Source organism: Candidatus Eisenbacteria bacterium (genome assembly GCA_035577985.1).
Taxonomy (GTDB): Bacteria; Desulfobacterota; Binatia; order DP-6; family DP-6; genus DATJZY01.
In genome coordinates, this window is sequence record DATJZY010000032.1 from 1 (window position 1) to 57671 (window position 57671).

Annotated in this window: 43 protein-coding genes; 16 read left to right on the forward strand and 27 right to left on the reverse strand. The window is 70.7% G+C overall.

What is annotated here, in order from left to right:
• Positions 1–1326, reverse strand: a 1326-nt coding sequence (locus VMS22_05025; protein ID HXJ33384.1) for a CocE/NonD family hydrolase, incomplete at its 3' end; no start/stop codon positions are given.
• Between the two features lie 83 nt (positions 1327–1409).
• On the opposite strand from VMS22_05025, the gene VMS22_05030 reads away from it, so the two are divergent.
• A complete protein-coding gene (locus VMS22_05030; GenBank protein ID HXJ33385.1) occupies positions 1410–2450 on the forward strand; it encodes an Ldh family oxidoreductase in 1041 nt (346 codons plus the stop codon).
• A 20-nt stretch (positions 2451–2470) separates the two neighbouring features.
• Here the strand turns inward: VMS22_05030 and VMS22_05035 are convergent, their stop codons facing one another.
• From VMS22_05035 to VMS22_05080, 10 genes are all read right to left on the reverse strand, one after another.
• On the reverse strand, positions 2471–4846 hold the full coding sequence (locus VMS22_05035; GenBank protein ID HXJ33386.1) for a hypothetical protein: 2376 nt from the start codon (positions 4844–4846) through the stop codon (positions 2471–2473).
• Between the two features lie 63 nt (positions 4847–4909).
• Positions 4910–6040 carry an ATP-dependent 6-phosphofructokinase gene (locus VMS22_05040; GenBank protein HXJ33387.1) on the reverse strand — a complete coding sequence of 377 codons (1131 nt, stop codon included), beginning with the start codon at positions 6038–6040 and terminating at the stop codon, positions 4910–4912.
• A gap of 77 nt (positions 6041–6117) precedes the next feature.
• Positions 6118–7272 (reverse strand): HupE/UreJ family protein, encoded by a 1155-nt coding sequence (locus tag VMS22_05045; GenBank protein ID HXJ33388.1) that lies wholly within the window; start codon positions 7270–7272, stop codon positions 6118–6120.
• Positions 7269–8138 carry a peptidylprolyl isomerase gene (locus VMS22_05050; protein ID HXJ33389.1) on the reverse strand — a complete coding sequence of 290 codons (870 nt, stop codon included), beginning with the start codon at positions 8136–8138 and terminating at the stop codon, positions 7269–7271. The genes VMS22_05045 and VMS22_05050 overlap by 4 nt, the downstream gene beginning before the upstream one ends.
• Complete coding sequence (locus tag VMS22_05055; GenBank protein HXJ33390.1) at positions 8135–10354, reverse strand: DUF3604 domain-containing protein; 2220 nt, start codon at positions 10352–10354, stop codon at positions 8135–8137. Before VMS22_05055 ends, VMS22_05050 begins: the two co-directional genes overlap by 4 nt.
• A gap of 89 nt (positions 10355–10443) precedes the next feature.
• Positions 10444–12648, reverse strand: a complete 2205-nt coding sequence (locus VMS22_05060; protein ID HXJ33391.1) for a molybdopterin-dependent oxidoreductase — start codon at positions 12646–12648, stop codon at positions 10444–10446.
• A gap of 239 nt (positions 12649–12887) precedes the next feature.
• Positions 12888–14864, reverse strand: a complete 1977-nt coding sequence (locus VMS22_05065; GenBank protein ID HXJ33392.1) for a c-type cytochrome — start codon at positions 14862–14864, stop codon at positions 12888–12890.
• Positions 14861–15727: an alpha/beta hydrolase gene (locus tag VMS22_05070; GenBank protein ID HXJ33393.1), complete on the reverse strand. Its 867-nt coding sequence runs from the start codon at positions 15725–15727 to the stop codon at positions 14861–14863. Before VMS22_05070 ends, VMS22_05065 begins: the two co-directional genes overlap by 4 nt.
• Complete coding sequence (locus VMS22_05075) at positions 15724–17280, reverse strand: SCP2 sterol-binding domain-containing protein (GenBank protein HXJ33394.1); 1557 nt, start codon at positions 17278–17280, stop codon at positions 15724–15726. The genes VMS22_05070 and VMS22_05075 overlap by 4 nt, the downstream gene beginning before the upstream one ends.
• Before the next feature lie 9 nt (positions 17281–17289).
• Positions 17290–17838, reverse strand: a complete 549-nt coding sequence (locus tag VMS22_05080; protein ID HXJ33395.1) for a TetR/AcrR family transcriptional regulator — start codon at positions 17836–17838, stop codon at positions 17290–17292.
• Between the two features lie 165 nt (positions 17839–18003).
• On the opposite strand from VMS22_05080, the gene VMS22_05085 reads away from it, so the two are divergent.
• Both VMS22_05085 and VMS22_05090 read left to right on the forward strand, forming a co-directional pair.
• A complete protein-coding gene (locus VMS22_05085) occupies positions 18004–19266 on the forward strand; it encodes a DUF1329 domain-containing protein (protein ID HXJ33396.1) in 1263 nt (420 codons plus the stop codon).
• A gap of 108 nt (positions 19267–19374) precedes the next feature.
• Positions 19375–21615 carry a glycosyltransferase family 39 protein gene (locus VMS22_05090; protein ID HXJ33397.1) on the forward strand — a complete coding sequence of 747 codons (2241 nt, stop codon included), beginning with the start codon at positions 19375–19377 and terminating at the stop codon, positions 21613–21615.
• On the opposite strand, the gene VMS22_05095 is transcribed toward VMS22_05090, so the two are convergent.
• From VMS22_05095 to VMS22_05120, 6 genes are all read right to left on the reverse strand, one after another.
• On the reverse strand, positions 21612–23222 hold the full coding sequence (locus VMS22_05095; GenBank protein HXJ33398.1) for a fumarate hydratase: 1611 nt from the start codon (positions 23220–23222) through the stop codon (positions 21612–21614). The genes VMS22_05090 and VMS22_05095 overlap by 4 nt on opposite strands.
• 54 nt (positions 23223–23276) lie before the next feature.
• Positions 23277–24167 carry a neutral zinc metallopeptidase gene (locus VMS22_05100; protein ID HXJ33399.1) on the reverse strand — a complete coding sequence of 297 codons (891 nt, stop codon included), beginning with the start codon at positions 24165–24167 and terminating at the stop codon, positions 23277–23279.
• Between the two features lie 77 nt (positions 24168–24244).
• Positions 24245–26050, reverse strand: a complete 1806-nt coding sequence (locus VMS22_05105) for a hypothetical protein (GenBank protein ID HXJ33400.1) — start codon at positions 26048–26050, stop codon at positions 24245–24247.
• Between the two features lie 22 nt (positions 26051–26072).
• The gene (locus tag VMS22_05110) at positions 26073–29408 is read right to left on the reverse strand and encodes a hypothetical protein (protein HXJ33401.1); all 3336 of its coding nucleotides are present in this window, start codon (positions 29406–29408) and stop codon (positions 26073–26075) included.
• Positions 29409–29514: 106 nt separating this feature from the next.
• Positions 29515–31476 (reverse strand): alkaline phosphatase family protein, encoded by a 1962-nt coding sequence (locus tag VMS22_05115; protein HXJ33402.1) that lies wholly within the window; start codon positions 31474–31476, stop codon positions 29515–29517.
• Between the two features lie 52 nt (positions 31477–31528).
• Complete coding sequence (locus tag VMS22_05120) at positions 31529–33280, reverse strand: DUF2723 domain-containing protein (protein ID HXJ33403.1); 1752 nt, start codon at positions 33278–33280, stop codon at positions 31529–31531.
• Between the two features lie 200 nt (positions 33281–33480).
• Between VMS22_05120 and VMS22_05125 the strand changes: the two genes are divergently transcribed.
• A complete protein-coding gene (locus tag VMS22_05125) occupies positions 33481–34545 on the forward strand; it encodes an SGNH/GDSL hydrolase family protein (protein HXJ33404.1) in 1065 nt (354 codons plus the stop codon).
• 69 nt (positions 34546–34614) lie between these two features.
• Here the strand turns inward: VMS22_05125 and VMS22_05130 are convergent, their stop codons facing one another.
• Entirely contained in the window at positions 34615–35421 is an 807-nt protein-coding gene (locus tag VMS22_05130) for a hypothetical protein (GenBank protein HXJ33405.1), read from the reverse strand.
• A gap of 45 nt (positions 35422–35466) precedes the next feature.
• Here VMS22_05130 and VMS22_05135 point away from each other — a divergent pair, with 45 nt between their 5' ends.
• The 4 genes from VMS22_05135 (at position 35467) to VMS22_05150 (ending at position 38847) form a co-directional block, all read left to right on the forward strand.
• Positions 35467–36141, forward strand: a complete 675-nt coding sequence (locus VMS22_05135; protein HXJ33406.1) for a hypothetical protein — start codon at positions 35467–35469, stop codon at positions 36139–36141.
• 8 nt (positions 36142–36149) lie between these two features.
• The gene (gene lnt / locus VMS22_05140) at positions 36150–37727 is read left to right on the forward strand and encodes an apolipoprotein N-acyltransferase (GenBank protein HXJ33407.1); all 1578 of its coding nucleotides are present in this window, start codon (positions 36150–36152) and stop codon (positions 37725–37727) included.
• A gap of 117 nt (positions 37728–37844) precedes the next feature.
• On the forward strand, positions 37845–38459 hold the full coding sequence (locus VMS22_05145; GenBank protein ID HXJ33408.1) for a protein-L-isoaspartate(D-aspartate) O-methyltransferase: 615 nt from the start codon (positions 37845–37847) through the stop codon (positions 38457–38459).
• A gap of 31 nt (positions 38460–38490) precedes the next feature.
• Positions 38491–38847, forward strand: coding sequence for an antibiotic biosynthesis monooxygenase (locus VMS22_05150; GenBank protein HXJ33409.1), 357 nt, complete (start codon positions 38491–38493; stop codon positions 38845–38847).
• A gap of 188 nt (positions 38848–39035) precedes the next feature.
• Here VMS22_05150 and VMS22_05155 read toward each other — a convergent pair whose 3' ends face one another.
• The 3 genes from VMS22_05155 to VMS22_05165 form a co-directional block, all read right to left on the reverse strand.
• Positions 39036–39719, reverse strand: a complete 684-nt coding sequence (locus VMS22_05155) for a type 1 glutamine amidotransferase domain-containing protein (GenBank protein ID HXJ33410.1) — start codon at positions 39717–39719, stop codon at positions 39036–39038.
• A gap of 157 nt (positions 39720–39876) precedes the next feature.
• Complete coding sequence (locus tag VMS22_05160) at positions 39877–40257, reverse strand: cupin domain-containing protein (GenBank protein ID HXJ33411.1); 381 nt, start codon at positions 40255–40257, stop codon at positions 39877–39879.
• A gap of 290 nt (positions 40258–40547) precedes the next feature.
• The gene (locus tag VMS22_05165) at positions 40548–40844 is read right to left on the reverse strand and encodes a hypothetical protein (protein ID HXJ33412.1); all 297 of its coding nucleotides are present in this window, start codon (positions 40842–40844) and stop codon (positions 40548–40550) included.
• A 432-nt stretch (positions 40845–41276) separates the two neighbouring features.
• Here VMS22_05165 and VMS22_05170 point away from each other — a divergent pair, with 432 nt between their 5' ends.
• Positions 41277–41399 (forward strand): hypothetical protein, encoded by a 123-nt coding sequence (locus tag VMS22_05170; GenBank protein HXJ33413.1) that lies wholly within the window; start codon positions 41277–41279, stop codon positions 41397–41399.
• A gap of 13 nt (positions 41400–41412) precedes the next feature.
• Here VMS22_05170 and VMS22_05175 read toward each other — a convergent pair whose 3' ends face one another.
• The gene (locus VMS22_05175) at positions 41413–41880 is read right to left on the reverse strand and encodes a nitroreductase family deazaflavin-dependent oxidoreductase (protein HXJ33414.1); all 468 of its coding nucleotides are present in this window, start codon (positions 41878–41880) and stop codon (positions 41413–41415) included.
• An 83-nt stretch (positions 41881–41963) separates the two neighbouring features.
• Here VMS22_05175 and VMS22_05180 point away from each other — a divergent pair, with 83 nt between their 5' ends.
• Both VMS22_05180 and VMS22_05185 read left to right on the forward strand, forming a co-directional pair.
• Positions 41964–42659: an SIMPL domain-containing protein gene (locus VMS22_05180; protein ID HXJ33415.1), complete on the forward strand. Its 696-nt coding sequence runs from the start codon at positions 41964–41966 to the stop codon at positions 42657–42659.
• Between the two features lie 7 nt (positions 42660–42666).
• Entirely contained in the window at positions 42667–43731 is a 1065-nt protein-coding gene (locus VMS22_05185; protein HXJ33416.1) for an LLM class flavin-dependent oxidoreductase, read from the forward strand.
• 7 nt (positions 43732–43738) lie between these two features.
• Here the strand turns inward: VMS22_05185 and VMS22_05190 are convergent, their stop codons facing one another.
• Positions 43739–44806 carry an AI-2E family transporter gene (locus VMS22_05190; GenBank protein HXJ33417.1) on the reverse strand — a complete coding sequence of 356 codons (1068 nt, stop codon included), beginning with the start codon at positions 44804–44806 and terminating at the stop codon, positions 43739–43741.
• A gap of 161 nt (positions 44807–44967) precedes the next feature.
• Between VMS22_05190 and VMS22_05195 the strand changes: the two genes are divergently transcribed.
• Positions 44968–45645, forward strand: coding sequence for a hemolysin III family protein (locus VMS22_05195; GenBank protein HXJ33418.1), 678 nt, complete (start codon positions 44968–44970; stop codon positions 45643–45645).
• On the opposite strand, the gene VMS22_05200 is transcribed toward VMS22_05195, so the two are convergent.
• The gene (locus VMS22_05200; GenBank protein ID HXJ33419.1) at positions 45623–47647 is read right to left on the reverse strand and encodes a C1 family peptidase; all 2025 of its coding nucleotides are present in this window, start codon (positions 47645–47647) and stop codon (positions 45623–45625) included. The two genes, VMS22_05195 and VMS22_05200, sit on opposite strands and share 23 nt — an antisense overlap.
• A gap of 136 nt (positions 47648–47783) precedes the next feature.
• On the opposite strand from VMS22_05200, the gene VMS22_05205 reads away from it, so the two are divergent.
• The 3 genes from VMS22_05205 to VMS22_05215 all read left to right on the forward strand — a co-directional run bounded on the left by VMS22_05205 (position 47784) and on the right by VMS22_05215 (position 52872).
• Positions 47784–49316, forward strand: a complete 1533-nt coding sequence (locus VMS22_05205) for a CARDB domain-containing protein (GenBank protein ID HXJ33420.1) — start codon at positions 47784–47786, stop codon at positions 49314–49316.
• An 82-nt stretch (positions 49317–49398) separates the two neighbouring features.
• Positions 49399–50580 (forward strand): SPOR domain-containing protein, encoded by a 1182-nt coding sequence (locus tag VMS22_05210; protein ID HXJ33421.1) that lies wholly within the window; start codon positions 49399–49401, stop codon positions 50578–50580.
• 84 nt (positions 50581–50664) lie between these two features.
• Positions 50665–52872, forward strand: a complete 2208-nt coding sequence (locus VMS22_05215) for a CocE/NonD family hydrolase (protein HXJ33422.1) — start codon at positions 50665–50667, stop codon at positions 52870–52872.
• Here the strand turns inward: VMS22_05215 and VMS22_05220 are convergent.
• A complete protein-coding gene (locus VMS22_05220) occupies positions 52869–53021 on the reverse strand; it encodes a hypothetical protein (protein HXJ33423.1) in 153 nt (50 codons plus the stop codon). The two genes, VMS22_05215 and VMS22_05220, sit on opposite strands and share 4 nt — an antisense overlap.
• 96 nt (positions 53022–53117) lie before the next feature.
• On the opposite strand from VMS22_05220, the gene VMS22_05225 reads away from it, so the two are divergent.
• The gene (locus VMS22_05225) at positions 53118–54011 is read left to right on the forward strand and encodes a phytanoyl-CoA dioxygenase family protein (protein HXJ33424.1); all 894 of its coding nucleotides are present in this window, start codon (positions 53118–53120) and stop codon (positions 54009–54011) included.
• A gap of 12 nt (positions 54012–54023) precedes the next feature.
• On the opposite strand, the gene VMS22_05230 is transcribed toward VMS22_05225, so the two are convergent.
• The gene (locus VMS22_05230) at positions 54024–56387 is read right to left on the reverse strand and encodes a collagen-binding domain-containing protein (GenBank protein HXJ33425.1); all 2364 of its coding nucleotides are present in this window, start codon (positions 56385–56387) and stop codon (positions 54024–54026) included.
• 185 nt (positions 56388–56572) lie between these two features.
• Positions 56573–57670, reverse strand: a complete 1098-nt coding sequence (locus VMS22_05235; GenBank protein HXJ33426.1) for an ABC transporter permease — start codon at positions 57668–57670, stop codon at positions 56573–56575.
• Position 57671 lies beyond the last annotated feature (1 nt).

The following is a 57671-nucleotide window of genomic DNA, read 5'->3' on the forward strand; positions in this document are numbered from 1 at the left end:
GTCGAAGCGCTGCGTCTTGCGGGTCGCATAGCGCACCTCGCCGGGATGGATGGAGTCCCAATCGCTCGCGGTGAACGGCCCTTCCTCGCTCGCGCCGTTGCACGGCTGCGTGAAGGCCTCGATCGCCGGCAGCGGATCGCCCATGCCGCGCAGGTGGCGGTTGAAGAACTGGTTCACGCGCTCGCCGACGCGCGCGCCGCCGAAGCCGAGCGCCGCGCGCGAGTGGCCGAAATCGTCGGCGAACAGCAGCGAGATCTCCGCCGTCGGGTATTTTGCCACCGTCTTGCGCCAGAAGCGTACCGCCTCGTCGACCGGGAAGAGGTCGTCCGTCCATGCGTTGTAGATGAAGAGGGGCGCCGGCTCGATCGAGTCGTCGACGTAGTACGCGGAATGGTGGGCCGTGATCTCGCCGAGGATCGCCTGCAGCGCCGGATCGCCGTCGTACGGCTCGCCGGCGCCGACGCGCGCGTTCCACGTCGTGAGATCGGCCGCGAAATCGACGCCCGGAGGCGAGTAGAAGCCCGCCGCGGAGCCGATGCCGTACAGGGTCGCGTTCCACGACTGCTTCTGCACGCCGCCGCGCAGGCCGTACGGATTCTGGATCCGGTAGTCGATCGTGCGCCCGTTGGGCGTGAGGGCGTAGGCGAGGTCCGACCACGGGATCAGCGGCGCGGCGGCGGCGATCTCCATGTCCTTTCCGCCGGGGCTCCGCCAGGGAACGAAGGTGCCGTCGGGGAGCATGATGCGGTTGCGGAGCGCGGCCAGGATCATCGACTGGCCGCCGCCGTACGACGCCCCGGTGACGCCGACCTTGTTCGGGATGACGAGGCCCTCGTCGGCCAGGAGGCCGGCCAGGTGCTGCGTGTCGTGCGCCTCGTAGCGGACGTCGCCGACGTGCGTCCACCCCCGTTCGGCGCACACGGTCGGGTTCGAGAGCGTGGCGTCGGGATCGCGCGACGCCGCCGAGCCGCACGAGGCGTAGAAGCCGCGCGCGGTGTACGACAGCACGACGTAGCCCTCCTCGGCCAGGGCGACGTACGGCGCGCCGTTCTTGCCGAGGCTCCAGCCGTGGCGATCGACGATCAGCGGAAACGGACCGTCCATCGACGCGGGCGGCAGCGTCACGCTGACGTCGAGCGGGACGCCGTCGAAGCTCTCGACGCGCGTCGTGACGTCGCCCTGACAGAACTGCACGGGGCCGTTCGGTGCGCATGCGACGCGGCCGCCGAAGACGCTCGCCACGACGGCCGCGTGCGCCGGCGCCTGCGAGATGCAGCCGGCGAGCGCCGCGACCACGAGGACGAGTCGGATGCGAGCTTCACGCATGAGGGCCATCGCCTACCGCGCGGGAACGAACCGCGCAACGAGGCTACACCGCCGCATGGGCCCCGTGGTAGGAGCGCCGGGCGATGTCCCGCGTCTCTGCCGCAGCCCTCGAAACCTTCCTCGGGCGCGTCTACGAAGCGGCCGGCCTGCCGGCGGCCGACGCGGCCGCCTGCGCCGCGCAGACGGTGGACGCGGAGCTGCGCGGCATCGCGTCGCACGGGTGCGTCCGCGTCGGCGTGTTCGTGGAGCGCCTGCGCATGGGCACGATCAACCCGCGCCCGGCGATCGCGACGGTGATCGATCTTCCCGCCTACGCGCTGCTCGACGGCGACCGCGGCATGAGCGCGGTCGTGGGCCGGCGGGCGATGGACCTCGCGATGACGAAGGCCGGCGCGGCGGGGATCGGCGCCGTCGCCGTGCGCCGCGTCTCGCACACGGGACACGTCGGCTACTTCGCCGGCATGGCGCTCGCGCGGCGCATGATCGGGATCGCGCTCAGCAGCGCGACCGCGAACCTCGCGCCATGGGGCGGTGCGGAGCGCCTGGTCGGCAACAACCCGCTCGCGATCGCCGTCCCGTCGCGGCAGGCGTATCCGATCGTCTTCGACATGGCGACGAGCAAAGTGGCGCGCGGCTACGTCCTGGTCGCGGCGAAGGGTGGCGACCCGATCCCCGAGGGCTGGGCGCTCGACGAGAGCGGCAGCCCCACGACCGACGCCGCGCGCGCGGCCGCCGGCAGCATGCTGCCGCTCGGCGAGCACAAGGGCTACGGTCTCGCACTGGTCCTGGGACTTCTCACGAACGCGCTCAGCGGCAACCCGCCCGAGGCGGCGCAGCCCGACTGGCTCGAGACCGACCGCGAGTTCCTGCTCTCGATGCTGCTGGTCGCGATCGATCCGGTCCGCTGCCTCGGCGAGGACTACGAAGGCGCCGTCGACGCGGTCGTCGGACGCATCAAGGGGTCGCGCCTGGCGCCGGGGTTCGACGAGATCCGCATTCCGGGCGAGGGAGCGCATCGCCGCCGCCGCGACGCGCTGGCGAGCGGGATCGCGCTCGCGCCGGCGGTGGAACGCGAGCTCGACGAGCTGGCGACCCGCCTCGGCGTCGCGCCGCTGCGGGCGTGAGAGCGGCCGATGCCGGCGAGCTACTGGACGTTGCGCTCGAGGAACGCGACCAGCGCCGGCGTGATCGGGTTGTCGACGCTGTCCTCCGCGCACACCACGTCCACGTGTGCGAAGCCCTCGGCCATGATCACCTCGTAGCCACCCGCGATGCCCCCGAAGGTGGGGAAGGCCGGGTTCGGAAACGACGCGTCGGCGACGCGCGGCTGCCCGCTACAGCTCGGCGCCGTGCAGGTGCCGATGCTCGTCCCGAACGGCGTGTACGCGCCGGGGACCACTGCGAGGCCATTCGTCCCACCGAAGGCGATGACGGGGATGTTGATGTTCGCCGCCTGGGTCAAATTCTCGATGTCGCGGCGCCCGCGCCCGATCGAGAGCGCCGACGAGTCGAGGTTGATCGACTGCGAGCACTGCGCGGCGGTCGTGCACGCGGCGCCGACGTTGCCCGCCGAGCAGAAGCCTGCCGTGCACACGCCCGTGACCGAGGTCACGCTCGGGCCCGCGACCGGATAGTACACGTCGGTGAAGTTGGTGCCGCCCTTGTAGAAGTTCTTGGCCATACGGCTCATCAGCACCACTTCCTTCTCCTGGCCCCACCTCGAGCCGGGCAGCGTGGTCGGCGGCGGCCCGTTGTTCGGGACGATCGAGGGCGCGAACGGCCCCTCGGTGATGTCCTGCCAGGTCGTGAGGATTCCCAGCATCGGGCCCGGCGCACCGAGCGAGGTCGCGACGAACGACGCGAGACCGGCCACGAGCCCGTCGTCGTCGAGGAAGGCCCCGAGGCCGCCCTCGGCCGTCGAGCGGGGGAGGAGCGCGAGACCGTTGAGATCCGCCACCTTCAGGATCGCGTTGTTGTCGACCACGCCGCCCTGGTCGACGCGCAGGAGGTTCTCGCCCGTGTCCGGATCGAGCGCGGCCTGGAGCCCGGCCACCTCGCCGCTCGCGAGGATGCGCGCGTTCAGGATCGCCGACGTCGCGTACGACGTCGTCGGCAGCGTGCACTTGGGTGGCACCTGGCCGGTGCAATCGGTCGCCTCGGTCGCGATCGTGCACGGGGTCACGCCGTCGACGCAGCGGGCGGCGTTGTCGCGCACGGCCCCGAACAGCCCGCCGTCGAACTTGGCGATGATGCGGTCGAGCGAATCGTTGGTGAGCGGCGTCCCCGCCGTCGAGCCGCCGCTGCCCTCGAGCAGCACGAGGCCGCGGAGCTTCGCGTAGCCGGGATCGGCCGGGCCGACGCCGGTCAGATTGAAGTCCGTCGAGGCGTAGCGCGCCGTGAACCCCGTTCCGGCCGAGTGTCCGCCGAGGAACACGTTCTGGTTCTGCGCGGCGGCGCGCGCCGCCGTCACGATCGCGTCGATGTCGCGCGAGAACATGAGGTTCGTCCACGAGGCGAAGAAGGCGAGATCGGCCTGCGTGTCGTAGAAGACCCCGCGACGATTCGGACCCGCCGCCAGGATCGGGTCGAGCGGCAGGGAGACCTCGGCGCCGAAGAGCCAGTCGAGCGCAATCTCGGGAGAGAGGAACTCCTCGGCGATCTGGAGCCCCGCCATGTCCTCGAGCTGGTTGGTGCGTCGATCGACCGCCCACACCTCGAGGATGAAGCCGTCGGCGTAGGCTCGCGTGATCAGATTCTCGCCGATGATGCGGAAGTCGGCGGCGCCGCCCTCGAAACCGGGCACGAGGATGAGGATCGCCTGCGGCGCCCCGACCGGGGCGGCGAGGTGGTGGCGCGTGTAGCGGGCATGGTTCAGGTCGAAGCTGCCACCGCCGAACTGGGTGAGGAGCTTCGGATTCGTGACGACCACGCCGGGCGAGCCCGGTGTATTCGCCGGCTGCGCGGCGCTCGGGACGTCGATCGTTTCCTCGGTGACGAGCGTCGTGCAGTCGTTGGTGGCGTTGGAGCTGCACGCGTCGGCGCCGAACGGCGACGCATAGCAGGCGTGCCGGACGACGCTCCCGCTGCCGGAGTCGACGCACTTGGTCGCGCGCTTGGCCGACGCCTTCAGCTTCCCGCTGGCCACCTTCGCCTCGCAGCACATGACGCGTGGCACGGAGGCGGAGTAGCCACACGCGGCACGCGCGTAGAGCTTCTTCAGCTCGATGCGGCACTGCGGCCGCAGCGAGTACGTGCCGAGCAGCGGCGTCCTCGTCGCGAGCTCGATCTGCGCGTTGGCGCAGCGCACGAACGCGCCGTGGCGCTTGTCCCCGGTCGTGCCGTCGTAGAAGGCGCACGGGCAGGCGCGCGCGATGGCCCCGCGCACTCCGGCGATGGACTTGGCGTCGCTGAGCGCCGAGGCGCCGGCGTGACATTCATCGGTGGCGGCGTGTGCGGCGCCGGCAAGGCCCAGCGCCAGGACGAGCGTGGCGAGACGGGTTGCGGGTGTCGGGATGCGCATCGTTTCCCTCCGACGCACTGGTCTACCGGTCGCCCGCGCCGTTCGGCAAGCTTTTTTTCCACCTCAGAGCGCCAGCACGCCCTCGATCTCGTCGAGGACACGAGCCCGCCAGCGTACGAGCGGGCTCGTCCCGGCGAGGAGCTGCTCGGTTTCGGCCAGGACCGCGTCGAAATCGACCAGCCAGCAGTAGGGGTCGTCGGCGGCGCGGTGTCCCACCGCGGCCGGCGGCTCCACCGGAAGCTGCCACGCCGCCATGCGTCGGTGCTCGCCGGCCATGAGCGCGCGGACGGCGACGTGCGCGAGCCGGCTCGCGAGCAATCGATCGAACGCCGACGGACGGCCGCCTCGCACCACGTGCCCGAGCACCGTGACGCGTGTCTCGACGGCGAGCCCCTTGCCGTCGGACTCGTGGAGCCGGGCGTCGACCATCTCCTTCAAGCGCTCGGTCGAGAGCGACACGCCCTCCGCCTTGATCACGATCACGCGATTCTTGCGGCCGCGTCGGGCGCGCACGCGCTCGATCGTCCGTATGACCGCGTCGACGACCTCCGCGTCGCTGCGACCGGCCTCGGGGAAGAGGACGGCATCGGCGGCGCCGGCGATGGCGGAGGTCATCGCGAGGTAGCCGCAGCGCCGGCCCATCACCTCGACCAGGAACGTGCGGTTCAAGGCGGAGGCGGTGTCGGCGATCTTGTCGCATGCGTCGACGATCGTGTTCATGGCGGTGTCGACGCCGATCGCGAGCCCGGTGAGACCGATGTCGTTGTCGATCGACGCGGGCAGCGCGATCACGAGCGGGCCGCCCGATTCCGCTTCGGCGGGGTCGGAGAGCGCCGCGGCGCCCGCGATCGATCCGTTGCCGCCGATGACGAGGAGCGCGTCGATCGCGGCGTCGCGGAGCCGCCGGCGCGCGACGTCGCGCACGGCGCGCTCGGCGAACTCCCGGCACCGCGCCGAGCCGAGCATCGTGCCGCCCTCGCGGATGATGCCCGACACGTCGCCGGCGCCGAGCTCGGTGAGCCGCCCCTCGAGGAGACCCCTGTACCCGTCGCTCACGCCGAAGACCTTCCAGCCCTGCGACATCGCCAGCAGCGCCGCGGCGCGGATGGCGGCGTTCATGCCGGGGGCGTCACCCCCGCTGGTGAGGATCGCCATCCGGCCCGATCCGCTTCGTTGCGACCATCGTTCGCTCATGCGACCTCCCGCGAGCGCGGAGTATAGCGCGCTCGTCGCGTTGCGCGTGAGCCCCCGTGCGACGGCTACGGAGTCGCTCATCCCCATGCCCGCGTGACGAACCAGAAGAGGCCGAGCCCGCAGACGGCGGCCGAGCCGATCTCGGCGATCCGGCCTCGCGCTCCCGGGTAGCGGCGGCCCAACGCGCCGAGCATGCTCCAGACAACAGCGACGATCGCGAGCTGGCCGAGCGCGACACCGACGTTGAAGGCGAAGAGCGCCGGCACGAGGCGTTCGCCGGGCAGCCCGAGCGCACCGAGCGCGCTCGCGTACCCGAGGCCATGCACGAGCCCGAAGACGAATGCGCCCAACGCGACGAGCGGCGCGGGGCGCTCGCTGCGCGCGAGGAGACCCAGGTGGCACGCGCCGAAGAGCGCGAGTCCGATCAGCACCATCGGGGGAACGGTACGCGGATCGGAGATCGCGGCTGCGCCGAGCGCGGCCGCGACGATCCACGGCGTCGGACGATCCCGGCCGCCCAGGAGCCACGCGCCCTCGCACGCGACGAGCGTGCACGAGAGGCCGGCGAGCGTCGCCACCGCCGCCGGATCGGGGCGCACGCCGCCGAGGGTGGCGAGCGCCAGGGCGACGCTCTGCGCGATCGCGAATGCGGCGACGCTCGCGGCGAGGTCGGCCAGCGATCCCGCCAGGAGCAGCAGGGCGAGCAGGAACGCGACGTGATCGAGGCCGGTCACGGCGTGGCCCATGCCGAGCACGGCGAAGTCGACGGCGCTCGCCGATTCCCCGGCGAGCGGCCAGCGCGACGCCTCGGCCGTGAGGACGCGCTCGGCGACGGTGCCGTCCATCGCCGACACCCGGGCGAGATGGACGTGCGCCGGCGCGACGTCGGCCAGCAGGCGCGATTCGATCGTCCGCGGCGCGGGCGACGCGCATGCGAGGCTCCACGCGACGACGAGCTGACCCTCGCGCTCCGCGCGCACGGTCGGCGGCGCCGTCGGTGTGCAGGGCGCCCCGCCGGCCACGAGCGTCAGATGCTCGGCGGCGTAGCGCCCGATGCGCTCGGCGTCGCGCCACGGATCGAGGCCGAGCAGGGTGAGGTCGATCGCGGCCAGGCGCAGCTCGACGTGCGCGCCGTCGGGACCGAGCGTCCAGCCGGACCAGGACACGCTGCGGCCGTGGGCGAGCGCGAGCGCCGGGGCGAGGACCACGAGGCCGAATGCGAGGCGCGTCATGGCAGCGGCTCGCTCGTCTGGACGTCGGCGGCCTTGCGGAGCGCGTCGAGCGAGGTGCGCAGCGCCGTCTCGTCGGCCCGGCGGCGGACCTCCGCGCGCACGCGATCCTCGATCTGGTCGAAGGGCGGGACCGCCGGCTGGCTGCGCTCGACGACCTGCAGGACGTGGAAGCCCATGCTCGTGCGGACGGGATCGCTGGTGGCGCCGACCGGCAGCTCGAGCGCGGCCCGCGTCGCCGTCTCGCCGACGTATTCGCGAAGCTTCACCGCCGGGAGAAGCGTGTCGGGGAGGGGCGCCACCTCGTCGTCGCCGAGCGCCGCCCGCACGGTCGCGAACGCTTCGCCGGCTCGCAGGCGCCTCGCTGCCTCGTCGGCGCGGGCGCGCGCGGGCGCCTCGTCGCCGCCGGGGACGCGCACCAGCACCTGCCGCACGCGGACGCGTCCCGGCTCGGCGAAGTAGTCGCGGTGCGCGTCGTAGTAGGCGACCAGCTCTTCGCGCGGCGGGTCGGCGCCGCCGCTCGCGAGCAGCTCCATGGTGGCGCCGACGAGCTGCGAGCGCACCGTGCGGTCGCGGCGCACGAGGCCGAGGTCGAGGCCGCGCTGCAGGAGCAGCTCCTCGTCGATCAGACGATCGACGACGCGGCGCTTGTCGGCGTCGTCGATCGGCTCGCGCCGGTCGCCGGCGAGGGCGGCCAGGGTGCGCAGGTAGTCGTCGCGCGAGATGGCGATGCCGTTCACGGTCGCGACCGCGCCGGCCGGGATCCCTCGCGCACCCCGCATACCGGTGACGAGACTCACGGCCGCGACGGCGAGCCCCGTCGCGGCGCCGACGGCGAGCAGTGTGCGCGCCCGCCGCTCGGGCGTCACGAAGCGGGGCTGAGGTAGATCGGCGACGACCAGGCGCGCTCCTCGTTCGGCGACAGACAGTCGTCGTCGAAGGGCGTGCGGTAGTCGCCGTAGCACGGATGGACGCGCGTGCAGTTGCCCTGCGCGTCGTAGTCGCAGCGCAGCCCGCCGGCGTTGACGGCCGGCGTCGGCTCCTGGATCGCGCGCACGTAGTAGGTGGCGGGCCGCCCGTTCAGGATGAAGCTCGGGTCGTCGAACTCGACCGTGCAGCCGGCGCGATCGGCGGCGCAGTCGAAGCGCTTCCAGGGATCCTCGATCAGCTCGCGCACGGGCTCGTTCGGCCGCACCTGTGGCCGGATGCGCACCACCTCGATGCGCGTGATGAGCCGGCGGCGATCGCTCGGGTTGTAGCACTCGCCCTTGCAGAGCAGACCGATACGGTCCGCGCCGAGGGCGTGGAGCGAATACTCGGGACATCCGGGCTTCTGCTCGAACGAGCCGACGGCGCGGACGCGAAAGCGCGGCGGGTCCACGAGCGTGGTCTCCGATCCCATCGGCAGCGGGCCGCCGTTCGGGCCGTTCAGGAGATCGAACCAGAGCAGGATGCGCTCGCCGCTCGTCGCGTAGACCTCGCGGCGCTTGAGGGCGTCCCAGACGGCGTCGCGATCGCGCCCGTTCGAATGCACGGCGACGAGGCCGCCCGTCATGAAGAACGACACCTGTCGCTCGGTCTCGACCATCCGGAAGGCCTGGCCGGGCGGGATCTCGTCGGTGGGGCGGGAGGCCGGCGCCGGCGGCTCGGGCGTGCCGAAGACGCGGGCGCGCCAGGTCTCGTCCTTTGGCCCGATGGCCTCGGTCATCTCGCGTCGCGCGTACTCCTTGTACCCCGTGCCGGGACGCGCCGAGTGGTTGTCGCTGGAGCCGATGATGCCGAAGTGGAAGCGACGCGGCTTGGCGGGATCGTCGAAGTTCGTGATCGCGAGCGTGTACTGCACCGAGCTGCGCGGGCGCGAGGTGAAGGACGGGTTGAAGCAGTCGCGGCACTGCCCGCAGTCCTTCCAGTCGTCGATCGTGGCGCCCTCGACCGTGCGGTGGCCGAGAATGCCCGCCGCGGCGTAGTTCGCGCGCGCGGCGACGACGCGCTCCTCGCAGTCGGGCGCCTTCGGATCCGCGCAGCGCGAGCGGATGATCTCGCCCGCCTGCCAGCAGCACGGCAGGTAGTCCTTCGTCGGCGCGGGACAGGTGAGCTTCCCCTGCGCGTCCTGGTCGACGTCCTTCCAGGCGCGGAACTCTTCGGAATTGCCGTGTCCCGAGTAGATCTCGATGAGACGCTGCTTCTCGGCGTCGTGCATCGTGCCCTTCAGCTGCTTGTCCCAGCTGCTGCCGGGCGGCGTGTAGAAGCCCCACGTGGTGCCGTGCGGGATGACGATCGTGTCGCCCCCCCACTGCGAGAGCTTCTCGTACAGCACGTCGGGGGTCTCGGCCGTCTCGTGGCAGTCGGCGGGGAGCTGGTGCACGTCCACGCCCTTCGGGCAGAGCGGCACCGCGTTGATCTCCACCTGCAGGTTGCCGAAGTCGTAGTAGCGCTGGCGGTGCCAGAAATCGAGCAGGGGATACTGGATGCGCTGCCAGAACGGCGGCCGCTGCGTGAAGGCCTGCGCGAGCAGGCCGCCGCGGGCGCTGATCGGACGCGAGGGGACCTTGTCGTCGGCGGTGTCGTGGAAGATGACGTTCTTGTGCCCGTAGTGCGTCTCGGGCGTCTGGCCGACCTGTGTCCACTCCCAGCCGAGATACGAGACGAGGTCGGGATTCCTCGGATCGCCGGCGATGGCGTTGCACTGCCGGATCGCGTCCTTCGTCTCCTGCCAGTGGGCGGGCGTGATGCCTTCGGCGTGGTCGTTGATGCTCCAGAAGTCGAGGTCGGAGCAGTAGCGCGCGAAGTCGCAGGCGTCGGCCGGCGGATGCGCGCCCTCGCCCTGCATGAAGGGCAGCGTGCGCATGAACGCGTCGACCGAGTACGTCGTGTGGACGTGGAGGTCGCCGAAGAGGACCTGCTTGGCCGACGCATCCCCTGCACCGAGGTCGGCGAGCGCCTTCTTCTGCGACTCGGCGCGGGCCGCGATGACCTCGGCCGGTACGGTCTTCCCGGTGATCGTCCCGGGACCCTCGTGCTGTCCCTTGCACGCCGCGAGGACGGCGGCGAGAACGACGACCAGCAGCGCGCGGGATGTCGGCATCGCGGACTGGTACTACGGCCGCGCGCGCAGGGGCAAACAGGGCGGGGCGAGCGGTCCGTTCGTCCGCCCGGGCGGCCTCCCGGCGGCTCTCAGGCGGGCGCGACGTCGACCGGGATGCCGTTGACGACCGCGTTGTTGCTGATCGGATCGGTCAGGCGGCCCGGCGCCAGGAGGTTGCTGTTGATGCCGGCGTGCTCGCGCGCGACGCCCAGGCGCGTCCCCGGCTTGTCGTGTCCCCAGCCGTGCGGCAGCGAGACGACGCCCGGCATCATCTCGTCGCTCACCTCGACCGGCACCTCGACGCTGCCCGCCTCCGACGTCACGCGCGCCGGCGCACCGCTGCGCACGCCGCAGCGAGCCGCGTCGCTCGGGTGGATGAGGAGCGTGCAGCGCTCGCGCCCGCGCACCAGCACCTCCACGTTGTGGAGCCACGAGTTGTTGGAGCGCAGGTGGCGTCGCGAGACGAGCACGAGCCCGGAGCGCGGGCGACCCAGCCGCGCCGCGAGCCGCGCCACGTCGGCCGTGATGTAGGGGGGCGCGAGCTCCACCTTGCCCGAGGGCGTCGCGAGGATCTCGTCCAGCCGCGGCACCATCGGACCCATGTCGATCCCGTGCGGCGCGTCGCGGAACGACCGGAGCGTGAGACCGCCGGGTCGCTCGCCGTAGCCGTCGCCGAACGGTCCCGTCCGGATCTGGAAGTCGACGAGCCGCTCGGGCCCGCGGTGATCGTAGAGCCCCAGGATCTTCGCGGGGTCGACGTTCTTCGCGGCGCACAGGGCCATGAGGAAGCCGTCGTCCATCGCCGCCGGGTCGATCTCCGAAAGCGGCATGCCGGCGCACAGGCCGCCCAGCGTGGCGAGGATCTCCCACTCCTGCGGCCGATCGGCGCACGGGAAGATCGCGGGCGAGAAGTTGCCCGCGCTGCGCACGCCCCACATGGCGATGAGGTCGTCGAAGTGCGGCTGCTCGAGCGCCGACTGCCCCGGTAGGATCACGTGCGCGTGGCGCGTCGTCTCGTTGAGCGCGTTGTCGAGGCTGATCATGCATTCGAGCTCGGGGAGGGCGGCGTCGAGCCGCGCGGCGTCGGGCGCCGAGATCACCGGGTTGCCGGCGATCGTGACGAGCGCACGGATGCGGCCGTCGCCCGGGGTCGCGATCTCCTCGGCGAGGCACGAGAGCGGGAACTGTCCCAGCACCTCGGGCACGCCGCGCACGCGCGAGCGGAAGCGTCCGAACGAGACGCCGTCCGCCCACTGCGGATCGGGCAACGAGGTGAGGCTCCAGGCGATCGGGTTGCCGAACATGAGGCCGCCCGGCCGATCGAAGTTGCCGGTGAGGATGTTCACGACGTCGACCAGCCACGACGCGAGCGTCCCGAACTCCTGGTTGCAGAGGCCGATCCGCCCGTAGACCGCGGACGACGGCGCGGCGGCGATCTCGTGCGCGACGCGGCGGATGGTGGCGGCGGGCACGCGGCAGGTGGCCTCGACGCGCTCGGGCGAGAAGGGCGCCGCGAGCGCGCGCACGTCGTCGATCCCGTTCACGCGCGAGGCGAGCGCGCCCGGCCGTACGAGGCCGTCGGCGAACAGGACGTGGCACCAGGCGAGCAGCAGCGCGGCGTCGGTTCCCGGTTCGATCGGGATCCATTCGTCGGCCTCGTCGGCGGTGCCGGTGCGGCGAGGGTCGACGACGACGGTCTTCCCGCCGCGCGCGCGGATGCGATCGATCTCGCCCAGCACGTCGGGGCAGGCGAGCAGGCTTCCCTGCGACGCCTGCGGGTTGCCGCCCATCACCACCCAATACTGCGTGCGCTGGATGTCCGGCGTCGGGATCCACCACATGCTCCCGTACATCAGCATGCACGAGACGTTCTTCGGCCACTGGTCGACGGTGCCCGCCGAGTAGAGCGTCGGGAGCTGGGAGAGCCCCATGAAGAGCCCGACGTAACGGGAGAGGTGGATGCTGTGCGCGGTCGGATTCCCGATGTACGCGGTGATGGCCTGTTTGCCGTGCTTCGCGAGGACGCCGCCGATCAGCTCCTCGCAGCGCGCGAAGGCCTCCTTCCACCCGACCTCGCGCCAGCGCGTGCCCTCGCGAACCATCGGGACGCGGATGCGGTCGGGATCGTGGTGGAGCGCGCCGAGCGTCGTCCCCTTGGGACAGATGAACCCCTTGCTCCACACGTCGTCGTGATCGGGTCGGATGGCGACGACGCGATCGCCCTCGGTCTGCACCTCGAGACCGCACATGGCTTCGCAGAGCGGGCACGTCCGGAAGTGGCTCGTCGGCGGCATGGGGACGGACGATAGCACGAGCGCGCGCGCAGGCGCGACGCTTTCTCGTGCGCGGCGGGCGGGCGGCGGGGTGTTCGCTCGCGGTCCTCGGGCCACGCGCGCCTCGTGGGCCGCGACGACACAGCCGCCAACCGCGGCGCGCGCCGGGCCCTGCGGGCTCGCTCACACCCCACCCCCGCCACCCGCCCGCCGGGACGAGGACGCGTCGCGCGGCTCGCTCGCGCTTCACCGCCGCCTCGCTAGCGACGATACGTGCCGGTGTAGCCGAAGCTGAACGCGTCGCCGTCGGGATCGCCGGGCGCCGGCGGCACGGGGTTGGGAACCTCGGAATGCGCGGGCGGGATGTGGCGGAGATACGCGATCAGCGCCTCGAGATCCTCGGGCGTGAGCCGGGAGAAGTGATCCCACGGCATCGCCTGCCAGTGCATGATGCGTCCGTCGCGGCTGATGCCGCTCGTGATCGCGCGGCGGATCTGGGCGTCGTTCCACGTGCCGAGCCCGGTCTCGCGATCGGGGGTGAGGTTGCGCGAATACGTCGTGCCGAAGACCTTCCACGCGACGCGCATGCCGCCGCCCATGTCGGGGAACGCTTGCCACAGGCGCAGGGGATCCGGTCCGGCGGTGTGGCAGAGCGAGCAGGTTCCGACGGTCGCGACGTAGCGGCCATGGTTCACCAGCACGCGCGTGTCGTCGTCGAGGTTGCCGACGGGGAAGGGCGGTGGGCGCAGCGGCGGAAGACCCAGGGCGCGCCCGAGTGCCGCGACCGGCGGCGCCGCCTTCACGAGCGCGGGCGGCATCCAGCGCAGCGGCGGCCACGTGTAGACGAGCGGCACGCCGATGAGGACGGTCCAGACGGCGAGCGTCTCCAGGCGGCGCTGTCCCTTGCGCGTCCTCGCGTAGAGCGCGAGCGCGAACAGGCAGCCCAGCACCATCATGGTGTCGGTCGACGGATTCACGACGGGGGCGTTCGGCTGGTCGGGCGGCGGTGTACGGCCGGCGTTGCCCGGAAAGTAGATGCCCGCGATCTGCTCGCCCGTGAGGAAGGCGCCGAGCTTCCCCACGATGCCGTCGACGAGCGACGGCGCCTCGGGTGGCGGGACGCGGTTGCGAACCGGCGGAAGCGACTGCAGGTATGCGTGGATCGCGTCGACGTCGGCGTCGCGTACGCCGGCGAGGATCGTCCACGGCATGTCGAGCGCGCTCAGAACGCGCCCGCTGCGCGAGCGTCCCTTGCGGATCGCCGCACGCAGGTCGGCATCGCTCCACCCCCCGAGGCCGGTGTCGGGATCGGGCGTCAGGTTCCGCGTGTAGACGACGCCCGAGTGCGTGATGACGACGCGCATGCCGCCGGCGCCGAAGCTGCCCGGGACGTACGCGCCGTCGGGCTGCATCTGCACGTGGCACAGGAAGCACGTGCCGGACTGTGCGAGGTATTCGCCGCGCTTCGCGGGCGGCTCGCCGGCGCCCGCTTCGGCGCGTGCGGCCTCGCGCGCGGCGGCGGCGAGCGACGGGGCGCGCGCGCGCGACAACGCCCAGTGCGAGACGTCCCAGAGCTGGGCCACCGACGCGGCGTCGAGATAGCTCGGCATCGGCGTGCCGCCGATGCCCGACGCGAGCCGCATCGTGACGTCGGCCGCCGTGGCACCGCCCTTGAACGTCCACGGCCGGGTGAGGTCGGCGGGTGCGATGCGGGTGCCGTCCGAGGCGCGAAGCTGCGCCGCCGACGCGCCGTCGCCGCGGCCGCGGTCGCCGTGGCACGCAGGGCAGCCGAGCTCCACGTACGCGACCGCGCCGCGCCGCCGGCTGTCGTCGTCGTCGGGCGGCTCGCGTCCGAGGTCGAGCGGCGTTCCCGGCGCGCGCGGCATCGTCGCGAAGCTCCGTACGACGGCGACGAGACGTGCGATCTCGTCCGCCGAGAGCAGGTCCGAGAAATACGGCATGCTCGTGCCGGGAATGCCCGAGCGGATCGTGCGCGCGAGATCCTCGTCGGTCGGCGCCGAGCCCGAGGGCACGCTCGTCAGCTTGAAGCGCCCCGTCGTGAAGTCGCGCGGCGGCGCGCCGTTGAACGCGAGCGCGACCGCGGCCGGTCCGCGGCCGTCGCCGCGCTCGCCGTGGCAGCGTGCGCACCAGTGCTGATAGAGCGCGACGTCGGCCGGTGGCGGCGCCGCGCCGGCGGCGGCCGCGAACAGGACGAGCGTCGCGATCGCTCGCGTCACCGCAGAAAGTCGAGCACCAGGCGATTCACCATCTCCGGCTTCTCCTGGTGCACGAAGTGCCCGGCGCCGGCAATGACCTCGATCCGAAGGCCGCGCGGGAAGTACTCGCGCATGGACGGGACGAGCTCGGCGCCGATGCACCCGTCGTCGGCGCCGTGCAGCATGAGGGCGGGCACCTCGAGCGGCACGCTCGTGGCGGTGAGGCTGGCCTCCATGACCGCCGGGTCGGCCAGCGCGGGGCCCATGGTGGCGCGATAGTACCCGAGCGCCGCCTCCACCGTTCCCGGGGCGCGGAAGGTCGCCTTGGTGCGCTCGCGCTCCTCGGCCGGGCACGTCCAGCCAGGGGACCAGTCGGCGACCAGGCGATCGACGAGGGCGAAGTCGTCGTGGCGGAGCGCCGCGTCCGCGATCGGCTGCTGGAAGAAGAACATGTACCAGGAGCGACGGATCTGTGCGGGGCTGGTCGTGAAGGCGCGGAACAGCGCCGGGCCGTAGGGCACGGCGGCGGTGACGATCTTGCGCAGGCGCTGCGGCGCGAGCAGCGCGGCGAAATAGGTCGCCACCGCGCCCCAGTCGTGGCCGAAGACGACCGCCTGCTCGGCATCGAGGGCGTCGAGCAGCGCGAGCACGTCCTCGGCGAGCGCCATGCCGTCGTAGCGTCCGTCGGCGGGCGCGCTCGTCGGCGCGTAGCCGCGCATGTACGGCGCGACGGTGCGGAATCCTGCCCGGGCGAGCGCGGGCATCTGATGGCGGAACGAGTGGGCCTGATCCGGGAAGCCGTGCAGGCACAGCACGAGCGGACCCGAGCCTTCCTCCAGCGCTTCGAACGCGACGTTGGGCGTGCGGATCGTGCGCGAGGTCATGCCCGCCTTTCAGCACGCCGCAGCAACCGACGCACGCGCCAGGCGAGCCGATGTGCCCACGACCGTCCCGGCTCGTGGCCGAAGAGCGCCGGGAACTTGAGGAAGAGACGGCGGTCGCCGGACAGGCGAAGGCGGCCGGTCACGAGCCCCAGCACCGGGTTCACGTCGCCGCGATGCACGGCGAGCCAGTAGGTCGCCCTGGTGCGGATCGTCAAATCGGCGCGCCCGGCGCGCCCGGGCCGCACCTCGCAGCGCTCGTCGGCGACGCGCATCACCCAGGGACCGCCGCCGGGTCCGGTGAGATCGAGCTGCACGGTGAACGCGAGACCCGCCGCTTCGCTCGGCCGGAAGTACTGCGGCATCCAGCGCATCATCGCTTCGACGTTCTGCGTGCGGATGCGCCGCAGGTTGACCAGCCGGACGCCCCTCCACGACTCGCCCGCGCGGTCGATCGGCGTTCGCCACTCGCCCGGTGGGATGTCGTACCTCGCGCGCGCCGACGGCGTGTCGAGCACGAACTGCGCATCCTCGACGCCGCGCGTGTGCGTGAGCGGCTTCAGCGTCTCGTCGAGGTACTCGCGCCGCACCCGGCGATCGCCCTGGAATGCGTCCTCGATCTCCGCCGGGCAGGTGGCGACGCAGTTGAAGCAGCGATACTCGACCTTGAACGCCATGGCCTGCCAGAGCGCCGCGATCTCGTTGTCGGCCCAGCGCTTGCGGAAGTCCTTCGTCGAGCGCTCGGCGAGGTCGCCCACCAAGTCGAGGAAGCCGGGGATCGAGTCGCGGTAGGTGTGGTTGTAGCAGGCGAAGAAGTCGAACGTGCCGTCGGAGCGGATGGCGTCGGTCGGACACGAGGCGACGCACAGGTTGCAGGTGAGGCACGGGTTCCAGGTCGTCGGCTGATCGTATGTGGGCCACTCGAGGTTCGTGACCACGGTGTCGATCAGGCAGTAGGCGCCGAACTTCCGGTGCAGGAAGTTCCGGCTGGTGCCGATGACGCCGAGGCCGGCCGCCTGCGCGACGAGCTTGTGCGAGAGCGGCCAGATCTTGTCGGCCCACCGCTGGCTTACCTCCTGCGGCCATCCGATGGTCGTCGTGAGACCCGCGCCGCCGAGGCTCTGGATGTACTTCACGGTGCGATGGCCCATCGCGAAGAGGCGCTCCTCGCACGAGTAGAGCTCGTGGTTCGCGGTCGGCAGGTAGCGCGACTGCATGGCGGCCTTGTTCTCCTCGCCGATCATGCAGACGAGCGAGCGCGCGTGCGGGTAGACGTAGAGGATCTCGTCGCGCTCGTGTGCGATCGCCGGGTCGTCGATCGAGACGATGCCGACGTCGTCGCACCAGGTGGCCATCTCGCGCTTGAAGTCCGCGAGCGGGACGGGTGCGGGGACGCCGCGATTCGGCACGGGGCTCGGGTCGAGCGCACGGTACGGCCAGCGCCAGGCCGTCGGTGGCGGCACGCCGCCCGGCTCGATCGGACGCGGCCTCCCGGGGGCCGGGAAGGGGAACCCCCAGTCGCTCGCGGTGGTGAACGCCGTCAACTTCGGTGCCATACGACACTCCTATGGTCGGAGGGGCACGAGGGCGCCTTCGAGGACCGCTTCGAGCACCTCGGCGTCGTGGCCCGCGGCCGTCGCCAGCAGCAGGCCCGACACCGCGAGCGCCGTCACGCCGTGTACCTGGGCCCACAGCGCGTTGGCGACGACGGTCGCGTCGCCGGGACGCAGCTCCCCCGCCTGCATGCCGGCCTGGACGGCGTCGCGCACGACGAGGAGGGTCTGCATCTCGCGCTGCACCGCCTCGCGTCCCGGCATGTCGGACGGGCGCAGGCTGAACATGAGGACATAGTACGAAGGGTTGTCCTTACCGAACCGGAAGTAGGCCCGGCCCATGGCGCGCAGGCGCTCGATCGCATCCCGACCGGTCACCGCGCGCAGCGAGCTCGACAGACGCGCGTGTCCCTCCATACGGAGGTGCTCGAGCAGATCACCGACGCTACGGTAGTAGAGGTAGATCGCGGTCGGGCTGCAGCCGACCTCGCGCGCCAGGCGGCGCGCCGAAACGCCCTCGGCGCCGTGGGCCAGGTAGAGCCGTCGCGCGGCCTTCAGCAATGCCGCGCGAATGGGCTGCGGCCCTCGCCGCGGGCGGCGTGCGAGAGCCTCCTTCGTGGTTGACACTGTTCATGTCAGTAACCGATCGATCCCCCTGCGGCAATGCCCTCCCCAGCGTCCCACAAGGGTGCTATGGGAGATAGCTCCACAGGAGGGGGACATCTCATGAGTGACCGCCGCTTCATCGTGACCTGCGCCGCGGCCCTGGCGATCTGTCTGCGCGCGCTCGTCGCGACCGCCGACGTATCGCCGGGCGACAAGATCAACGACTCCAACGTCGACAAGGCGAAGGACCTGATCTCGCCCGGGCTCGAGTGGTGCATCAAGCACGGCCTGCCGATCACCGTCGTCGAGACCAAGAAGGTCGAATGGCCGCGCGCCTACAAGGAGGCGACCGAGAAGTACGCAGGCCAGGTGAAGCTCACCCCGGACGGGATGAACGTACAGAACTACGTCGCTGGCCAACCGTTTCCGGCCCTCGACCCGAAGGACCCGCAATTCGCCATCAAGGTCATGTGGAACTACGAGTACGGGTTCGTGAACGGGATCGACGACACGGATCTCCGGAACTTCGACGCCGACACGGGGTCGATCCCCGCGAAGGGCCCGATGACGGTCGAGCGCCACTTCCTGCTCGACCATCTGCGCCGACTCTTCTGGACGGGACGGCTCTACGTCGAGCCCAAGCCGTCGAAACCGAACCCGAACGGCTACCGCGCGCAGCAGGGCCTGTACCCGATCCTCGAGCCCTTCGACCTGAAGGGCGTCGGTGCGCTCGGCAACCGGTACACCGATTCCGCGAAGCAGGACGATTCGTGGCTCTACCTCCCGTCGCTCCGCCGCGTGCGTCGCCTCTCGACCGCGCAGCGCTCGGACGCCCTCTTCGGGCAGGACACCGACGTCGACAGCTACTACGGCTACGCCGGTCACATCTCGTGGATGGAGTGGAAGTTCCTCGGAGAGAAGGAGGTCCTGGGCGCCGTCCACGCACAGCACTTCCCGGTCAAGTGGGACGACAAGGTCGACTGGGCCTTCGACGACGTGTGGGAGAAGCGCAAGGTGTACGTGATCGAAGGAATCTCGAAGCTCCCACAGTACGCCTACTCCAAGCGCGTCCTCTACATCGACAAGGAGTATTGGGGCATCCCGTTCTCCGACATCTACGATCGCTCGGGCGAGCTCTGGAAGATCTGGATCAACGACCTGAGCTTCCGGAAGTCGGTGCCTGGCGGAATCGTCTACGAGGACGAGATGCCGTTCGCGCCGGCGATCGACATGGTCGACATGCAGCTCGAGCACGCCACCAAGGCGTCGCTGCCGAGCCCGCGCTTCCCCGGCGAGCAGGGCTGGTACTACCACCAGGGCGAGAAGGCCGGCATCACCGACGACTGGTTCACGGTCGCGGCGCTCGTCGGCGCGGGACACTAGTTCCGAGGATCTTCGCACGATGAGATCGGGGCGTGGCGCCTGCGCGCCGCGCCCCGATTGTTTTTGCCCTGGTCACCGTCCGCCGGCGCCTGCTACACGGCCAACCCAGTGACGCGTCGCCAACGCGTGCTCTTCTGGAGCATCCTCGCCCTCGGGACCGCGCTGCGGCTCGCGCTCTACAGCGGCTACGGCCTGGGCGACGATCCCAACTTCACGTCCGCGTTCTTCCGCCTGGCGCGCGCGGGAACGTACGATCCCGGCGACCCCTACGACGTTCGTTTCGGGATGTGGATCCCGATCGTTTGGTTCATCCGGGTCGTCGGCTATCGCGAGATCGGCGTCATCGGCCCGATCACCGTCTGCTCGATCCTGAACCTGCCGCTCGTCTATGCGATCGCGCGCCTCGAGTGGGACGCGACCGCCGCGCTCGTGGCGATGGCGCTGCTCGCGGTCTTCCCGCTCGACGTCCTCTGCAGCACGCTCTTCGCGCCCGACGTCATGCTGGCCACGTACGCCTTTGGTGCGTTCTGGCTCTACGCCGTCGCGCTGCGTGACGAGGCGCGTCCCGCGCTGCGGCACGCCGCCGCCGCCGGCAGCGCGGTGCTCTTCCTCGCCGGGTTCGCGAGCAAGCCGTGGGTCTTCTTCGTGGGCGCAATGATGGTGCTGGACACGCTGCCGCGCTTGCGGACGAGCTGGCGCTGGGCGCTGCTCACCGCAGGCGAGACGACGTTCCTCGTCGCGCTCTTCTGCGCCTGGCAGTGGTGGAGCTTCGGCGATCCGCTCCACTACGTGACGATCGCGAAGGCGTTCGCGAACCTGGTGCCGTACGACCGTGACGTCGTGCTCGACTATCCGCGCATGCTCTTCCTGCCGAACGACTACGGCGCGTACTTCGCGGGCTGGTATCCGCACACGCTCGTCCTGCTCGCCGTCCTGTTCGCCCTGCGCCTCGTGCGCGCGGGGAAGTGGCTCGTGTACTTCGCGATCGTGGTGGCCGGGCTGTCCGCCATGCCGGCGGGTCGCGTGCACGGCGTCTGGGTGACGTTCGTGCCCCACATCTTCCGCTACCTCACGATCGCGTCGCTGCCGCTGTGCCTGGCCCTCACGGCCTACGTGCGCGAGCTGGTGGCCTGGCGGTCGCGCATCGGATGGTCGTTCCTGGCCGCGTTCCTCGCGCTCGGCGTCGTGCAGGCCTGGCAGGTGACGTTTCCGACCCGTGATGCGTTCGGCGAGGAGCGACGCGCCGTCGCGCTCGCCCACGAGCGGTTTCCCGACGAGCGCATCATCAGCGACGCGCACCTGGCGTCGTACTACAGCTTCTTCTATCCGGAGGCGTTCGGGCGCGATCGGACGATCCCGATCCTGAGCGAACGGTCGGCCGGCCGCGCGAAGGAGTTCCGGAAGCTCACCGAGGGCGTGCTCGTGACCGGCGGTGGGCGCCTGCCCTGGTACACGTGCCTTCCCTGCCATTGCTTCCTCGACGGCATCAGGCCGCCGAAGCACTGGCGCCTGGTTGCGACGTTCGACGGCGCGCCGCGGATGCCGTACCGACCCGAGCCGCTGCGCATCTGGCGCGTGTCGAAGGCCGCCGAGAAGGCCGACCGCCTGTGGGTGAAGCATCCGGCGCGCGCGGCGCGCGTGGCGATCGTGCGGGCGCTCGCCGAGGGGCGTCACGCGGCCGTGGCGGCGGAGATCGGGCAGCGCCTGCTCGCCGAGGGCGCGGGTTCGGCCGATCTCGCCTACTGGACGGGGATCGCGTGCGCGCAGGCCGCACGGCCGTCGTGCGCGACGACGCAGCTCGCCGCGAGCCTCGAGCAGGGCTTGTCCCCCGCCCGCGCGCGTCCGGTGCTGGTGCGCCTCGGCATGGACGCGACGAATCGGGGCGACTTTCGGGCGGCGCGGCGGTGGGCCGCCGAGTACCGCCGTCGCTTCCCGAAGGAGCCGCTCGATCCGCAGCTCGCGGCGGCCGAGAGCGGGTTCGGCGAGGCGCAATACCGGTTTGCGCGTGGCGAGTACCCAACTTCGCGCCGGATGTTCGAGGCGATCGTGGTCGATCCCCAGACGCCGCCCGACTACGTCCGGCAGGCGCGCTACTACCTCGCGTTCATCGCCTTCCAGGAGCGCCGGGTCGGGGCGGGCCTCGCCTACGCCGACGCGTATCGCGCGGCCTACGGCGAGGACCCGTTCTGGATCGAGCTCCAGTTCCGCCACGCCCAGGCGCTGCGCTGGAGCGACACCGCTGCCGCGCGCGCCGCCTTCGCGGACATCGAGAAGCGCTACGCCCACACCCCGTGGGCGAACGAGGCACGGCGCGAGCTGACGGAGCTCGCGCGTCTCGGTCGCTCCTAGAGCCGCCCGAAGAAGTCGTTCCCCTTGTCGTCGACGACGATGAAGGCGGGGAAGTCCTCGACCTCGATCCGCCAGATCGCCTCCATGCCGAGCTCGGGGTACTCGAGCACCTCCACCTTGCGGATGTTGTCCTTGGCGAGGATCGCCGCGGGGCCGCCGATCGAGCCCAGATAGAAGCCGCCGTGCTTCTTGCACGCCTCGGCGACGGCGGGCGAGCGGTTTCCCTTCGCCAGCGTCACGAAGCTGCCGCCGTGCTGCATGAAGAGGTCGACGTACGAGTCCATGCGGCCGGCGGTGGTGGGACCGAACGAGCCCGACGCGTAGCCCTTCGGCGTCTTCGCGGGCCCGGCGTAGTAGATCGGATGGTCCTTCACGTACTGCGGCAGCCCCTCGCCGCGCTCGATGCGCTCGCGGAGCTTCGCGTGCGCGAGGTCGCGCGCGACGATCACGGGGCCGGTGAGCGCGAGCCGCGTCTTCACCGGGTGGCGCGAGAGGGTCGCGCGGATCTCCTGCATGGGCGCGCGGAGGTCCACCTTCACGACGTCGCCGGAGAGCTTCGATTCGTCGACGTCGGGCAGGTACTGCGCGGGGTTGGCCTCGAGCTGCTCCAGGAAGACGCCGTCGCGCGTGATCTTCGCCTTCGCCTGCCGGTCGGCCGAGCACGAGACGCCGATGCCGATGGGACAGCTCGCGCCGTGACGCGGCAGGCGGACGACGCGCACGTCGTGACAGTAGTACTTGCCGCCGAACTGCGCGCCGATGCCCATGCGCTGGGTCATCTTCCAGACCTCGGCCTCGAGCTCGGGATCGCGGATGGCGTGCCCCAGCTCGCTGCCGCGCGTGGGCAGGTCGTCCAGGTCGCGGCAGCTCGCGAGCTTCACGGTCTTGAGGTTCATCTCGGCCGACGTTCCGCCGACGACGATCGCGAGGTGGTAGGGCGGGCAGGCGGCGGTGCCGAGCGTCCGCACCTTCTGGTCGAGGAAGGCGAGGAGCGCCTTCTGGTTCAGGATCGCCGGCGTCTCCTGGAACAGGAACGACTTGTTCGCCGAGCCGCCGCCCTTGGTGACGAAGAGCAGGCGATACTCGTCGCCGAAGGTCGCATGGATCTCGATCTGCGCCGGCAGATTGGTCCCGGTGTTCTGCTCCTCGAACATGGAGAGCGGCGCCAGCTGCGAGTAGCGGAGATTCGTCTGCTGGTAGACGTCGTAGATGCCGCGCGCGAGCGCCGTCTCGTCGTCGGACGACGTCCACACGCGCTGGCCCTTCTTGCCGACGACGATCGCCGTCCCCGTGTCCTGGCACGACGGCAGCACCATGCCCGCCGACACGCACGCGTTGCGGAGCATGTTGAGGGCCACGAAGCGGTCGTTCGCCGACGCCTCCGGGTCCTCCAGGATCGTCCGGAGCTGCGCGAGATGGCCCGGTCGAAAGAGGTGCGACACGTCGCGGACGGCCTGGAAGGCGAGGACCGTCAGGCCCGCCGCGTCGACCGTGAGGATGCGCTCGCCCCGGAACGAATCCTCGCCGACCCACCATCCGTCGAGCCGCCGATACGGCGTCGTGTCGGCGCCGTGCGGGAACATCTCCTGGAACCGGAACTCGGGCATGGCCTCATCGTAGACCACGCCACGCACCCGACGCCACGGGCGGCGTCGCGCGACCTATCGCTCGCTCGGCAGGCGATCCGAGAACGTGTCGCAATCGTCGATGCGCCCGGACGAGAGTCCCCGCTTGAACCACGCGACCCGCTGGGCCGACGACCCGTGCGTCCACGTCTCCGGATTGACGGTTCCGGTGGCGCTCTTCTGGATCCGGTCGTCGCCGATCGCCGAGGCCGCGTTGAGGGCCTCCTCGGCGTCGCCCTGCTCCAGGATGTTGCGCTCGTTCGTCGAGTGCCCCCACACGCCGGCGAGGCAGTCGGCCTGCAGCTCCATGCGCACGGAGATCGCGTTCGCCTGGCTCGGGTTCGACTCCTGGAACTGGCGGACCCTGTCGGAGATGCCGAGCACCTTCTGGACGTGGTGCCCGAGCTCGTGCGCGATGACGTAGGCCTGCGCGAAGTCGCCCGGCGCGCCGAAGCGTCGCTTCAGCTCCTGGTAGAAGGCGAGGTCGATGTACACCTTCTCGTCGACCGGACAGTAGAAGGGGCCCATCGCCGTCTCGCCGAAGCCGCACCCCGAGCGGACGCCGTTCGTGAACAGCACGAGCTTCGCGTTGCGATACGGCCGCCCGGCCGCCGGCAGCACGCGGTTCCAGGTCGACTGCGCGTCGTCGAGCACGAACGACACGAACTGCACCTGCTCCTCGTCCTCGGGCGACGACGGCCGCGGCGCCTGCTGCTGCGCGTCGTCGTAGCCCCCGCCGCCGGTCATGCCGGGATCGAGGATCGACAGGAAGTTCTGCCCGGTGATGACCGAGAGCACGAGCAGCACGACGATGCCCCCGAGCCCGATCCGGATGCCGCCCGGAAAGCGCGGGCCGCCGCCTCCGCCGTCGTCCTCGCCACGACGGTCCTCGAGATCGGCGCTTCGGCCCCCTGGTCTCCAGCGCATCGTGACCTCCTCGCACGCCCGGCGGCGCGACGGAGGTCCTAGCTAGCGCCGCGCGCAGCGCCGGCGCAAGGGGCCGGTCACCGCGGGCACACGCTCGGCGCCGGTGCGTTCCGCCCGCGGTAGACCTTGTCGGGCTTGTATTCCGTCGTCCCGCCGTACACCGCGCAGTACCGCTGCCCGTGGTCGCCGAGCTGCAGCACGATCGCCAGCGGGTCGGGGTTCATGGCGAGCGAGTGCTGGAGCTGGGCGCCGCGTCCGACCACCTTGAACCGGCCCTGGCGGAAGCGTGCTGCCTTCACGGGACCCGCGAGGAGCGCGGAGTCGCGATAGACGTAGGTGCGCGACGGTCCGGTGCCGGCGGCACGCCAGTTCGCCGCCGGCAGGTCGTACGTGTCGTCGAAGGTCTCGCTCCGCACGCGCAGATGGCCGCCGCTGAGCGTCGGATCGTCGATGCTGCCCTCGCCGCCGCCGAGGTCGATCGTCACGTCGTCGGCCCGGGCGGAGAGGCTCTTCTTGCGCGCGTTCAGCGGATCGTCGTGCAGAACGACGCGGTTGCCGGCGACGAGCTCGGGCGCGGTGAAGGCGGTCGTCTTGAGGCGCTGGCCGAACACGCCGGTGCCGGAGCCGTCCTGGAAGTACGCGCCCTCCCACGCGACCACGAAGTCGCCGCCCGCCGCCGCGCCGACGCGCGGCTGGTGCTGGTAGCTGGTCGTGTAGGTGTTCACCTGGAACTCGAATCCGAGGGGAACCCCGCCGGTCGAGAAGTGCTGCCCGAAGATCCCGCTGCCCGATCCGTCCCCCGTGTCACCGTAGTAGCCGCGCTGCCACGCCACGACGAAGTTGCCCAGGTCGTCGGTCGCGACGCTCGGGTCGACCTGCTCGCTCGTCGTGTAGGTGTTCACCTGGAACTCGCCGCCGATCGGCATCCCGGAGGCGTCGAAGCGCTGGCCGAAGATGCCGGACGACGACCCGTCGTGCCCGTTGTACGAGTCCTCCCACACCACCACGAAGTCCCCGAGCGCGTCGCGCGCGATCGCCGGACGGATCTGCTGGCCCGTGGTGTACGTGTTCACCTGGAACTCGGGTCCGAGCGGCGTGCCCGCGCTGTCGAACAGGCGCCCGAAGATGCCCGAGCTGCTGCCGTCCTGGGCGAGCCCGTACGAGCCGCCCTGCCACACGACGACGAAGTTGCCGAGCGCATCGGACGCGACCTTGGCGCGGAACTGGGGGCCGGTGGTGTAGGTGTTCACCTGGAATTCGGGTCCGAGCGGCGTTCCGAAGGCGTCGAAGCGCTGCCCGAAGATGCCGGTGTTGCTCCCGTCCTGGGTGAATTGGTAGTTGCCGCTCTCCCACACGACCACGAAGTTCCCGGCGGTATCGAGCGCAACCGACGGGGCGGCCTGCCGGCCGCGCGTCGTGGTGTTGGCGAGGAACTCGGGCCCGACCTTCGCGCCGGCGGGGTCGAAACGCTGCACGAAGACGCCCGACGCCGAGCCGTCCTGCTGATTGCCGTAGAAGGAGCTGTTGGAGCCACCCTGCCAGGCGACGACGAAGTCGCCGGATGGGGTCGCCGCGACCGCCGGGAACCGCTGGTAGCCCGTCGTGTAGGTGTTCACGACGAACTCGCTTCCGACCGTCGCGCTGGATGCGTCGTAGCGCTGCGCCGAGACCCCGGCGGACGAGCCGTCGCGTCCCGTGCTGTAGTTGCCACTCTGCCAGACGATCACGAAGTTCCCGGCGCCGTCACCGGCGACGCCCGGCTCGCCCTGGAATCCGAACGTGTACGTGTTCACCTGGAACTCGCTTCCCTTCGGACCTACCTCGGCGGGCGCGCGACTCGCCAGCAGCGCGACGAGGACGAGAGCGATGCGCGAGAATGTCATGTGAGGGCTCTCCTTCGATCGATCACGGTCTCGGCGGGCAGGAGGAGGGTGCAGGCGACTTCGCTTGCGCGACGAAGCGATTGGGGCGGTCGTTGGGCGTGGTCGACGCGGGACTGCCGCTCGTCTTCGCCGGCGCGTCCGCGCACCAGCGCAGGCCCGTACCGAGGCTGAGGCGCAGGGCGACGCGTCCCTGGCTCGGCTCGTCGAGCGTGTAGCCCCAACTCGCGGCGCCCCCCTTCACGACGATCCGGTCGCGCGTCACCGTGACGAGCGAGATCGGCGCGCCCGGGGTGCGGTCGCGATAGCGGTAGGTCGGGCTCGCGACGCTTCCGAGCACGGTCCAGCCGACCGCCGGCAGGTCGACCGGCGCCTCGTCGAGCGTGAGGCCCGCGGCGTTGTACATGATGAGGCGCGCGCCGTGGAAGCTCGGATCGGCGGACGACCCGTACGCCGGCGGAAGGATCCGGAGCGCGAGCGGGTCGAGCCGGCTGGAGCTCGCTTTGAACGTCACCCTCCGACTGGTCGGCGCAGCGCCGTCGGTGAGCTTCAAGGCGCGCGTTCCGATGAGGACGAACGGCGAGCCGCCCCCCGGCGTGACGTTCGGATCGTCCGGATCGCCGTCCTCGTCGAGCTCGGTCAGGTCCGGGAAGCCGTCGTCGTCGTGATCGATGCCGATCCGGACGCCCGATCCCGGCGGCACGCAGGTGTACGTGAAGGCACGTCCGGGCGCGGTCGCGAGCGCGCGGAGCTCCGCGTCGGTGAGCTCCGGCTCGGAGTCGAAGTCGCTCCGGAACAATGCCGAGCCCAACCGCACCCAGCCGCGCATGCGCCCGTTCAGGACGCCCTTCACGACGACGTCGCACTCGGCGTGCGCGGCGCGGTCGAGGAAGAGATCGATGCGATCGTGCACGTCCTGCCCGCTCGCGGCCGAGAGGGTCGCCTGCTGTCCGACGATCGGCGCCAGGTTCGAGTCGAACGCGAGCATGAAGCGCTCGACCTGCCGCCGCAGCAGGTCGCCCGCGGGTCCGTTCGGGAAGCCGCCCGGGTTCGGGCCGAAGAACGACGAGTCCTGGCTGAAGACGAGCCCGTTGTGGAAGCGGAAGAGCGTGTCGAAGCTCCCGTCGTGCAGGAAGCCGAAGCCGCGGACCTGATCGCCCTTCCAGCCGAAGTCGCTGCCCGTGACGGTGATCACGTGCGGGAAGCCGAACATCCCGACCTTCTGATAGAGGTTTCGCAGGTGCGGGATCTTGAAGAACTGCGTCTCGCCCTCGAAGGTCATGAGCCCGTCGGTGCCGAACTGCCCGAGCGACGGGTTCAGCGCGTGGCAGCCGTTGCAGTTCGAGAACACATCCGACGCCGATCCGAAGAAGAAGTTGCGCCCGGCCTGCTCGTCGGCCGTGAGCGAGTCGTCGAGCGCCCGGATCGGATTCGGGGGCAGCGTCACCTGCAGGATGAAATCGGTGAACGCCTGCATGTCGTCGGTGTCGATCGGACCGCCGCGGCCGAGGAGCCCGTCGAACGCGACGTTGAACGCCTTGAACGCGAGCGTCTCGTCGAGCGCGTCGCCGCCCGTGCTGGCGCCGGTGCGATCGCCCCGCCAGTGCATCGGCCCGTTGTTCGCCATGCCGCGCAGGGTCTGCGTGGTCATCGGCCCCTTCATCGGATGGAAGCCGTCGAAGGTGATCCCGAACGTGCCGCCCAGACGGAACGGATTCGGGACCGGCGATACGACCACCCCGTCGGGATCGCCGAGATCCCAGGCGAGGCTGTCGAAGTCGCCGAAGATGTGGCACGACGCGCACGCCGCCTCGCCGTTGCTGGACGTCGCGACGGCGTCGTAGAGGAAGCGCCGCCCCGCGGTCACGCTCGCCGGCTCGGGATTGAAGACCGGCAGGTGCGCGACCTCCGACCGGGTCGTCGTGTCGACGACGGACACGGCGTTGTCGAAACGCGTGAAGGCGTAGAGGCGGTGCCGCGGCTCGTCGAGCACGACGCCGCTCGGACCGCCGCCGGTGACGGGAATGTGGTCGAACGGGCTCGGCATGAACGTGTCGTCCTCGAGTGACGCGGTGTCGAACACGCCGATCTTGCTCGACCCGAAGGCGGCCACGTAGAGCGTCGTGCCGTCGGCCGTGACGGCCATGCCGAGCGGTGTCGCGAGGCTCGCGTCCTTCACGCCCGGCGGACTCGGCACGACGTCGTAGTCGATGTGCTTGTTCAGGTGGCGCGGGTGCACGCCGCCGCCGTCGAGCACGGTGATGCGCGCCTCGGCGAGGTGGCCGCGCACCGTGCTGCCGCCGAAGACGCCGGGGCCCTCGAAGCGGACCTCGTTCCGCGCTTCGGTGTTGGCGACGTAGACCGTGCCCGACACGGGATTGACCGCCATGTCGAACACGACCGTGCCGACGTGCGCGAACGACGCGGTCTCGACGGGCGGATTTGCGTTCGCGTCGATCGCGAACACGTCGCGGTCGGGCAGCGCGAAGTTGATGGCGGCGCTCCAGTCGCGGCCGAGCCCGTCCTCCCAATGCCCGGTCGTGCCGTTGAACCGGACGACGAGCCCCACCTGGGGCCGCGTGATCCCCTGGAAGTTCGTGTCGGGTGGCGGCAGGCCGCCGGGCATCGTCGCGCCGAAGATCGTGCACGGCCCCACCGCCGAGCTGCCGGAGCAGACCGCGAACGCGTTCACGGTCGTGGTCTGGTTGCCGGTGTGGAAGCCGGCGGCGTAGACCGTCGCGCCGTTCGGGCTCGCGGCGAGCGCACGCGGCGTGTCGGTGAAGAGCGTGACGATGGTGATCGGCGTTCCCCCGAGCGTCGTGCCGAGGTCCGTCGCGTCGAACACCCACACGTCGGCGCGTCCGACGCCGGGGGTGGTGAGCTGCGGATCGATCGGGCTGTTCTGGCCGCGATGCGCCGTCGTGATGAACGCGCGCGAGCCGCCCGGTCCGGCGAACACGACGTCGCGCGGCTCGTCGCCCACGAGCAGGGTGCGCACGACGTGTCCCGGCGTGCTCGCGACGTCGACGATGCTGACGCTGTCCGAGAGGTGGTTCACCACCCAGACCTCGCCGTTCGTGCGCGCGGCGACGGCGACGGGCTCGAGCCCGACCGGGATCGACGCCGTGTGCGTGAGCCCCGCCGCGGTGACGGAGAAGACCTCGAGCCGGTCGTCGGGCGTGTTGACCGCGAACAGGCGCGATCCGTCCGGCGAGAGCGCGAGCGGCCGCACGTGACCGCTCTCGAACGTGACGAAGCTCGACGCGCTCGCGAGGCCTCCGGTCGCCGTCCATACGACCGCGAGCGCGCCGGCGATTCGCCGCGCACGACGACTCACACGCTGCCACGAGATCGGGACCATCGGCGCACCTCCCGCGCGGATCACCCGTTCACGCGCCTGCGTTAGCACACCCCGGGGCGGGACGAGAAGGCCAGATTGCACTCTCGGTGCCGACTACGACGAGATTTCACCCATTCGGGGGGATCGTCGTCGTGGGGGCCGCGCGCAGTCGCTGGAGGTTGCCGCGATAGAGCACGTTCTCGGGATCGAGCGCGAGCGCGCGCTCCAGGGCGGCGATCGCCGCCGCGCGATCGCCCCGCAGGAAGGCGACGTTGGCGCGGTACTGGTAGACGAGCGAGTAGTCGGGCGCGACGCGGGCGGCGTCGTCGAGGAGGCGCCATGCGGCGTCGTAGTCGCCGCGACGCGCTGCGGCGCTGGCGCGCTGCGTGACGGCGAGGGCACGGCGCTCGGCGTCGGTCCGGGGTGGGCTGGCCAGCGGCGAGCCGGTGAGGCGCTGCAGAGCGTGCCTCGCCGGCTCGTAACCCGGATTGCACTGCGCGGCCGCGCGGTAGTCACGGAGCGCGTCGTCACGTTTGCCCTGGCGCTCCAGGACGAGGGCGCGATTGTGATAGCCCTCGGGACCGAGCGGCTCGAGCCGGATCGCCTCGCTCGCCTGAGTGAGGGCCTCGTCGTAGCGCCCGAGCGCGCCGAGCGCACCGGCAAGGCTGGCCCGGAGCCCGCCGTCGCTCGGATTGGCATCGACGAGTCGCCGGTAGGCCTCCGCCGCCTCGGCGAAGCGGCCGGCCTCGAACTGGCGCCCCGCGAGCGTGCGGTCCGCCTTGGGCGACGACGTCTCGAGGTAGCCGAGCGCGCGCAGGCGATCGAGGATCGCCGGATCGACGCCGGCGTCGGGGGCCTTGTCGGCGGCGGTCACGCTGGTGCCGTCCTCGTAGCTCGCGATCGACCGCACCGGATCGTCGATGGTGATGCCCTCGGTGAGCACGCGGCCGGGCATGTCGGCCGGCGGAGTGATCCCGGCGAGCGCGAGCAGCGTCGGCGCGACGTCGAGCAGCGCCGGGCGATCCAGGCGCGCGCGGGGACGGACGCGCGCGCCGTAGAGGTAGAGGATGCCGTCGATCCGGTGGTAGCGCTCGGTCACGCGCCGCATGTCGCGCATCGTGCTCGGGTCGTCGGGAAGCGCGCCCAGAAGGAAGCCGTGGTCCGAGAGCACGACGAGCGTCGTGCCGGCGTCCATCGCGGCCATGTAGTCGCCGACGATCTCGTCGGCGAAACGATAGACCTCCTCGACCGTGTGCCCGAAGCGCGCCTGCTGCGCGGCGAGCTCGCCGCCCATGGGGCCGGCACGGAAGAGATGGCCGAAGAGGTGGGCGGTCGAGTCGGTCGCCTCGATGTAGACCATGAGCAGGTCGGGCCGCTCTTCGCGCCACAGGCGAAGCCCGATTGCGCGATACGTCTCCGCGGTCGCGATGGCCCAGCGCAGGTGTGAGAGCTCGTCGTCGAACCGGAACGGTCGCGCGAGCTCCTCGGGCGGGACGGTCGCGAAGCGCGCGAGGTCGCCCGCGCCGACGTCGCCCGGCCGTCGCACGAGCGGCGTGATCTCCGCCTCGAGCTCCGGAGGATGCACCATGCCGACGTCGAGGTGGCTGCCGCTCGCGCCCTCGGGGAAGAGGAAGTGGTAGCAGGTGTGGTCGCTCACGATCGCGCCGTGGACCGTTTCCGCCGGCCAGGTGGCCCACCAGCCGACGACCGCGACCGTGCGACCCGCGCCCGAGAAGAGATTCCAGAGCGCCTTCACGCGCCGCATGCGGCTCGTCACCGGGAGCTGCTCGCCCGTCTTCTCGTTGACGGCGACGAAGTGGCCGATGCCGTGCGCCTCGGGTGGCTTGCCGGTCGCGATGGTCGTCCAGATGATCGGCGAGAGGATCGGGCGCATGCTGCGCAGGCGCCCGTACGCGCCCTCCTGCCGCAGGCGAGCGAAGTGCGGCAGCTTGCCCTCGGACATGAGCAGATCGACGGTCTCCGGGTCCATACCGTCGAGCCCGAGGACGATGATGCGCTCGCGCGCGTCGCCCCCGCATCCCGCCGCGAGCAGGGCGAGGAGCACGCAGCTCACGACGGCCCGGCGCATCGCCGCGTCGCCTACGGCCGGCGCGCCGCCGCTGTCAAGGCGAGACGAGGGCTCACCGCGCCTCGCGTGGCCGCTCGCGATCGATCTCGGCCGCGAGATCGGCTGCGCGCGGCCGGCCGGCCGTCGCCAGGTGACGCGGGTTGATCGCCTGCGAGCGCCGGGCCGCCTGTAGCGCTTCGTTCCAGTGTCCGCTCCGTCGATAGACGAGCGCCAGGTTGTAGAAGAGGACGTCGTTCTCGGGCGCGGCCGCCGCTGCACGCTCGAGCTCGCGCGCACCGTCAGGCCAGCTCGTGGCCGCTGCCGTGACGCCGCGCATGTAGTGGAAGTGGCCGAGGAGGTTCTGCGTCAGGTAGTCCTTCGGCACGCGGGGGTCGTCCTCGCCCGCGAGCACATCGGGCGTCGCGAGCGGCGCCGGGTGCGGTCCCGGACGGCGCGCCTCGAAGACGAGCCCCATGGGGACGATCTCGAGCCCAGGCACCTTCCAGTTCGGATGGTGCGTGAAGAAGAGCCGTTCGCCCTCGGGATCGAACCGCATCGCGGGCGGCACCGGACCGCCGATGCCCTGCAGAACGAGGTCGACGTCCGGACGGCGTCCTTCGACGAAGTGGAGGTACATGAGCGCGAAGAGCACGTTGTCGTCGGTCGCGACCAGGTGTGCGCCCGGTGGCAGCGCTCCAAGGACCGCGAGCCCGAAGTCCTCGGCGATCCGGTACCGGCTGCGATCGAACTCCGGCCAGCGGGCGACGAGCGCGACCAGAGGCAGAAGGAGCGGGGCCGCGCGAAGCGCGCGGGGCAACGCCGTGACCAGCACTTCGCAGCCGAGCGCCGCCACGATGGCGGCCAGCGCGTAGGACGGAACGTAGTAGCGGTGCCACACGAAGACGTCGGCACGCGACCCGTGCAGTGCGACGCTCGCGAGGTTCGCCAGCATGAGGAGGACGAAGAGGGCGAGCGGCGCCTGGCGCCGCCACGCCACGCCGGCTCCGACGAGCACGAGGGCGACGCCACCCCAGCCGAGCTCGATCGGGAAGCTCGCGACGTAGTCGCGCGCGATGGTCCAGAGGTCGCCCGGTTGCTCGACCCAGGCGCGCTGCCAGAAGTTCCGCCGGGTCACGACCGCGGCGAAGGCGCGCATCGTCTCGGGATCGCCCCAATCGAGGACGGGGTGCGCCCGCGAGCGCACCGGCAGATACAGGTAGGGGAGGAGCCCCAGGACGAAGGCGCCGGCCGCGGCGGCGAGCGGGACGGGTCTTCTGGTCCCGGGTCCTCCGGTCGCGACGGCCCAGGCGCCGAGGACCGCGGCGTAGACCGCCATGAACGCATGGTTCGTCGCGCCGAGGCCGCACAGGAAGAAGGCGCGGGCGAGGCTCGCGGTGTCGCGGCGGTCGCGCCAGGTGACGGCGGCGTGGGTCGCCGCGACGACGAACAGAGCGTTCAAGGCGTAGACGCGCTGCACGTTGGCTTCGCCCCAGAGGCTCGGGCTCGCGGCGAACAGGAGCGCTGCGACCAGGGACGCGACGGACCCGGCGCCGAGCCGCCGGCAGAGGTGATGGAGACCGCCGACCGCGACCGCGGCGCATGCGGCGCTGAAGAGGCTCATCCGCCAGGCGACCGATCCGAAGGGGAGCACGAGCGTCCAGAGCTTCCCGGCCAGGACGTAGAGGGGATAGCCGGTCGGATGCGGGATCCCGAGCCGATCGACCGCCGTCACGAGCTCGCCGCTGTCGCCGACGTAGATCGTCGGGCAGGCCCCGAGCGCGTAGATCGCGAAGACCACTGCACCCAGGGCGAGCGACCCTCGCACGGCGCGCATCTCAGCGGGCTGCCCCGGCGCGCGTCAAGTCGGTGGCGTCCCGACGCGCCGCGCCAGGCTCGGGCGACCCGGCGCGGCCATGCAATCGCGATTTTTCTGTTGACGCCCCCGACCTTCCCGGCGTAGAGGCGCGGGAATCGGCCCGCGCACTTTCGCGCGGCGCAATCGAAGGAGGGGGAATGAAGCGGAGCATGGCTTTGGGGGTGTGTGCCGTGCTGCTCGCGGTGGGATCCATCGCGGGCGCGAGCACGATCACGCAGAACGTTTCGTGGACGATCGACCGCCCCGGCACCTCGACGACGTACCGCATCACCGCCTACGGCGACTCGATCTACGCCGGCTATCGCGGCTCGCTGTCGAGCGTCGCCAAGCGTGCCGCGCCGCACGTCGACGGCGAGTACCTCTCGCAGCTCTGGAACGCCGACATCGAGGTGCGCCGGCGCACCAAGTCCGGCGCGGTCGCGTCGGACATCTACAACAACAAGATCGTGGCCGAGCGCTCGTACATGCAGTCGGCGAACACGCGCGTCGTCACCTTCGAGATGTGCGGCAACGACGGCCTGCAGGCACGCAGCAACTTCGCGGGCCAGAGCGGCACCTGCAACCTGGCGCCGCTCAACACGGCGCAGTCGAACTGCACCACCTACCTCCAGTCCGCAATGGACTACATCAACGCCAACGCCAATGCGGGCACGGTGCTGAAGGTGGTCTCGAACCTCTACTACCCGGGCTATGCGGCCGACAACGCGCTCGCGAACTGCACCATCTCCGGCGTGCGCCCGAACAAGCAGGAGATCTTCCTGCCGTACATCGCGCGCATGAACTGGCGGGCGTGCAACTTCGCCGCGCAGAAGGGCTTCGCGTGCGCGGACAGCTTCGCGCAGTACATGGGCGCGGACTACGACTCGAATGGCGACGGCCTGATCGACTCCGAGGCCATCCGCTACGTGCAGGGCGAGTCCGAGACGGACTACGTGAACAAGATCGTCACGACCTACCGCGCGACCCTGCGTGACGCGAACACGCACTTCGTGAGCTCGAGCACGAGCTACGACTACATCCAGTCCGACAACACGCACCCGACCTACACCGGCTCGACCGTCAGCGTCGGCATCTTCGGCGGCACGGGCTCCGGCTCGGGCGCGCCGGACTACAGCGGCTCGCAGATCGTGGGCGGCAAGAACCCGGTCTGGAACCAGTTCGGTCACGAGCGGATGGGCTGGGCGATCTCGGTGAACAACCCCGCGACGCCCTGATCCGATCGATCCCGTCGACACACGCGGCGCACTTCGCTCCGGCGGGGTGCGCCGCGTTTCGTTTCGGGGTCAGGCGAGGAAGCGCAGCGCGACCATCGCCGGGACGCCGACCCAGTACGCGAGCCAGCACGCGATCTCGACCGCGCGGCGAACGCCCGGCGTCGCGACCGGCATCGCGTGGGCGGCGGCCAGCACGATCGCTTCGGCTCCGATCCGCCAGAGCGTCGCCCACGCCGTCAGGTAGACCACCATCGTCGCCCAGAAGACGGCGAGCGTCCGGAGCCACGCGCCCGGCCCCTCGAGATAGTACTGCCCGAACGTGCCGCCGTAGGCGATGAACTGATGCGCGTTGAAGAAGATCGCCGCCGGCGCGAAGCCGAAGACGGCGAATTTGAGGACCGGATGATACCAGGCGCGCGCGCGACGGCCGCGCGCGTAGACCACGACCGGCGACGCCGTCGCGCCACGCGGCTCGAGCGCATCGACGAGCGCCGCGAGGTCCGCGGGGCGCAGCTCGTATGCGAGACGCCGTCCGGACGCGAGCCGCAGTCCGAGACCGGGGCCGGGCAGCGGCAACCGCCACGGCAGCAGGCCCGCGATCGACGCAACGGGCACCTCGACGCGGCGATCGCGGCGTCGAAGCACGACGAGGCCGTCCGCCACGTCGACTTCGCCGGCCCACGCCCGATCGAGCAGCCGGGCGAGCGTCCAGGGCAGGAGCGTGAGCCATGCGAAGGTCGCGACCGTCGCCTCGGGGGTCACGTCATCGCGAAGGACGACGGCTCGCATGAGGAGGAGGAGCGCGATCGCTCCCACCCCGAGCAGGACGGCGACCGCGATGCGCCCGGCCCGGGCATAGACGATGGCGCGCTGCACAGGTTGCGGGTCCCCGGGGGCCTCCTTATGGTATTCGCGAGCCCGATGGCGAGCGATCCCGAGTGGCCGCGCGTACGCGTCGACGCCGACGGCGTGCGGATCGTCGAGACGCCGGATCACCGTCCCGACGTCTGGATCGTGCTCGCCGTGGGCGTGGTCCTGATCGCAGGCATCGTGGGTCTGTGGCCGAGCCGTCCGCAGGGCGCGACCGAGACCGCGCGCGCCGCCGCGCCGGCGGTCGGGGCGACGCCGGCCCCGCCGCGTGCGGAGCCCGCCACCGGCGACGCCGCGCTTCCGCACTCCGCTCCCGCGACGCGCGCCGGCAAGATCCGTGCGCTCCGGAAGATGGGCGTCGAGCCCCGGCGCGGCCCCGACGGCAAGCGCGAGTACGCCGCCAAGGACGTCATCGGCGCCCTGCGCGCCGCGGGCGTGCGCGACGGGATCGCCGCCTTCGAGCCGCCGGGGACGGACCCGCCGAAGCCCGGCATCATCGTTCCCGACGACTGGGTGCTGCCCGAAGGCTACGTGCGCCACTACCAGGTGACCGACGACGGCCAGCAGCTCCCGCCCATCCTGATGTTCCATCCCGACTACGAGTTCGTCGACGAGCAGGGCAACGCGATCGCGGTGCCGGCCGATCGCATCGTGCCGCCGGATCTCGCGCCGCCGGGGCTCGTCGTCCGCATGCTCGAGGTTCCGAGCCCGGATCGTCCGCGCTGAGCCGGCCGGTGGCGCGGCGCGGGCTGGTTCGAACCCTCGGCGGCGTCGTCGCGACCGGCGTTGCGTTCTCCTTGTACTCGCGGGTCGAGCCGCGCTGGTTCGCCCTCGGCTGGGTGGGGCTCGTGCCGTGGCTCCTCGCGCTCGACCGCACGACGACGTGGCGCGGCGTCCTCGCGTCCGGCGTCGCCATGTCGATCGCGTTCACTCTCGGGGTGTTCTCGTGGTTCGCGGACGCGATGGCCGACTACGTGTCGGTGCCGCTCTGGCTCATGTACGTCGTCCTCGTCGTCGGGGCGCCGTTCTTCCAGCCGCAGGTCGTGGCCTTCTCGCTGGTGCGCCACGCCGCCCGGTGGCGAGGCTTCGGCGCCACGCGCCGTGCGCTCGCCGGCGCATGCGCGTACGTCGCGACCGAGTGGGCGTTGCCTCGGCTCTTCGGCGACACGATCGGGCAGGGCTTCTTCGCGTCGCCCGTCCTGCGTCAAGCGGCCGACGTCGCCGGCGCGCCGGGGCTCACGTTCGTCCTCGTCGTCGCGAACGAGTGCGTGCACGAGGCGGTGACGCGCATGCGGCGGCGCGAGAGCGTGCTCGCACCGATCGCCGCCGTCGCACTCTTGTTCGCGGCGCTCGGGGTCTACGGCGCCATGCGCCTCCGCCAGCTCGACCGTGCGGAGACGCTGCCGCCCCTGCGAGTGGCGATCGTGCAGGGGGACGTCGTCCACTACGACCGCCTCGCGGCCGAGGTCGGGACGTACGAGGCCGTCCGGCGCATCCTCGACACCCACTTCGATCTGTCGGCGACGGCGGTGCAGCACGACGGCGTGGATCTCGTCGTGTGGCCGGAGACGGTCTACCCGACGACCTTCGGCACGCCGAAGAGCCCCGAGGGCGCCGCGTTCGACCGTGAGATCGGCGCGTTCGTCGTGCGGAGCCGCCGGCCCCTTGTGTTCGGGTCGTACGACGGCGAGAACGGCCACGAGTACAACGCGGCCGTGTTCCTCGAGCCGACCGACGACGGTGCGGTGACGTTCGACACGTACCGCAAGGCGTCGCTCTTCCCGCTGACCGAACGTGTCCCGGCGTGGCTCGACGGCCCGCGGCTGCGCCGCTGGCTCCCGTGGCTCGGAACGTGGACGCCCGGCGACGGCGCGACCGTGGTGTCGCTCGCGCTGCCGGACGGTCGCAGCGTCCGGGTGGCGCCGCTCGTCTGCTACGACGCGGTCGAGCCCCGCAACGCCGCCGGCGCCGTGCGCGAGGGCGCCGAGCTCATCGTGACGCTCTCGAACGACAGCTGGCTCGGCGCGGGCGCGCACCTGCACTTCGTCGTGTCGGCCCTCCGCAGCGTGGAGACGCGCCGCCCCCAGGTGCGCGCGACGACCACCGGCGTCTCGGCGGTGATCACGCCCACCGGGGAGCTGACGGCCGTGGCGGACGTCCACGTGCAGACGGTGCTGGTCGGATCGGTGACGCCGGTCCGCGGGGAGATGCCGCTCGCCGTGCGATGGGGCGACTGGCTCGGTCCGGTCGCGCTCGTCCTCGGCCTGGCGTTTTTCTTCACGAGGCCGGTGCACGCGCGCACGGCGATGTGATATCGCTTGCGCATGCGCGCGCACGCCGCGGCATTGGTCGCCCTGGGCATCGCGTGCGCGGACCCGACGACCACGACGACGACGATGCAGCCCGACTTCGACGCGCTTCGCGAGCGCATGGTGCGCGAGCAGCTCGCGTCGCGCGACGTGACGGACGCCCGCGTGCTGGCCGCCATGCGGCGCGTGCCGCGCCACGAGTTCGTGCCGGCGGCCCTGCGGGCGCAGGCGTACGAGGACGGTCCGCTGCCCATCGGGCACGAGCAGACGATCAGCCAGCCATACATCGTGGCGCTCATGACGCAGCTCGCGGCCCTCGGGCCCGCGAGCCGGGTGCTCGAGGTCGGCACGGGCTCGGGGTACCAGGCGGCGATCCTCGCTGAGGTGGCGCGCGACGTCTACACGATCGAGATCGTCGAGCCGCTCGCGCGCAGCGCCGAGGCGACGCTGCGGCGGCTCGGCTACGAGCGCGTGCACGTCCGCGCCGGCGACGGCTACCGCGGCTGGCCGGAGGCGGCGCCTTTCGATGCGATCCTGGTCACGGCCGCGCCGGAGAAGGTGCCCGCGCCGTTGCTGGAGCAGCTCGCCGTCGGCGGCCGGCTCGTGATTCCGGTCGGACGGCTCGACCAGGAGCTCGAGGTCCATCGCCGGACCGCCGGCGGGTTCGAGGTGGAGCGCGTCGCCCCGGTGCGGTTCGTGCCGATGACCGGTGAGGCCGCCGGCCAGCGCCGGTGACGCAGCCGGTCCAGTGGGATAGAGAGGGCGCATGGTCGTCGTCACGAATCGCATTCCCGTCTCCAAGGGTCACGAGATCGACTTCGAGGATCGCTTCAAGCGACGCGTGCACCTGGTCGATCGCGCGCCGGGCTTCGTGCGCAACGAGGTGCACCGGCCGCGGCCGCTCAAGTTCAGCCACGAGACGGGTGGCTGGGTCGAGGATCCCGACGCGCAGGGCTACTACGAGGTGAAGACCTGGTGGAGGACGTTCGAGGATTTCGTCGCGTGGACGAAGAGCCCGGCCTTCGCCGAGGCGCACTCGAACCGCCCGCCGCAGGGCATGTTCGCCGGGCCGAACGTGCTCGAGGTGCACGAGATCCTGACGAGCACCGACTTGAAGCTGTAGCGGCGGCTCACAGATCCGGCGGCGCACCTCTTCTCGCCGGGTCGAGCGGGGCTCCAGGTGCACGGTCAGCTGGCGCTCTGGTCATCGACGAACTCGTAGCGCTTGCGTCCCAAGCCTGGAGGCAGCAGGCGGCTCTTGACGTCGCTCACGACTCGCGCGCCCGTGCTGCGTCGCTCATTCGGATCGGGTCAAGCGGAGCGAAGGACCTTCAGCAGCTCTTTCGCTCCGGGTCCCGAGGAGGCCGGGTTCTGGCCGGTCACCAGCTTGCCGTCCACCTGGACGTAGGGAACCCAGTTGGCGACCTTGCTGAAGATGGCGCCCCGTTCCTTCAAGCGGTCTTCCACCAGGAAGGGCACGACCTTCGTCAGCTCGACCGCCTCTTCTTCCTCGTTCGTGAACGCGGTCACGCGCTTCCCTTTGACCAGATACTCGCCGTTCTTTCCGCGCACGTTCACCAGCGCGACGGGCGCGTGACATACGGCGGCGACGGGCTTGTCGGCCTTCACGAAGGCTTCGATCAGGGCGATGGAGGTCGCGTTGTCGGGCATGTCCCACATGGGGCCATGTCCGCCGGGGTAGAAGACGGCATCGAAGTCGTTCGCGGACACGTCGGCCAGCTTCTTCGTGTTGGCGAGCGCAGCCTTCGCAGGGGAGTCGGCCTGGAAGCGCCTCGTCAAATCGGTCTGGTTCTCGGGTTGGTCGCTCTTCGGATCGAGCGGCGGCTGGCCACCCTTCGGCGAGGCCAGCGTGAGCTCCGCGCCGCCGTCCCTCAGCACGTAGTAGGGAGCGGCGAGCTCCTCCAGCCAGAAGCCGGTCTTCTTTCCGGTGTCACCGAGTCGGTCGTGAGAAGTGAGAACGATGAGGATCTTCATTGCAAACCTCCGATGGAAGGGTCAGGCGCCGCCCGCTGACACGGTCATCGACACGACGCGCTGACTCACGCGATCTCCCAACGTCTCGACGTGAGCTGAGTCAATGGACGTCGATCCTCGGAGGCAAGACGCCGCTACGTCGACGGCCGGGCGTTGGTCAGGCGCCGCCACTCCCCGCGCCGCGCATGGGGAAGGAGAGCTCCAGAACGACGCAGCCAACCTCCGTCTTGAAGGGGCCATGCACTTCACCCCCGGGACGACTCGCGTAGTGGCCCGCTTCGAGCCACAGGTCGAAGGCCTGGTCGTAGAGCCGACCGCTCACGATGAAGACCTCCTCGGGGTAGTCGTGACTCTTCCCGCCGAATGGCGTGGTGTCGGCGCCAGGGTGGAATCGCGTCAGTCGTGTGTACTCGCCCGTCACCGGATCGATGCTGAGCGTGAGCTCTTCGACCATCCCCTCGAGGCCCGTGACGGGCGTCCACCGCCCTTGGCTCTCCGATGCCAGCGGGTTCCAGTACCGTGCGGTCGACTTCGCCATGGTCTTCCCTCGTCTCGTAGGTAGCGGCGGCCCTCGTCGGTGCTGTGCGCGCAACGACGCGGCGGCTCAGCGCCGGCGCGTGAGCGCCGTCCGCTGCAAGCGCGGGCTGGGCGCCCTCGCAGGAGCTCGTTTGGCGAGCGCTCGCTCGGCCTGTCTGGGGATTTCGACAGCGACGAAGTAGGCTTCCGGGTAGAGGTAGCCCTCTTGGGACCCGTCGACGACGCGCACGTATCCCTCTCGGGTCGCCACATTGTCGGGTAGGCGCTCGTAGACCCAATCCCTGGACCGCGTCACGGCCGGACATTTTCCACGAGGCCGGCAATCTGCACGAACTCGACGCTAGGGCGCACACCGTAGAGACCGGCTACCCGCTCGAGTAGCTCATCAGTGAAGAACGCCTTGGCGGCCTCCTCGGAGTCCCAGACATAGAAGTTCGCGGCCTCACGCTTCCCGGAATTGAGCGTGAAAGCCTTTGAGCGTAGCCCCGGCAGTCCTTCGAAGCTTACGCGTGCGGTCTCCGCGATCTTCCGCACGGCTCGCTCATCGAAGTTGTCTCCATAACGGAACGTAACGAATACACCGATCATGTCGCACTCCCTTCGACGTAGTCGTTGAGGTCCCCTCAGTGGGCACGCGCCTTGATGACGCCCACCGGCAATTGGCCGGACCTGGACGATCCCGCACGGCGCCCACCTATCATCAGCGCGCATCGGTCGGAAGGATGGGCAGCCCGACGGGAACTCGCGGTGATCGACGGGACGGGCAGAGCGGCGGGCGAGCGCTCAGACAGACGGCGACCAAGCGAACGGCCCCCTTCTGACTGCGCGCCGTCGCGTCGCGAGGTTGGCGGGTGAGGCGGAGGCGCCTGCGTAGCGGCGCGACGAAACGCGGGGCCGGGCCGAGCCGTGTGTGCTCTCGCGCGGCGAAGCCGAAGCCGCAGCCTCACCCGCCAACCTCGCGGACCGACGCCCGCATTCAGACCCCGCATCCGCCGCGACGCGTCGCGCGTAGGGACGCCGATGATCGCGCAGATGCTGATACTGGGGTTGGTGAAGGTGGTGGCGCCGGTCCTGCTCGTGCGGGCAGCCTGGTGGGTCCTCGCGGACCTGATCCTCGACCGCGTGGACCTGCCGTTCGTGTGACGGCCGGCTACCGCTACGCGGGCGAGAGCCGCAGGACCGGGATGTCCCGCGTCGTGCGCGCCTGGTAGTCGTCGTAGTCGGGGTACATCGCGCACAGGCGAGGCCAGAGGGCCTTCTTCTCCTCGGGGCTCACGCGGCGCGAGACCATGGTCCGGCGCTCGCGCCCGATCTCGACCTCGCAGCGCGGGTTCGCCTCCAGGTTCAGGTACCAGACCGGATGCTTCGACATCCCGCCCTTCGACGCGACCAGGATGATGTCGTCGCCGTCGGCGAGGTAGAGGAGGGGGAGGGTGTGCAGGTTCCCGGACTTGCGCCCCTTCACGGTCACGAGACACACCGGCGCGCCGCCCCTGAACTTGCCGCCGAGCCATCCGCCCGTCGCACGGTAGGCCCACGTGTTGGCGGCGGACATGATCTTGATGAAGACGGTCGCCCAGCGCTCCTCGGTCGGCGTCCACGGCCTCGGTGCTGCCTTCGCCATGGGCGTCTTCTGCCACAGCTCGTCGCCGTGCTCCACCGCCGCCGGCCGATTGACTTCATGGCGAAGACGGACGAGTCGAGGGCATGCGAAGAGCTTTGGCTTCCGTCGTCGTCCTCGCCGGCCTCGCCGGGCCGGCGGCAGCGGAGCAATGGTCCGGGCCGCCGGTGCTCGTCACGAGCGGCGAGGCGTCGATCCGGGCGGTGCCGAACCAAGCCATGGTGAACGTCGCCACCGAGGGGCGCGCGCAGAACGCGAAGGACGCGCAGCGCGCGGACGCCGAGGCGATGGCCGCCGTCCGCAAGGCGCTGAAAGAGGCCGGCGTCCCCGACACGAGCGTGCGGACGCTCGCCTACGACCTGCAGCAGGAGTTCGACTACGTGAGCGGCAAGCAGACGCCGCGTGGCTACCTCGCCCGGCACACGATCGAGATCCGCGTCGACGACGTCGACAAGCTGGGCGATCTCATCTCCAAGGTCGTCGGCGCCGGCGGCGCATCGGTCGCCGGCATCCGGTTCGACGTGAAGGAGCGCGACCAGCTCGAGCGCGACGCGCTCCGCAAGGCGGTCGAGGACGCGCGCAGCCGGGCCGACGCGGCCGCGGCGGGCGCCGGCACGAGCGTCACGGGGCTCATCCGCATCGAGGAGCTGCGCATGCCCGAGCCCCGTCCCATGGTGATGGCGCGCGCCATGGCGGCCGAGCAGTCCGCGGTCGCGACGCCGATCGCGGCGGGCGAGCTCGAGATCCGCGCCGCCGTCACGCTGACGTCGGCGCTCAAGTGAGGACCCCATGGACGTCTCCCTCCAGCTGATCTTCCAGAACTACGGCGGCGCGCTCCCCGACGCCGAGCACGTGGCGTGGGAGACGCGCATCGCGGAGCTCGCCGAGCCGCTCGGCTTCGACAAGGTGTTCGTCGTCGAGCACCACTTCACCGACTACGCCGCGTGTCCCGACAACGCGCAGTTCCTGTCGTACCTGGCGGCACGCACGAAGCGCATCGGGCTCGGGACGGGCGCCTTCATCCTGCCGTGGAACACGCCGCTGCGCGTGGCGGAGAAGATCACGCTCCTCGACCACCTCTCGGGCGGCCGTGCCGTGCTCGGGCTCGGCCGCGGCCTCGCGCGCCGCGAGTACGACGGGTTCGGCATCGCCATGAAGGAGTCGCGCGACCGCTTCGACGAGGCGGCGCGCATGGTCCTGGACGCGACCGATCGGGGTTGGATCGAAGGGGCGGGCCCGTACTATCCGCAGGCCCGCACCGACATCCGCCCGCGTCCGCTGCGCGGCTTTCGTGACCGTCTCTACGCGATCGGCATGTCGCCGGAGTCGGTGGAGCAGGCGGCGCGCCTCGGCGCGCGGCTCGCGATCTTCTCGCAGATGCCCTGGGAGATGTGGGCGGGCACGGCGCTCGCGAGCTACCGCACCGTGTATACCGACACGCACGGCGGGACGCCGCCGCCGCCGATGACCTGCGACCTCATGTACTGCGCGCCCGACGACGCCGAGGCCGAGGCGACCGCGCGCGTGCACATGGCCGAGTACTATCTGTCGGTGCTCGATCACTACGAGATCCTCAGCAAGAACTTCGAGGGCGTACGCGGCTACGAGATGTACGCGCAGGCGGCGGAGATCCTCTCGTCGATGGGCAAGGAGGACCAGGCACAGAGCTACCTCTACGTGCAGAGCTGGGGCTCGCCGAAGACGATCCTCCACAAGCTCCACCAGCGGCGCGAGGTGGTCGGCGACTTCGAGCTCTCGGTGATCGCTCGCTACGGCGCGCTGCCGCCCGAGAAGGTCGACGCGAGCCTGCGCCTGTTCGCTCGCGAGGTGCTGCCCGAGCTGCACCGCTGGTGACGCGCGATCAGCCGGCCTCCACGCCGCGGTAGAGGTCCGAGTCCTTGTAGCGTCCGATCGCAAAGCGCGTGAGGACGCCGATCACCGCGCAGACCGGAACCGAGAGCAGCACGCCGACGAAGCCGAAGAGCGCGCCACCCGCGAACACCCCGAAGATGACCCAGAGCGGATGGAGTCCGATCCGCTCGCCGACCAGGCGCGGCACCAGCACGTAGTCGCTCACGATCTGACCGGCGAAGAAGATCGCGAGCACGATCGCGACGCGCATCCAGTCCGGCCAGAACTGGTAGAGCGCGACGCCGACCGACGAGGTCAACCCCACGATGAAGCCGAGATACGGGACGAACGACACCGCGCCCGCCGTGAGGCCGATCACGAGACCGAAGTCGAGCCCGACGGCCGAGAGCGCGATGCCGTAGAAGAGCGCGAGAAGGCCGCACACGGTGGCCGAGCCGCGCGCGAATCCGGCCAGCACCGTGTCGATGGCGCGGATCTGCGCGCGGATGGTCGGCGCGGACGCGCGCGGCAGCCAGTCGTCGATCTCGGCGACGATCTTCGGCCAGTCGCGCAAGAGGTAGAAGGCGACGAGCGGCGTGATGGCGAGGAGCGAGAGCACGTTCACGAGCGCGAGCCCTCGCCCGACGAGATCGCCCGCTATGCCGGGCAAGCGGTCGGTGGCCTTGTCGATCACCTGGGAGAGCGGCCCCGTGAGGTCGCCCGCCGGCGTCGCCTGGACGTCGGCGAGGACGCGGGCGACGAGCGGCTGCAGCCGGTCGCGCAGCGCGCCGAGGAGCTCGGGCACGTGGCGTGCGAAGTCGACCGTCTGTCCGATGATGGCCGGCAGGACCGTGATCAGCGCGACCACTCCCCCGAGGAACGCGCCCACGATGAGGAGCCCCGACGCCGCCGTGCGCGAGAGCCCGAGGCGCGCGAGCCACTCGACGACCGGGTCCAGGAGGTAGCCGAGCGCCATGCCGAGCACGAACGGCAACAGGATGGGGGACAGGAGCCAGAGCAGGAACGCCAGCCCCCCGAGCACGCCGAGCCAGAAGACCGTCTCTCGCCGCAGCGCCATGGCCCCACGCCTCATAGAAGAAGCGAGGTCGGGCGTCACCTGCCCGGTCCGGGGTCGCTTGGCGGCAGGGCCGCCGACGGCCAGAACACCGCGCGCATACCGACGACGGTCCCGGTGGGCCGAGGAGAAAACGATCGCCGCACACCGTCGAACCTGCTACCGTGGTCTTCATCGTGCTGGAGCCGGATCGCAGCATCCATGCGCCGTCGAAGCCCCGCCTGCGCGGTGTCCTCCACCACTACGCGTTCTTCGTCTCACTGGTGACGGGCGCCGTGCTGCTCGCGTTCGCGCCCGATCGCCGCGCGCTCGTCGCGGCCGGTGTCTACGGCGTCAGTCTCTCGGCGCTTCTCGGCGTGAGCGCACTCTACCACCGTCCGACCTGGTCGGTCCCGGCTCGGCGATGGATGGGACGGCTCGACCACTCGATGATCAGCGTGCTGATCGCGGGGACGTACACGCCCTTCGGCATGCTCGCGATCTCGGGCACCTTCGCGGCCCTCCTGCTCGGCGTCATCTGGGGCGGGGCGCTCGCGAGCATCGTCCTGCACGTGGTGTGGATCGACCTTCCGAAGTGGCTGAGCGCAAGCCTCTACGTCGTGCTGGGATGGGTGGGCATCGCGGCCATGCCCGACCTGGTCGACCACGCGGGTTGGACGGTGACGGCGCTGCTCGCGTCCGGCGGCATCCTCTACTCCGTGGGCGCGCTCGTCTATGCGCTCCGGCGCCCCGATCCCGTGCCGGCGGTCTTCGGCTACCACGAGGTCTTCCACGCGCTCGTGCTCGCCGCGGCGACGGCGCACTACGCGGCCGTGGCGCTCACCGTGCTGCCGGCGGGCTGATCCGCTCGAGCACCTGCCGCCGATCACGCCGGCTGGACGGGCTCGCCTCGAACTTGAGGTCGGGCGCGGCGGCCTGCTTGCCGAGGATGCGAGCCAGGGTCGCGCGAACGGTCGGCTCGTCGTCGTCGAAGTCGCCGTGATGTCGCGCGGCGGATGCCACGGGACTTCCCGGCGGCGCGTCGTTCGGCGCCTTCACCCAGTCGACGTTCGGGTTCACTCCGCCGAACAGCTTCGCCAGCTTCGGATCGCGCTCGACCCAGTGCTCCATGCCGAGCAGCGGCTCTCCCTGCTTGGACGTGAGCGGAATCCGCGGCACCGCCTCGAAGGCGTGCGACACGAGGTAGAGGAGGGACTTGTGGTAGATGCCCGCGCAGTCGTCGTCCTGCTCTATCTGGTCGGTGAGCGTGAACAGCGCGAAGCGCCGCAGTCGGCCGGCGTTGATGACCGGCATGTAGCACTCCGCGAAGAGCTGGGTCGTACACGCCGGCGCCCAGAGCGTGCACGTCTCGATCGTCGCCCCGAGGCCCGTCTGTCCGGCGAGTGGTCCCCTGGCGATCTTGCCGGCGGTCGCGAGGAGCGCGACGAGCGGGGCGTGGAAGATGCTGCCGGCGCTGTGGCCGGCGACGTGGATCTGGACGCCCGAATCCTTCGCGAGGCGCGCGACGAGCGTCGCCACGAGCCGTGCCCCGCCGTCGTCTCCGGTCGTGGCCGCGAGCCCGTTGTCCTTCATCTCGTCCCACACGAGCTTGCCGGTGCCGAGCCGCGCGATCGGCTCCAGCATGTCGTCGAGGCGATCGAGCATGAAGTCCTTCGCGGCGTCGAGAACGCCCTCGGGGCGGCGCTTCACGACGGCGTCCTTCAGTGCGCCCGTGAGGCTCGACCAGTAGTCGGTGTGCCACACGAAGGCGAGCGGATAGATCTCGTTCTCGAGCAGCGTTTCGCGCACGTCGGCGATCCGCTGGAGCGCGCCCGACTCGCCGACGAGCCCACCGTGGGCGTAGAGCAGGATGCGCTTTTGCTTCCAGCCTTTGGTGATGCGGGGGAAATCGCTGCGGAGCGTCGCCTCGACCGCCTCGCGGTTCTTGCCGTAGGTTCCGTCTTCGCGCAGCAGGCCGTACTCGCCGATGCTGATCACGTGCGGGCGCAGGTCGTTCGACGTGTAGCTCGAGCCCTGCGCGGACATGACCGAGCGCGCGCTGGCCGCATCGACCGCCGCGAGCGTCACCGGCACCCCGAGCCGGGCCACCCAGACGTCGGTACCGTTGGCGAGCCAGTCGTCGTACGAGATGTGGCAGAAGCCCTGGTGACCCCAGTCGGCGCCCCACGAGTTCTGGATCCAGAAGCCCCGGCGATCGTACGCGACCAGCGCGAACGCGTGCCCGCCTTCGTCCTTCTGCTCGAACGGGATGTGGCCGTCCGGTCCGACCTTGTCCCAGCCCGAATGCACCGACGCCGTCGCGTACAGGATGCCGACCTCGCTGATCGCCGCGTGCATCGCGACGAGGTCCTTGTGGTTCACGCGGAAGTAGGCGCCGAGCGGCCGCTCGCGCGCGTCGACGGCGCGCTTGTCGGTGAGGACGTTGGCCTGCGCGGCGCGGCCTCCCGGCGCCCACAGGGCCGCGTTGCACACCCCGTGCTTGTGCCAGCCCTTCATCGCGCCGCGCGCGCTCGAGCCTTCGTAGCTCTCGCCCGGCCACTCGTCGTACCGCTTCGCCATGGCGTAGAGCATCGACGGGCTGACGGCCGTCACGTCCGGAACGACCCTCCGCGTTCGAAGGAGGTAATGGACCGTGGTCGCGAGCCCGTAGCCGGTGCACGCACCTTCGCGCCCCTGGTCCAGGATCGGCACCTTCGCGGCGCGGTAGCGCACCAGTGGAATCTCGACCGGCACCTCGACCAGCGTCGGCGTGTACATGAGGTCGCGGAAGTCGAGGGTGTCCGGACGGGCGTCGCGACGGTAGTCCTTCAGCGACTTGCGACGGGTCTTTCGGTTGGTGGGCATGTCCGCCTCCTAGCTCGATCGCGACGGGCGCACCATGGCCGCCATCGAATGGCGCATGGCGTCCGCGCTGTCGTGACACTCGGGCTCCCGCCCCGCACAATGACCGTAGCGCGCAGGGAGGGGGGCAGGACGCCCAATGAAAAACACGCGCGCCATCTTCGCCACCGTGCTCCTCGCAGGAGCGTCGGTCCTCGTGTCGCCGGCCGGAGCCAAGCTGCTCCCATGTCCCGGCGGCCGCTACCTCGTCCTCGGCCAGCCGATCATGGGCGACGCCGACGCGCCGGGGGTCGACACCGTCGACATCGCCGGCCGCATGGTCGGGATCGCCAGCGGCTGCAGCGCCGTGAAGGCCAAGGTGCGCGCGACGCGCAGCGGAACCAAGATCGTCGCGCGCTGGCCCTCCTGCCAGGGCATGGCCGGGAAGGCGATGCTGAAGGGCACGATCGTCGAGCAGTGCCGGACCCTCAGCGCCGCCTTCAGCGTGCGCGCGATGGGCATGACGAAGCCGTTCATCGCCGCGCTCAGCATGTGCGGCGACGGCGTGTGGGACCCCGACGGCGGCGAGGAGTGCGACGGCGCGCTCGGCCCGTGCGGCGGCCTGTGCAACGCCTGTCGGTGCAGCGGGGGCGTCACGACGACCACGATCACCGACGTCACGACGACGACCGGCGCGACCACCACGACCGGCGCCACGACGACCACGACCACGGGCGGCACCACGACGACTGCTGGCGGCACGACCACGACCGTCGCGACGACGACCAGCGTGACGACCACCTCGTCGGCCGGCTCGACGAGCACGACGGTGACCACGACGACCCATGCGACGACGTCGACCACGGTCACGACCAGCACGACCGTCACCACCACGACGACGCCCGGCGGAACGACCTCGACGTCGACGAGCACCATGCCCGTCTTCACCACGACCACCACGTCGACGACGCTCATCGCCCCCGACCTCCTGCCGATCATGTTCTCGTGTCCTTTCCAGATGCCCGCGGGGTCGGCGGTGTTCATGGACTACACCGTGAAGAACCAGGGCCAGGCCACCGCGGTCGCTCCCTGGTTCGACTACATCCTCATCTCGACCGATCAGACGCTCGGCGGCGACACTGCGATCGGCGTCTACCAGCGCGCGAGCAACCTGGCCGCGGGCGGCAGCTACAGCGGCATGCCGACGGTGACGATGCCGAACGTGCCGCCGGGAACCTACTACATCTTCTTCCAGACCGACGGCGCGAACGCCGTCGCCGAGGGCGCCAACGAGGCGAACAACGTCGGCGGCGCCGTCCAGATCACGATCACGGCGCCCGACCTCACGCCCACCGCGTTCAGCGCCCCGGCGTCGGGCACGGCGGGGTCGCAGATCTCGGTCTCGTACACGGTGAAGAACCAGGGGACGGCGTCCGGCGCGGCGCCCTGGTCGGACCAGGTGTTCCTGTCGACCGACATGACCTTCGGCGGCGACACGCTCATCGGGTCGTTCTCGCGCGCCGTCGGCGTGGTGGCCAACGGCACCTACACCGACACGCAGAACGCGACGCTGCCGGTCGTCTCGCCGGGCACCTACTACCTCTTCTTCGTCGCCGACGGCATGAACCAGATGTACGAGGGCGGCCAGGAGGCCAACAACGTCCGCGGCCCCCTGACGATCACGGTCAACTGACCCGGCTTGCTCCGCTGCGCGGAGCCAGCATAAGGTCCCACCGGGCACGAGATCCGACGCTGCCCGTGGAGGCCGTCCTGCGATGCACGATGAGGTGCCTGGCCGTCAGGAGAACGGAATCGCCGGCGACGTCGCGTCGCCAGCGGACGTCGAGTCGTCGTCCGATCTGGTGGCCACGAGGCTCCTCGTGGCGCTCCGGTCGCGGGCCGGGCACATCCTCGTAACCGGCGAGGATGCGAAGTCGGCCGCGGCGCTCTTCACGGAGGTCGAGCGGCAGGTTCCCGTGTACTGCAGCGTGCGCGTCAACGGGCGGTCGCTGGATCCCGACGCCGTCGTCCTCGCGCTCTGGAAGTCGCGCGAGAGCGTCGATCCGTCGCTCAAGCGGCATCAGATGGTGCAGGTGCTCGTCGAAGACGCGCGCCTCGTCAAGCTGCCGATCTTCGTCGTCGTCATCGACGCCGACGCAGCGGACGCAGGACAGCTCGATGCCCTGCGCCGCGCGCTCGAGGGCGCGCCCGATGCGAACGAGGTCGTGCGCGTGATCCTGCTCGGCGGCCCCCGCGTGAGCGAGGTCCTGGCGCGCCCCGAGTCGCGCGCGCTCGCGACCCGCATCGTCGCGAGCGTGCACGTTCCGCCGGCCAGCGCCCGATCGGCTCCGGTTGCCGCGATCACGAACGTGTCCCCGCCGGTCGCGCAACCCGAGACCTCCCGCTTCCCGCTCGTGGCGGTCCTGGGTGCCACGGCGTTGCTGGCGGCCTGGCTCTTCCTGCGAACGGCCCCGGAGCGTTCCGTCGAGACTGCCCCGGTCGCCGACACGACGGTGGTGCAAGCTCCCCCGGCGCCCGAGCAGCCGCTCGCGGCCGCGCCGCCGGTGGTGCCCGAGGCGATCGCGCCTCCGCCGGCCGTCGCGCCCGCAGCGCCCGCGCCATCGGCAGCCGCCGCGCCAACGACCGCGACGCCACCGCCCGTCGCACCGGCAGCCGCACCTCCGAGCGAGGTCGCCACCGCTCCGAGCGCGCCCAAGTCGCGCGCTCTGCAGGTGGGCGCCTTCCTCTCCATCGAGCGCGCCGAGGCCCTGCGGGCGAAGCTGGCGCAGAAGTACAAGGACGTCTACGTCGCGCCCGTCGATCGGGACGGCAAGACCTTCTATCGTGTGAGGGTCGGAGGCCTCACGAGCGACGCCGACCTCGCGGCCGCCACGACGGCGCTGCGGGAGGCCGGCCTGACGCCCATCCGCGTCCCCAACCGAGCTACCTCGGACTGAGGACTAGCGGCCGCGCACTTGCGCGGATTTTCGTGCAAAAAATGTTTTACGGCCGGCGAGGGTTTGCGGTAGACCACCCCGGTGATGAAACGCTCGCCCGTAGTCCTTCTCTTCGCCGTCGCGCTCCTCGGGAGTACCCCCCAGCCGGTCCGGGCCGCCCTGCGGGCTCAGGCCGGCATCGGATTCGTCGCGGTCCTCGACACCACGCCCGGAACCGAGGTCGTGCTCCAGGACCGTCGCGGGCTCGAGGTGGGTCGTGGCACGACCGATGCCTTCGGCAGCTTCATCTTCCGCGAGCTCGCCCAGGGCGAGCAGTACACCGTCCGGGCCGGCGGCAGCTCGACCACCGCGAAGGTGCTCTCGTTCGACGACACGCCCGATCCGTCGCTCTACACCAGCCAGAGCCTCGGCGCGGGCCTGCAGTACATCCGGATGCGCGACGGGACGTTGCTCTCCGCCATGGTCCGCGCGCCGGCCGGTATGACGCTCGCCGATGGGCCGTTTCCCACCGTGGTCGAGTACTCGGGCTACGCGGTCGCCGACCCCGACGACGCCCACATGCAGGCGTCGTCGCTGATCGCGAGCGTGCTCGGCTTCGCGACCGTCGGCGTCAACATGCGCGGCTCGGGATGCTCGGGCGGCGTCATCGATCTCTTCGACCTTCCGACGACGGCCGACGGCTACGACGTCATCGAGGCCGTGGCGGCGCAGCCGTGGGTGCAGGGCGGCAAGGTCGGCATGATCGGCATCTCGTTTCCGGGCATCAGCCAGCTCTTCGTGGGCGGCGCACGCCCGCCGCACCTGGCGGCCCTCGCGCCGCTCTCGACCATCGCCGACATCTATCGGGCGCCGGGCTTCCCCGGTGGCATCTTCAACAACGGCTTCGCCGAGACCTGGCTCCGCGAGCGCAAGGACGACGCGGCACCCGCGCCGGCGGGCGGGCAGTCGTGGGCCATCAAGCGCGTCAACGACGGCGACCAGACGTGCCTCGCGAACCAGCGCCTGCGCCTCCAGACGCAGGACCCGGTCGAGGTGACGCGTGCGAACTCGTACTTCACGCCGTCGCTCATGGTGAACCGGTCGCCGATCAACTGGGTGGCGAAGATCGACGTGCCGATGTTCTACTCGAGCGCCTTCCAGGACGAGCAGACGGGCGGCGACTTCGCGTCGATGCTGTATCGCTTTCCCAAGCGGCCCGACGTGAAGATCACGGTGACGAACGGCGTGCACTCGAGCACGCTCGATCCCGAGACGCTGTGGAACTGGAACGCGTTCCTCGACATCTACGTCGCGAACCGCGTGCCCGACCCGTTCGTGCTCGGGCTGATCGCGCCGATCGTCTACCACGAGATCCTCGGCGCCGGGACGCCGACGCCGCCGCTGCCGGCCGTGAACCGCTTCGCCGGCATCACGAGCGTCGACGAGGCGCGGCAGCTCTTCGAAGCCGATCCGTACGTCCGCGTGATGATGGAGAACGGCGCGGGCTCGCCCATCGCGGGGCTGCCGGCGTCGACGTTCGAGCTCGGCTTCGACAAGTGGCCTCCGCGCCAGGTGCGCGCGACGACCTGGTACTTCGGACCGAACGGCACGCTCGGGCGCACGCGGCCGCGCGGCGGGGACGCCGGCGTCGACGTCTACTACCCCGATCCCGACGTGCGGCCTGCGCAGACGATCCCGGGGCAGGGACAGTCGGAGTCGTGGGAGATCATTCCGCCGTACGACTGGCGCCCGCTGGTCGATCGCACCGCGGTCGCCTACGCGACGGCGCCGCTCACGGACGACACGACGATCGTCGGTCCGGGGAGCGTCGATCTGTGGCTGCAGTCGACCGATGCGGACACCGACCTGCAGGTGACGCTGAGCGAGATCCGTCCCGACGGGCTCGAGACCTACGTGCAGAACGGCTGGCTCCGGGCGAGCCACCGCAAGCTCGGCCGCTCGTCGAAGCTCGAGCCGCGACCGACGCACCTCGAGAAGGACGCGAAGCCGCTCCCGCCGCACGAGTTCGTGAAGACGCGCGTCGGCCTGTTCGCGTCCTCGCACGTGTTCCGCAAGGGCTCGCGGATCCGCATCAGCATCGAGGCGCCGGGCGGCGATCGGACGCGCTGGCGCTTCGACACACCGGCCACCGGCGGCCACGTTCGCAACGAGATCTCGCGCATCGGTGCGCGGGCGTCGCGTCTCGTCCTTCCGGTGGTTCCCGGAGTGGAGGTCCCCCAGACACTCCCGCCCTGCCCGGGGCTGCGCGGACAGCCGTGCCGGACGTACGTGCCGGCGTGGAACGGGGGCTAGGACGCGAAGCGCGCGCCCCGGAAGTTGCCGCAGAGGCGGACGGCGCCGGAGTTCACCAGCTCGACGACGATGCTGATCGTCTCGGCCTCGCTCCCGGTGTGTCGTCCGACGGTGGTCACCAGCTCCAGCAGGGTCACGGCGTTCGACATGCTGCCTCCTTGCCCTCCCTACGCGCGAGGCCGGGGGCCGGATGCGGGGCGGGATTTCCGCTTGAAACGGTTCCCCGGCGCTGTCAGGACCCGCGCATGGCGACGACCGAGGCGATCCCGCCGGGATTCGACCTGGACGGCCACGTCCGGCGGATCGAGGAAGAGGGCTTCACGATCATTCCCGACTTCCTGGGCGCGGCGGACCTGGCGGAGGTGCGGCGCGTGCTCGGCTTCTACCTCGGAACGCACGCCGGCCGGAACGACTTCGAGGGCACGCGCACCGAGCGGGTGTACACGCTCGTCGCCCGCGGGCGCGTGTTCTGGCGGATCGTGCTCGACGCCCGCGTGATGGCGCTGTGCGAGCGGTTCCTCCTGCCGGGGTTCCTGTTGACCGCGAGCCAGGCGATCCAGATCAACCCCGGCGAGACGCCGCAGCCCTTCCACACCGATGACGCGTTCTACGTGCTGCCGCGGCCGCGTCCGATGGTGTCGCTCTCGACCATCGTGGCGGTCGACGCGTTCACCGCCGAGAACGGCGGCACCGAGGTCGTCCCGGAAAGCCATCGCTGGGACGATCGGAAGCTCGCGGGATCCTTCGACACCGGCGCCGAGGGCTCGGCGCGCGAAGCCGTCGACGCGGAGTTCGAGCGCCTGGCGCGCCCGGTCACGATGCCGGCCGGCGGTTGCATCGTGTTCGCCGGCACGCTCCTCCACCGCGGCGGCCGCAATCGCGGCACGACGTCTCGCTGCGCTTTCTCGAACCAGTACTGCGAGCCGTGGGCGCGCCAGCAGGAGAACTTCACCCTCGGCGTCCCCTTCGAGGTGGCGCGCGAGATGCCGGATCGCCTCCAGGAGCTCCTCGGCTACTCGATCCACCCGCCCTTCATGGGGCAGCTGAGCGCCAGCCACCCGCGCAAGGCGCTGGCCCCCGACTACGTCGTCCCCGTCGTCGAGCAGGCGCGCGCCGCGGGTGCGAAGCTTCCCGAGTAGCGGCCGCCGCTCTCAGGGATACTTGAGGCCGTTCTTCGCCGAGGTGAACGCCTGCACGGCCGCCGAGCAGCTGTTCTGGTCGACTCCACCCGTGGTCGACTGGAAGCCGACGGTGACCTGTATCGTTCCAGCCGGCGGCGTGGTGAACTCCACCTTCTTGCCCTTGGAGCCGAAGACCACCTTCCCGTTCGACTTGACCTTCACCCGCATGTCGCCGATGCCGCGCGCGGTCGGAGTCGGGGTCGGGCTCATCATCGACCAGAACTTGAACTCCCCGTGCTTCTTCATGAACTTGCCCGCCGGCACGTAGGCGCACAGTATCTCGCCGGTGCCCGTCTGCCGGATCTGCAGGTAGACGTTCTGCGTGAGCGGATCGATGCGCGAGGCGAGGCCCGCGGTCGCGAGCGTCGAGGTGAGCTTCATGAAGCTCTGGTCCGCGCCCTTGGGGCGGAAGCGTCCATGCTTCAGGCTCATCGGGAAGACCGAGACGTCACCGCAGCAGTCGGGATCCTCGAAGTCGACGAGCCCGTCGCCGTCGTTGTCGATGCAGTCGCCGCAGATCTCCTGGGGCGGCTCGCAGCGTCCGTCCACGCAGAGGAAGTCGCCGGGGCCGCCGTTGTTGCAGTCCTCGTTCGTGGTGCACTCGGGCTGACACGTCCCGCCGAGGCAGAGCTGACCCTCCGGACAGTCGGCGTCGTCGTTGCAGCCGGTGTGGCAGGTGCCGTCGAGACAGATCTGACCATCGGGGCAATCCTGGTCCGTCGTGCACTCGGGGAGCGTCGTCGAGGTGGTGGAGGTGGTCGACGGCGTGGTGGTCGTCGACGTCGTCGTGGTCGCCGGGCCGACCGTCGTGGTGGTCGTCGGGGCGACGGTCGTCGTGGTCGTGGTCGGCCGGGGCACGCAGTGGCCGTCGATGCAGATGAAGGCGCCGTCGGGCGAGCCGTCGTTGCAATCGGCGTCGGTCATGCACTCGAGCGTCGTCGTCGACGTGGACGTGGTGGTGGTCGTGATGGCGGCGGTCGTGGTCGTGGGCGCCGTCGTGCTGGTGGTGGTCGTCGTCGGGCCCTCGGTCGTGGTGGTCGTCGGGCCGACGGTCGTCGTGGTCGTGGTCGGCCGGGGCACGCAATGGCCGTCGACGCAGATGAAGGCGCCGTCGGGCGAGCCGTTGTTGCAGTCGGCGTCAGTCATGCACTCGAGCGTCGTCGTCGACGTGCTGGTCGTGGGCGTGGTGGTCGTGCTGGTGCTGGTCGACGTCGACGTACTGGTACTGGTCGAGGTCGACGTCGAGCTCGAGGTGCTGGTGCTCGTGCTGGTCGAGGTGGAGGTGCTGGTCGACGTGCTGGTGGTGCTCGTGGTCGTGCTGGTCGACGTCGTCGTGGGATGGTTCGGCACGCACCTGCAGTCGACGCACACGAGCTGTTCGGCGGCACGGCCGAGTCGCAGGAGGGCCAGCTCCTCGTCCGAGCAGTCCTCGTCGATCTCGCACTCCTCGTCGGGGCTCACGATGTCGTCGCCGCACACGCCCGGCAGAGCGGGTCCGATGGTCACGCTTCGAAGGTTGATGTCCTTCGCGACGAACTGACCCTCGAGGTTCGAGCCGGAATTGGCCTTCAACTGGGCGTTCGGTGCGCAGATGAGACCTTCCACCTGGTCCCGGCGCGAGAACTTGACGCTCTTGCCGTCGACGAACCACCGGATCTCACTCGGCATCGGCGGGCTGGTGGCGCCGGCATCGGCTCCGATGGTGACGTTGTTGCCGACGTTCACCGCGTCCTCGACGTTCACCGTGGACGGACCCTGGAAGAGCGCGCGCGCCTCCTGCGACAGTTTCACGTCGCAGAAGGTGTACGTGCCGTTCAGGATCACGGTCCCAGCGGGGCCGCTTCCTCCGCCGTCGACGGTGAGATCGCCGTAGGTCCCCGGTGCGAGGTTCAGTGTGGCGCCCTTGGCGACTCTCACCGAGGCGCTCGAGTTGCAGTGCGGGAACGGGCTCGGATAGTGGCAGGCGACCGGCACGTTCGCGATGAGCGGGACGGGGACCGCAACGCCGATCACCTGCGGGCAGAGCGCAGACGAGCCTTTGACCGTGTTCGCGAACATGTCCTCGCAGGTGACCCTCGACTGCACGACCACCTTGTTCGCCGCCATGTCCGACGACGGGGCCAGGATCGTGCGCTCGTTCGTCAGCGTTCCATCGCTCACGCCGAGGTCGCCGTCTGCGATGCTCGCGGAGCGCACCTTCAGGCTGTGGCTGCCGAACAAGACGTAGGTACCGAGGTTCGTGCTCGGTTGCGCGGCGGCCGGGACGGCCGCCATGACCGGCAGAGCGGCGAGCAGAATCGAATATCGGATGAGAGCAGCCGCACGCTGGGTCATGGCCGAGGCCGTACCACGTTGTCCCTCGCCCGCTCCAGTACCTGGAGGGTTCGCGGGTGGCGCAGGCGCGACTCCGAGATGAAGAAACCGCGCAACCCTGCACGACTCCGCCCAGGCATCGAGCAACAGGGCGATACTCTGGCGGCCGGGTCATTCCGGGCGCGGCCTGAGCCCCCCGAAGCCAGTCAGCGCGCGCTGTGACGAACCCGGAAGAGACGCAGCCCGAGCGCGAGGGTCGCCGCGCCGTACGCGACGAGCACGACGATCGGCTGCAGCACGTCGTCGAGTCCCCGCTGGCGCAGGATCAGGTCGTTCAGCCCCCGCATCGCCCACGTCGTGAAGAGCGCCGGCGAGATGCGATCCATCCATTGCGGCTGCATCGACTGTGGCCACCACAGCCCACCCAGCGCCGAGAGCGCCATCACCAACGAGAGGCCGATCGGCAGCGTCTGCTCGCGCGATCGGGCGAGTCCCGCGACCAGCATGCCCGCGGCGACGACGGCGAACACGGCCGCTGCCGTGAGCAGGAGGAACGCCGACGGCGAGGAGCCGAGCGAAACGCCGTACACCCAGTGGCCCCAGGCGAGGAGGAGGAGCATCTGGACGAAGCCGACCACGAAGCGGGCCCCGAGCTTGCCGAGCAGGAGCCGCGTGAAGCCGCTCGGCGCGACGAGCAGGCGCACGAGCGTTCCCCAGTCGCGCTCGTCGTGCATGCTCATCGAGGTGCCGAAGACGACCGCCAGCAGCACGAACATGAGCGCGAAGCCGGGCACGCGCTGCTCGAAGGCGTTGATCGAGAGGCTGCGGCCGGTGAGGTTCTGCTCGCGCATCGTGATCTTGTCCTCGGCGAACGGATCGGCGAGCGCCGCGGCCTCCTTGTCGATCAGGAGGAGCAGGACCTTCACGCCCTGCACGTCGCTGCCCGCCGCGGGGTCGGTCAGGAGCTCGATCTCGGTGGTGTGACCCTGCAGGTAGCGCTTGCTCAACTGCGCCGGAAAGACCATCGCAGCCGCAGCCTCGTGCGTATCGCGCACCATGTGCTCCGCTTCGGCGCGGCTCACCTGCCGGACGTCCGCGTGGTCGGCGAGGAGCTTCGTGAAGGTGGTCGCTACCGGACCACCGTCCTCGTTCACGACCGGTACCCTGAGGCGAGGGCCTTCGTCGCCGTGCAGGATGCTCCCGGCGATGACGGTGATCACCAGGATCGGCATCAGCAGCGAGAAGACGAGCGCGCTGCGATCACGCAGGAAGATGCGCAGGTCGTTGCGGAAGACGGCGAACATG

Excerpts from the sequence above, each read along its gene's own strand:
- VMS22_05055 (HXJ33390.1), bottom strand. The coding sequence starts at position 10,354 with ATGCCGACATCCCGCGCGCTGCTGGTCGTCGTTCTCGCCGCCGTCCTC.
- VMS22_05225 (HXJ33424.1), top strand. The coding sequence starts at position 53,118 with ATGGCGACGACCGAGGCGATCCCGCCGGGATTCGACCTGGACGGCCAC.
- VMS22_05095 (HXJ33398.1), bottom strand. The coding sequence starts at position 23,222 with ATGCCCGAGTTCCGGTTCCAGGAGATGTTCCCGCACGGCGCCGACACG.
- VMS22_05160 (HXJ33411.1), bottom strand. The coding sequence starts at position 40,257 with ATGGCGAAGTCGACCGCACGGTACTGGAACCCGCTGGCATCGGAGAGC.
- VMS22_05170 (HXJ33413.1), top strand. The coding sequence starts at position 41,277 with ATGATCGCGCAGATGCTGATACTGGGGTTGGTGAAGGTGGTGGCGCCG.
- VMS22_05235 (HXJ33426.1), bottom strand. The coding sequence starts at position 57,670 with ATGTTCGCCGTCTTCCGCAACGACCTGCGCATCTTCCTGCGTGATCGC.
- VMS22_05115 (HXJ33402.1), bottom strand. The coding sequence starts at position 31,476 with ATGCGCCGGGCCGTCGTGAGCTGCGTGCTCCTCGCCCTGCTCGCGGCG.
- VMS22_05145 (HXJ33408.1), top strand. The coding sequence starts at position 37,845 with ATGGTGCGCGAGCAGCTCGCGTCGCGCGACGTGACGGACGCCCGCGTG.
- VMS22_05230 (HXJ33425.1), bottom strand. The coding sequence starts at position 56,387 with ATGACCCAGCGTGCGGCTGCTCTCATCCGATATTCGATTCTGCTCGCC.
- VMS22_05085 (HXJ33396.1), top strand. The coding sequence starts at position 18,004 with ATGAGTGACCGCCGCTTCATCGTGACCTGCGCCGCGGCCCTGGCGATC.
- VMS22_05135 (HXJ33406.1), top strand. The coding sequence starts at position 35,467 with ATGGCGAGCGATCCCGAGTGGCCGCGCGTACGCGTCGACGCCGACGGC.
- VMS22_05100 (HXJ33399.1), bottom strand. The coding sequence starts at position 24,167 with ATGCGCTGGAGACCAGGGGGCCGAAGCGCCGATCTCGAGGACCGTCGT.
- VMS22_05175 (HXJ33414.1), bottom strand. The coding sequence starts at position 41,880 with ATGGCGAAGGCAGCACCGAGGCCGTGGACGCCGACCGAGGAGCGCTGG.
- VMS22_05215 (HXJ33422.1), top strand. The coding sequence starts at position 50,665 with ATGAAACGCTCGCCCGTAGTCCTTCTCTTCGCCGTCGCGCTCCTCGGG.
- VMS22_05200 (HXJ33419.1), bottom strand. The coding sequence starts at position 47,647 with ATGCCCACCAACCGAAAGACCCGTCGCAAGTCGCTGAAGGACTACCGT.
- VMS22_05210 (HXJ33421.1), top strand. The coding sequence starts at position 49,399 with ATGCACGATGAGGTGCCTGGCCGTCAGGAGAACGGAATCGCCGGCGAC.
- VMS22_05185 (HXJ33416.1), top strand. The coding sequence starts at position 42,667 with ATGGACGTCTCCCTCCAGCTGATCTTCCAGAACTACGGCGGCGCGCTC.
- VMS22_05190 (HXJ33417.1), bottom strand. The coding sequence starts at position 44,806 with ATGGCGCTGCGGCGAGAGACGGTCTTCTGGCTCGGCGTGCTCGGGGGG.
- VMS22_05060 (HXJ33391.1), bottom strand. The coding sequence starts at position 12,648 with ATGCCGCCGACGAGCCACTTCCGGACGTGCCCGCTCTGCGAAGCCATG.
- VMS22_05125 (HXJ33404.1), top strand. The coding sequence starts at position 33,481 with ATGGCTTTGGGGGTGTGTGCCGTGCTGCTCGCGGTGGGATCCATCGCG.
- VMS22_05180 (HXJ33415.1), top strand. The coding sequence starts at position 41,964 with ATGCGAAGAGCTTTGGCTTCCGTCGTCGTCCTCGCCGGCCTCGCCGGG.
- VMS22_05030 (HXJ33385.1), top strand. The coding sequence starts at position 1,410 with ATGTCCCGCGTCTCTGCCGCAGCCCTCGAAACCTTCCTCGGGCGCGTC.
- VMS22_05045 (HXJ33388.1), bottom strand. The coding sequence starts at position 7,272 with ATGACGCGCCTCGCATTCGGCCTCGTGGTCCTCGCCCCGGCGCTCGCG.
- VMS22_05150 (HXJ33409.1), top strand. The coding sequence starts at position 38,491 with ATGGTCGTCGTCACGAATCGCATTCCCGTCTCCAAGGGTCACGAGATC.
- VMS22_05040 (HXJ33387.1), bottom strand. The coding sequence starts at position 6,040 with ATGAGCGAACGATGGTCGCAACGAAGCGGATCGGGCCGGATGGCGATC.
- VMS22_05220 (HXJ33423.1), bottom strand. The coding sequence starts at position 53,021 with ATGTCGAACGCCGTGACCCTGCTGGAGCTGGTGACCACCGTCGGACGA.
- VMS22_05075 (HXJ33394.1), bottom strand. The coding sequence starts at position 17,280 with ATGGCACCGAAGTTGACGGCGTTCACCACCGCGAGCGACTGGGGGTTC.
- VMS22_05105 (HXJ33400.1), bottom strand. The coding sequence starts at position 26,050 with ATGACATTCTCGCGCATCGCTCTCGTCCTCGTCGCGCTGCTGGCGAGT.
- VMS22_05155 (HXJ33410.1), bottom strand. The coding sequence starts at position 39,719 with ATGAAGATCCTCATCGTTCTCACTTCTCACGACCGACTCGGTGACACC.
- VMS22_05070 (HXJ33393.1), bottom strand. The coding sequence starts at position 15,727 with ATGACCTCGCGCACGATCCGCACGCCCAACGTCGCGTTCGAAGCGCTG.
- VMS22_05165 (HXJ33412.1), bottom strand. The coding sequence starts at position 40,844 with ATGATCGGTGTATTCGTTACGTTCCGTTATGGAGACAACTTCGATGAG.
- VMS22_05035 (HXJ33386.1), bottom strand. The coding sequence starts at position 4,846 with ATGCGCATCCCGACACCCGCAACCCGTCTCGCCACGCTCGTCCTGGCG.
- VMS22_05205 (HXJ33420.1), top strand. The coding sequence starts at position 47,784 with ATGAAAAACACGCGCGCCATCTTCGCCACCGTGCTCCTCGCAGGAGCG.
- VMS22_05110 (HXJ33401.1), bottom strand. The coding sequence starts at position 29,408 with ATGGTCCCGATCTCGTGGCAGCGTGTGAGTCGTCGTGCGCGGCGAATC.